Here is a 57,671-nt window from a genome sequence, read left to right as displayed (position 1 = left end):
TGTTTTGGAATTAAGCTGCACGCATTTGTCATTATACTCGCTGAGATGCTTGCTTGCAAATAAACTTGTTTGATAGATTATTGGTGCATTATTCGACTTATTGGCAAGATAATGCGACCAGTTTAAAACACCCGTTTTTTTATCGTAGGCATGAAGATAATAATCATTTGAGTTGAAATAAATCTGCGAACTATCAATACTAAACGAGGAATGAAAATTATTTAATTGCTTGTCGGAAAAATTAATTTTCGAATTAAAAAATTCGGTCTGTGCTTTGGCAACATTACAGTACAATAAACTAATGCCAAGCAATTGTAGGATATAAGATTTACAAGTAGTTGTATTTTTTAGTTGATGCATATTTATATTTATTTGCTAAAACAAATTAAGATGAATGAACAGTATAAAACGATACCCATAAATGGGTATTTTCTTGCTATTTTTTATTTTTTTGGAATGCTAATTTGCACAACAGTTCCTTGGTTTTTATTGCTATTTATTTCAAAAGTTCCTTTGTAATGAAGCACTCTTTTTTCGATGTTTTCAAGTCCAAAACCTTTCGGAATCAGTTTTGTATCATAACCAATACCATCATCAGTATATTGCAAAAGATACTCATTATTGTAGCCAAATAGCTCTATACAGATATAATTTGATTTTCCGTGTTTTAAGGCATTATTGATAATTTCTAAAGAAATTAAATACACATCATAAACCCACGGCTCCATAATTTTTTCGGGAAAATCATAAGTAAAAATCTCGATTTTTGTGTGCTTTAATCCAGTATTTAAGGTAGTGATTTGGCTTTGTAAACTAGAAATTAATGCGCCATCGTCTAACGATTTTGGCAAAATTTGATGCGAGACTTCTCGAATATCGCTGGCTAGTTCTTGAATACTTTCTTGAGCTGTCGTGATTTTTTTTAATTCTAAAAGTTGCATGATATAAGCGATTCTACTTCCAAAATTATCATGAATTATATTAGCAATATTTCTTCGTTCTCTAATTTGAACTTGTGTAATGGCTTGAATTGATTTTTCTTTTTCGACCGTAATTTCTTCAATTAACACCTTATTTTTCTGAAATGTTTCCAAGTAATTTCTCGTTAGTAGGTAACCAAAAAGGAAAACTTCGTATAAACTAATGATGACTAACCAGTCTTCATGAAGGTTTTTTGGAATGATCTGGAATGATTTTAGAATAATAGCTGTACCCCAAACTAATTGTGGGAAAAATGAAATCAACACATAAATCGCCGATTTTCTATCAAATTTAAGGTGAATAATGGTTGCCCAAATGATTACTATAATAACTATTAGAAAGTTGATGTAGCCAAAAATCAAAAAGAGTTTTAATGGATTTAATTGTTTTAATAATAGCAAAATTATAGTAAGTAGTATGATAGAAAAATTAGTGCTATTAAGTACATAAATAGCCTTGTATTTCAATGGTTGTAACTTTTTTAGATCTAGAAAATGGGTAAGAAATATACTTAGACTGATAAACCAAAAACTGGCAGTATAAATGCGTAACTCGCTGAAATACAGAAATTCTGTAAACAAAAAATGTTTTGCATAATTAGAAGAAATCATAATATAAATGGCACTCAAAACGGAGTACAAAATATAGTAGGCGTATAATTTTTTCTTGGTAATATAAAGTAGAATCGTATTGAACAAAAGCAACAAAAATAGGAAACCTAAGAAAAAAGAAATCAGTGCGATTTTTATTCTTGATTGTTGGGTTAATTCTTTTTCATCCTTAAATTTATAGGTAAACTCTAGAAAAGAAATTTCTTTTTTAATCTTGACCAAAAAAGTCTTTTTTTCATTAGGATTTAGAACGATTTCAAAAGATTGAGAGTCTATAAATAGACTTGCAAAACGAGTTCTATCGCCTAATATTCGTTGTTTATTTCCATCAAAAATCAGCAAGCTATCGATGTGATTGTTGTCAAAACACAACCAAGTTCGCTTTACATGTATTGTATCTAGATTCTTGATTTTGAACAAACACCAGACAGTAGCGTTTTTATTATACCCAATATTGAGGTTTTGTTCAGTGTTAAAAGGTAGGAATGGTTGTTGTTTAGCAGTGTTATTTTGCCAAGAGGAATTTTTGTCAATGGCATATTTAGCATCAACAAGTAAGTCACTTTCATTTTTGCTAAACGAATGATTTGTAAGGAATAAAAAGCTAAGAAAATAAATTATTTTCATGGGCAAATTTTATAAGCGAACTACTATTAGAGATTTCAAGTTTTCTATTAATATTCTTTCTATGTGTGTCAACCGTAGTTTTGCTGATAAACAAAATTCGTGCAATATCTTTGCTGGTTTCACCATCAATAATTAATTTAATGATTTCTTTTTCTTGTTTTGACAGTCTAAATTTATTAGCAACAGATTCATCTATAGGTGTGTATGGATTGCTTGCCTTTCTTTGATTTTTATTGGTATAAAAAGGAGCATTAATTTCCAGCTCAATTACTTGTATCAATTCTTCGGCAGTAGTTTCTTTTCTTAGAAAGGCATGAATCCCCATTCGCTCTGCTTTTTGTATCAAAAAATCCTCAAAATAGGCAGTAAGTATAATTGTTTTTGAAGTTACTAATTGGTCTCGCAATTCATTAATCAACACAAATCCATCCGTGTTGTATATATTTAAATCACAGATAAAAACATCAATTTGATTGTTTTGCACATACGTTTTGCAGGATACGGAATCATTAAATGTCTCGACTTGATAGTTATTTCCAAATTTTTTCAGGATTTCGGATATACCAATAGAAAAAAGGATGTGATCGTCACAAATAATGATTTTTTTCTGCATGATTTAGACTTGGGTTTCTAAAGAAGTTTTTATATTATACGTAAATATAATTAAAAAATTGTGTCAATAGTTTGTAAGTCTTTTATTTATAAAAAAAAACTAAATACAATTGCATTTATCTGCACCTTGTAATTTTAATCCACCTTTTTAATTAAACCAAGACCAGAAACGGTACATGGATTTTCATACTTGTTTTTAGAGCATACAAAAGTTTAAATGGATATATTCATCGGTTTCGATTAATCAAATATTAGTAATTTCGATTAATGTCTCAAAAAATGGTACTATTGAGAATAATAGTAATGGGAGCAAATTTTTTTCATACTTTCTGATTTTAAAGATTAGGCATTAATTATTTTATAATATTCCCCATTTTTATCTTTAAAACAAATACCCACAAATGGGTATTTTTAAGATTTTTTTTTGAATAGAACTTATTTTTTTGGTTTGATCACATATAAAATGTTAGTTCTGTTTCTCAATCCACAATCTTGCATTCACAAAAGCTTCATGCCAAGGCGAAACTTCATCGTTTCTATCATTTGGATAATGTGCCCAGTTCCATTGAAAAGTCGAACGCTCAATGTGTGGCATCATAACCAAATGTCTTCCGGTTTTGTCGCACATCATAGCTGTGTTGTAGTCAGAACCATTAGGATTAGCTGGATAACTGTCATAACCGTATTTTGCTACGATGTTGTAGTTTTCTTCGCCCTTTGGCAAATGGAATTTTCCTTCACCATGCGAAACCCAAACCCCAAGAGTACTTCCTGCTAAAGTAGTTAACATCACTGATTTGTTTTCTTGAATCGTTACCGATGTAAAAATACTTTCGTGTTTATGACTATCATTGTGCAACATTTTTCCGTGTACTTCGTGTTCTGGATTGACCAATTCTAATTCCATAAACAATTGACAACCGTTACAAATTCCAACTGATAAAGTGTCTTCTCGTTTGAAGAAGTTTTTCAAGGCTGTATTGGCTTTTTCGTTGTATTTGAAAGCTCCAGCCCAACCTTTGGCTGAACCCAAAACATCGGAATTAGAGAATCCACCAACAGCTCCTATGAACTGAATATCTTCCAATGTTTCACGTCCCGAAATCAAATCGGTCATATGAACATCTTTTACATCAAATCCTGCTAAGTACATCGCGTTTGCCATTTCACGCTCGGAGTTACTCCCTTTTTCACGGATAATTGCTGCTTTTGGTCTGTCATTGCGAGGAGTTTGCGACGAAGCAATCTTCCCTGTAAAATGGCTAGGGAAAGTATAGTTTAAGGCTTGAGTTGCATAATTATCAAAACGCGCTTGCGCCATTCCATTTTTAGTTTGTTTTTGATCGAGTAGGAAAGAGGTTTTAAACCAAATGTCTCTTTGTTTTTTTAGGTCTAAAGTCAAATGTCCAAAGTCTAAAGTTTCAGTTGAAGTAACAGAACCAATTTTGAAGAATTCTATATTGTTTTCTTTTAATTTAGATTCAATGCTAGCATCATTTTTAGCTTGAAAAACGATTCCAATATTTTCAGAAAATAAAATTTTAACTAAATCTTTTTCTTCAAAAACAGATAAATCAATTTTGGCTCCCAAATCAACATCAGCAAAACACATTTCCAATAAAGTGGTAATCAAACCTCCGCTTCCAATATCGTGACCTGCCAAGATTTGATTATCTAAAATCAATTCTTGTATCGTGTTGAAAGCATTTTTGAAGAAAGAAGCGTCTTTAATAGTTGGTGTTTCATTGCCAATAGCATTCAAGGTTTGTGCCAATGAAGAACCGCCTAATTTGAAGTCGTCTTGCGATAAATTGATATAATAAATAGAACCACTCCCGAGGCCAAGGGATTGTTGCAAAACAGGCTCTACTACCTTTCGAATATCGGTACAATTTCCTCCCGCTGAAATAATGACCGTTCCTGGTGCAATTACTTCATCGTTTGGATATTTTTGTTTCATAGAAAGCGAATCTTTTCCTGTCGGGATGTTTATTCCTAATTCGATGGCAAAGTCGGAACAAGCTTCAACAGCTGCGTACAAACGAGCATCTTCACCTTCGTTTTTACAAGCCCACATCCAGTTTGCTGAAAGTGAAATTCCTTGTAATCCGCCTTTTATTGGAGCCCAAACAATATTTGATAATGATTCTGCAATAGCAGTTCTTGTTCCTGCAACGGGATCAATTAATGAGGCAATAGGCGAGTGTCCAATTGAGGTTGCAATACCTTCTATTCCTTGATAATCCAAAGCCACTACACCACAATTGTTCAATGGCAATTGCAATGGTCCAGCACATTGTTGTTTGGCTACTTTTCCGCCTACGCAACGATCGACTTTGTTGGTCAACCAGTCTTTACAAGCTACAGCTTCTAATTGTAAAACTTGTTCTAAATAAGTTGAAATATTTTTTACATTATAATCTAACGCCGAATAATTGTAATTGATGGTTTTGTCCGTCATTACCGTTTTTGGAGCACTTCCAAAGAAATCTTCTAGAGCATAATCCATTGGTTTTAAACCTGTAGTTTTAGACTCGAATGTAAAACGGTGATCCGCTGTAACATCACCCACTTGATACATTGGCGAACGCTCACGATCAGCAATTTTTTGAAGTAAATCAATGTCTTTTTTACCAATAACTAATCCCATTCTTTCCTGAGATTCGTTACCAATGATTTCTTTTGCTGAAAGTGTTGGATCGCCCACAGGCAATTTGTCCAAATCAATTAATCCACCCGTTTCTTCGACCAATTCAGATAAACAATTCAAATGTCCTCCAGCTCCGTGATCGTGAATCGAAACGATAGGATTATGGTCACTTTCTACTAAACCACGAATGGCGTTTGCAGCGCGTTTTTGCATTTCAGGGTTCGAACGTTGCACAGCGTTTAACTCTATTCCAGAACTCATTGCTCCAGTATCAGCTGACGAAACTGCTGCACCACCCATTCCGATTCTATAATTTTCTCCACCCAGAATTACTATTTTATCGCCTTCTTGTGGTTTCTTTTTTATGGCTTGATCCAGTTTTCCGTAACCAATTCCACCCGCTTGCATGATTACTTTATCGTAACCTAGTTTTCTTGTTGAACTTGTTTCAGCATCTTTTGATTCATCGAACTCAAAAGTCAAAACGGAACCCGTAATCAACGGCTGTCCAAATTTATTTCCAAAATCAGATGCTCCATTCGAAGCTTTTATCAAGATGTCCATTGGAGTTTGATACAACCATTTTCGTTCTTCAAAACCCAATTTATTTTCTTGCAAACGCGAATAGGATGTCATATAAACAGCAGTTCCAGCCATTGGCAATGAACCTTGTCCACCTGCTAAACGATCTCTAATTTCTCCTCCAGAACCTGTTGCTGCTCCATTGAAAGGCTCTACGGTTGTTGGGAAATTATGTGTTTCTGCCTTTAAGGAAATAACCGAATCAAATTCTTTTATTTCGTAAAAATCAGGTTTATCAGCAGTTTTTGGGGCGAATTGTTGTACGCGTGGTCCTTTTACAAATGCTACATTGTCTTTGTAAGCCGAAACGATATCGTTAGGATTTTCAGCAGAAGTTTTTTTGATTAATTTAAAAAGAGAAGTTTCCTTTTCAACACCGTCAATAACAAAAGTTCCGTTGAAAATTTTATGACGACAGTGCTCTGAATTGGCTTGAGAGAAAGCAAATATCTCCGAGTCGGTTAATTTACGATTTAATTTAGAAGACAAATTATCCAAGTATTTTACTTCTTCGGCACTTAAAGATAATCCTTCACTTTTATTATACCCGGCAATATCTTCAATGTCTAAAATAGGTTCGGGCTGAATGTGAATAGTGAAAATATCTTGATTTAACTGAGTATATTTTTGCGAAAGCATTGGATCGAAATCTGTAAAATCTGTCGAAACTTTATGAAACTCTTCAATGCGTATAATTCGAGAAATTCCCATATTTTGAGTAATTTCAACTGCATTGGTACTCCAAGGCGAAATCATGGTGGCACGAGGACCAATAAAAAAACCCGTCAAAGCGGATTTTTCTATTTTATTGGAGTCGGCAAAAAGCCAGTTTAGTTTTGAAATGTCTTGAGCCGACATTTCTCCCGATGTTTCGGGATCGCTCAATGTGTTTTGTGTATGTACTGCAAATACCGTTTTGCTTTGGTTTTCAAAAAAATGAATCATTATAGTAATGTAGTTAGTGTTGTATGCTTTTGCAAATTTAATCAATTAAGATTTAAAAAAAAAGTGTCTCGATTTATCGAGACACTTTTGAATTTAGTTAATTTCTATTTTCTTAGTTATTGATTTTGAATCTTTTGTAATTTTGATTAAATAGATTCCTTTTTGAAGGTTTGAAACTGAAATAGAAGGACTTTGTGTATTTTCTTTTTCGAAAACCTTTTGACCTAATAAAGAGAATATCTCAATGGTATAATCTCGGTTTGAATTATCAAAATTAATATTAAAATTTCCTTTAGACGGATTTGGATAAATAGTAAAATCTTCCTTGAGTAAAGCAGCTGTTCCTAAATTTGAATAACAAGTCCAAGAGAGGTTGTCAAATATAACTCGACTAGCTGGGACTGCACTAAGATTACTATTGTCAGTTATACTAATTATTACATCTCCTGTAATATTAATTCCATTTATTGTTGTAGTTGTCGCGGTAGAACTATAGGGAATTGTTCCTACAATGTTTCCGTTAACTCTAAGATTAAAGGTTCCGCTATTTCCGGTAAAAACTTGTTGTGTTGTAACCGTTAAATTTCCAATCCCATCTGCTGATGTTGAAGCAGAAAGCAAACCATCTCTAATACAAATTGCTCTAGTAGCAATAGTTTGGTCTGTACGAGCATCAGTTGCAGTCCAATCTAGCCCACTATCACCAGTCCAAGTTCTAGATGCATAGGAGGAATTATTTGCAGGAATTCTCTCAAAACTTTCTGTTGCACATGAACTACCACCAATAATTGGGGCTGTTGTTGTTCCATTTACCGTATTACTAGAAATTGAAGTGTTTCCTGCAGCATCTTTTGTAATGATGTAAAAAGCATATGAAGTTGAAGGCATTAGTCCATTAATTATTGCACTCAATCCTGATACTGTTGTTTTTAAAACATTATCTATGTAAATAGCATAGCCAGTAACTCCCATATTATCTGTACCAGCAATCCAATTTAAAGAAACCGTACTTGAACTGGTTCCTGTAACTGCTAAACTTGTGGCAGGAGTTGGAACTTCTGTATCAGGTACTAAAATCAAAGTTGTACCATTGACTGTATTACTAGCCGGTGATGAATTTACTGCTGCATCTTTGGCAATTACATAAAAGGAATATGTTGTAGATGAAGTTAATCCAGATATTGTAGCTGTCAAGCCATTAACAGATGTTGTCAAAACATTATTTACATAGATTGAATAACTTGTTACACCTATATTGTCAGTAGAAGCAACCCAGCTCAAAGAAACTGTAGTTGATGAAGTTCCAGAAACTGTAAGATTTGTTGGTGCAGTTGGAGCTTGCGTGTCTGGAGTTGAATTCCATATTAATTGAGCATATTCAGGATGATCAATGTAAGGATTTCTATTATTTTGACGAGCATAAACAGCATTGTTTCTATCAATTTCCCTAGTATTTACAGGATCTTGTGCATGCCAAGTCAAGAGCATATTCAAAAAAGGAGTTGTGAACACTTGATCGCTCGAACCATTAAACATAGCAAAAGGATATCCAGCAATATTATTTTCATATCGAGTAGCGAAGTAAAGATACATCCTCGCAATGTCTCCTTTAAATTCATCAATGGGTTCAAAGACAGTTCCAGTATAACCTGTAACTCCACTTGTACCTAATTTGGAACCATTTAGGGTTGTAGTTGAAGCAATTGCTACATTCCCGTGTGGAAAATTACTACGAATACCGTTAACTTTTCCGTCTGTAGGTGTAACAGAATGAGCATCAGATACCATTGGTGAACTTGAATTGAATACGGATTGTGGGATAATATGTTCCCTGTTGTAACAATCGCCTTCAACTGCATAATTACCACATCGATCAGTACTACCAGAAGAGTAATTATAGGGGTCAACACCATTGGGTTTTTCAGAATACATATCTAAAACGGTTCCATCATTTTCGTAATAATAGTCTCTGTCAGAGGTTTGATAGGTAGTATATAAACCTGCATAGCCAGTATCAGTATGACCTTTGATGATGTTGTACAACTGTGTTTTTAAAGTGTATCCGGTTCCCGTTGCGGTGTTGTAATACCCAGTTGGTATTTGTGCAGAGACGCAAAGCGAAAACAGCAGTGCGAAAAATAGTAGTTTTATTTTCATATTTATTAATTCCTAAGTCTAATTTTTTAGGGATGTAAATTTATATAAAAATAAGGGAACTATAAAAATTCAGTAAATAGTTATTAACATTTATTGTGGAAACGGCTTATTTTGATAAGCGCCTAAATCTGGTGGCAATGTTCGGGTTTTGCCCAAAATATCTAATGGGATAAGATAGGTTGCATTTCCTTTGGCGAAAGCCTCGGAAGTAGGATCAATATTGAGTTTGTTTTGAGAAACTTTAAAAAATTTTGGATCTTTATTTAGAATAATTGCGTTGTAATGTATGGGATCTGTTGTAAATTGATATTCAGGATTCGTGGTGTATTGGTTCGAAACATTATCAAATTTAATTAGGCAATTGTTGAATTGGTAATTGAAAGTAGCACCAGTTTTTTTGTTTAAAATCATTTCGTTAGAATACGATCCATAAATTATACAATTATTAAAAGTCGCAGCTGTCAAATTTTTCAACTCAGGAGTTGCGCCAGTATAAAAATTATTTACAAGTACTGCTAATTGCTGTGAACTTGACCAGTTGTTGTTAAAAGTACAATGAGTAAAAATGTAATTTCCCCCATAAGTACATGCGAGACCAGCTTGCCCAGCATCATTAATGACAATGTTTTCACCATTAATTCTGGCTGTTTGTCCCAGAATTCCATAGTTGGCAGAATTGTAAATTTGTGTGTTTTTTATTTGAACTGTTGTTCCATTATTATTTTGAATCAATAATCCAATTGTCGAATTTTTTATGGTTGCATTATTAAAACTATTGTTAGTGCTTCCGTCAGTGAGCCAGATTGTTCCCCATTGTCCTGGAACATTTGCATAATCAGGCTCTAATCGATCTCCTTCAAAAATTACTTCATTTTCAAGTTTATCAGTTGTTGAGACAGTTCCATTGACATTTATTGACGCGTTTTGTGAAACAATTAAACCAGAATCTGCATGAAAATGTACTCTTGCTCCGGGATTAAATGTCACTGTTTTTCCAGAAGGAACAGCTGCATAACCATAAATGACATAGGGTTTTTGATTGGTAAATATCAGTTCATTTCCGTTTACGGGATCATTTTCGTCTAAATAAAAGCCATAAATTGTATCATCTCCAATAGGAAGCGTTTCGGTAGTTCCATCACCAAAGCGTTTTGGAAAAAGAAAAACCGCATCTTGGATTAAAGTTACTAATTCGACTGTTTGCAAATTTGCGCCACTATCAAATTCAATTTTGTCAGTGTATAAAAAGTCAGTTGGATTTGCATCAGTGCTACTTGCAGTTGTTTCAATAAAAATATATAAACTGTCTTTGGCTAAAAGCGTAACATTAGTAAATAATTTTCCGTTACTGCCTATTGTACCATCAACAGTCATTCTATATTTTGAATTCAAGCCTTTTGCTAATTTAATACTAGGAATGTTGATGTCATTTTTACTTTTATTGTACACTTTTAATCTATAAGTACTAGATCCTATGTTTGTAAAAACGGTGTCTAAATAAATAGTGTCTTTAGAAAATACTAAATCTCCAGTACTAGGAACTGTGTCAAAATCAGTTCTACAAGAAGAAATTGAAATCAGAATTCCGAAAAATAATAATAAAGAAAATTGACGCATTTTGAACAGATTTTTTGTAAAAATAGGAAAAAAATATTTTGATAATTAAATGAAATTAAAATTTGAACATATAATAACAACTGTATTTTTAATTTAGTGTATTATCTTTGACTTAAATATACATTTTTAAAGCAAAATACATGACATTCGATAAAGAAAAAATACTTCAATATTGCAATCAAATTTCCAAAAACACTTTAATGCAAACCCTAAATATCGAATACACTGATGCCGGACCTGATTATTTAACCGCTACAATGCCTGTGAATTCTTCTGTTCATCAACCCATGGGATTGTTACATGGTGGCGCTACGGTTGCTCTAGCCGAAAGTGTAGGTAGTGCTGCCTCTTTAATGCTTGTAAATCATACCAACAGCGAAGTTAGAGGTATAGAAATTTCAGCCAATCATCTCAAAGCAAAACGCGATGGAATTGTAACCGCAACAGCTAGAATTATTCATAAAGGACGTAGTATTCACTTATGGGAAATTCGTGTAACGGATGAAAACGACAGTTTAATTTCATTATGTAAATTAACTACCATGGTGATGCCCAAAAGAAAAATCGAAGTTCAAGAATGAAAATTATTTTAGATAAAGCTGCATTGCAATTGGAAAAAAACCTTCCTTTTGTAGTTTATAAAAAACCTGAAAGTCAGAATTGTATTGGATTTTTTCAAAAAAATGATGCTTTATTTGAACTCGAAAATTTCTCCGAGAAAGGATTTGCTTTTGCAACATTCAATGGAAATCAAAAATATATAATTCCAGCAAATCAGTCAGAAATTGTTAGTGCTATCTGGGAAAATGCGCATGAAAATTTTGTAGATAACGAACTTAAATCAAACTCTGATTTTGAAAAAATAAAATTCACAGATTTGGTTGCAAAGGGAATTAAAAGTATCGAAAATAACGAATTCAACAAAGTAGTTTTATCACGAAAAGAAACCGTTAATTTGAATCGTTTCGATTTAATTGATGTTTTTAAAAAATTACTACAGTTGTATTCAAGTAGTTTTGTTTATTGTTTTTTTCATCCAAAATTGGGAACTTGGCTGGGTGCAACTCCGGAATTATTATTAAAAGCTGAAGATTCTGTTTTTGAAACTGTTTCATTGGCTGGAACACAAAAACACACAAATACAAACAAAATTATTTGGCACAATAAAGAAATAGCGGAACAGTTGTATGTTACAGATTATATTGTAACATTATTAGATAAAGTCGCTACAAAAGTTAGGATTTCAAAACCTTACAATATAAAAGCAGGAAATATTTGGCATATTAAAACCAATATTTCTGGAGTTTTGAATTCAAGTTTTGGCTTAAAAAAAATTATCGAATTATTGCATCCAACTCCCGCAGTTTGTGGTTTGCCAATGGATAAAGCAAAAGATTTTATTTTAGAAAACGAGAATTACGAAAGAACATTTTACACTGGTTTTCTGGGGGAATTAAATATAGAAAACAAAACCGAATTGTTTGTAAATTTGCGCTGTATGGAAATTGAGATTGATTCTAAATTAGCAAAAACTCAAGCCCATTTATTTATGGGTTGTGGGATTACAAAGGACAGTATTCCTGAAAAAGAGTGGGAGGAAAGCGTTAATAAATCGTTTACAATGAAACGAGTTTTAGAGTATTAAAAAAGTAGAATATGAAATTAGATATAATAGCTTTTGGTGCGCATCCAGACGACGTGGAATTAGGTTGTGGCGGAACAATTGCCAAAGAAATTGCTTTGGGCAAAAAAGTAGGAATCATTGATTTGACTCGTGGCGAACTCGGAACACGCGGTTCTGTTGCAATCCGTAATCAAGAAGCTGATGCTGCTGCAAAAATTTTAGGAGTTTCGATTCGTGAAAATTTAGATATGCGTGATGGTTTTTTTGTAAATGATGAGCCACATCAACTAGAAATAATTAAAATGATCCGGAAATATAAACCCGAAATTGTTTTATGCAACGCAATTGAAGATCGCCATATTGATCACGGCAAAGGCAGCAAACTAGTTTCTGACGCTTGTTTTTTATCAGGTTTGGTTAAAATTGAAACCGAAATTAATCAAGTAAAACAACGAGCTTGGCGTCCAAAAATTGTTTATCATTACATACAATGGAAAGACATCACTCCTGATTTTGTAGTTGACATTACAGGGTTTAATGATAAAAGAAAAGCCGCTATTTTAGCGTATAGTTCCCAGTTTTACAATGCAAATTCAAAGGAACCTGAAACGCCTATTGCTACTAAAAATTTTCTTGAAAGCTTGAATTATCGTGTACAGAATTTTGGAAGATTAATTGGCACCGATTATGCCGAGGGATTTACTGTCGAAAGATATTTGGGAGTCAATAGTTTAAGCGACTTGATATAATTTTTTTGAATTTTTTCTTTGCAAAAGCAAACTTTAGTATTATATTTGCACTCGTTAAAAATGGTGGTTGTAGCTCAGCTGGTTAGAGTATTGGTTTGTGGTGCCGAGGGTCGCCGGTTCGAACCCGGTCAGCCACCCAGAACGCAAAAGCTTCGAAGAAATTCGAGGCTTTTTTTGTTAAACTACTTTTGATTTTATAATAATCATAAAAAAATAATGTATTTATTTATTTAAAATTTCTAAAAAAGTAGTATTTTGGTATAAGTTTATGAGTTGATCTCATAACTAAATCTTAAAAAATATTTATCAATAAATAACATCTAAAATTATGGGAACATTTTTAATTAGTAAAAGAAAAAACGACGAATTTCAGTTTGTATTAAAAGCAGGAAATGGGCAGGTAATACTCGCTAGCGAAGGTTATTCTTCAAAATCGGCTTGTGAAAACGGGATAGAATCCGTTAGAAAAAATTCACAAGAAGCGTCGAGATTTGATAAATTGGAAGCTAAAAATGGTAAGTATTATTTTAACCTTAAAGCAACAAACGGTCAAATTATTGGTAATAGCGAAATGTACGAATCTGTTGCAGCGCGTGATAATGGTATAGAATCGGTAACAAAAAATGCACCCGATGCTGATCTAAAAGAAGATTTGTAACAATATAAGTTTCAAAGCAAAAACCTCGAAATTTATTCGAGGTTTTTTTATTTAAGAGTTAATTTTTTAAACTTTTGCTCGAACTTCGTCGTTGTTAATTAACATTTTATTTGCCAACTTTATCAACAACAGGGCGATTTTCTCTATTGGCTAAATCCCAAGTAATGGCAAATGCAAGTTGAGTTCTTTTGGCCAAAGCATCAAATTCTATTTTATCTACTTCATCTGTAGCTTTGTGATAATCAGCATGAACACCATTAAAAAGGAATACTGAGGGAATTTTGTTTTTGGCAAAATTGTAATGATCGGATCGATAATAAAAACGATTCGGGTCGTTGATATCATTGAATTTATAATCTAAAAATAAGTTTACATGGTTTTTATTTGCAGCTTCGCAAATATTATATAAATCAGTTGAAAGGTAATTGGATCCTATAACATATACATAATTGCTGGAATCATTATGAAACGCATCATGACGACCTATCATGTCAATATTTAAATTTGTTATTGTATTTGATAAAGGAAACAAAGGGTTTTCTACATAATATTTAGAACCGAGTAAACCATGCTCTTCTCCTGTTACATGTAGAAATAATATAGAGCGTTTTGGACCTATGCCATCTTTTTTCGCCTGTGCAAATGCTTGAGCTATTTCGATTAAAGCCACAGTTCCAGAACCATCATCATCTGCGCCATTATAAACTTCACCATTTTTTAAGCCAATGTGGTCATAATGTGCCGAAATCACAATTACCTCATTTGGTTTTTCTGAACCTTCAATGTAAGCCAAAATGTTTTCGGAGTCAAGTAAGTTATCATTTCGATTTGCGTTTAAATACGACGCTGGAATTTTTTGGTAAAAATCAATTGCTCCTTTTGGGAAAGAAATGCCGTTAGTCTTGTATTGGTTTATAAGATATTCTCCTGATTTTTTCTGACCAAGTGAGCCTGTTTCTCGACCTTCCATTTCATCTGATGCTACAATATATAAATGTATTTTTAGCTCATTTGCAGTTATAGAATTGATGTATTTTGTGGGATTTGGAATCGAAAAAGCGTCTTTTTGTGGAGTACAGCTTATATTTAGAATAAATAATAAGCAGAATGGAACTATTATTTTCATGTTGTTAATGAATATTAATTAAAGTATAGAGAAAAAAGGAAATGAATATTATCGAAATAAACACTTATTTATAAAAAACAACAACAAGCATTATTTATAAATAAAATTCATATTTATTATAAAACTTCTTTTATAAAAATTAATAAATGTTTCCAAGAACGATTAGCTGCAATTTCATTGTAGGCTGCACCTTTTGAATTGTCATTTCCTGCTTCGGGATTTGTAAACGAGTGAACAGAATTTGCATAGTAAATCATTTGCCAATCTGCTTTTGTGTCTCTCATTTCTTGTTGAAAGGCAGTAACTTCGGTTGTTGGCACATACGGATCATCTGCGCCATGACACACTAAAACCTTTGTTGTAAGTGGTTCAACTAATCGCGTTTCGTCTTTACCTAATCCACCATGAAACGATACTACACCTTTTACATTCATATTTGCTCGAGCTGCTTCAAGTGCTCCAGTTCCACCAAAACAGTAGCCCATAACTACAATATTTTCTGGGTTTGCACCAGATAGTATTAACTGTTTGAGAGCTAATGAAATTCTTTTTTGATATTGGTCGTAATTTTTTTTATAAAAACCAGCTTTTTGCCCTGCTTCATTATTATCTTTAGGATAGTTTCCTTCCCCATAAATATCAGCAACAAATGCATAATAACCCAAATCAGCTAACTTTTGAGCAGAATCTTTCGAAAGTTGGTCAATTCCTCTCCAAGCGGGAAGAATTAGAATTCCTGGTTTCTGTTGATTTTTCTTTTTGGGTTGAATTTGCAAACCCATTAGGATTTGATCTCCATCACTGTATTTTATTGTTTTTAATTGTGCAAAAAGTCCATTGGTACAAAACACAATTCCAAGAAGTAAATAGATAGTATTTTTCATAACGATTAATTTTATTCACAAATATCCGAAATAAAATAAGGGTTTTAATTAAAATGGGTTTTTTTAAGTTTTTTTTAATTGTTGTTTAAAATATTTTTCTTCAAAATTATAGCGTAACATTCCTTTTAAAGGCACAACCTAATTCCATAATCGAATCGGTTTTTGAAATGCCTGGAATGTTGTCAATTTTTTCATAAAGAACTTTTCGCATATGTTCATGATTTCGGGCAATAATTTTGATATAAAGCGTGTACAAGCCAGATATGTAGTAACATTCTGTGATTTCAGGAATTTTCTTTAACTCTTCGATAATTCTATTCGAGTCTTGATCTTTATTTAAAGTTATTCCAGTAAACGAACCCCAATCGTAACCTATTTTTTTTTCATTTAAAACGGGTTTTATTCCCAATAAAATTCCTTGTGCAATTAATCTATTGACACGTTGATGCACCATGGTATTTGATATTTTTAAATTGGCTGCGATAGTGGAATACGCCATTCGACCGTCCTTTTCTAATTCTTTGATAATATGAACATCAAACTTGTCTAGTATTTCCATAATATTTAAAATTAAATTGACTTAATTATTTAGTAATTTATAAAATATGACTTAATTTAAGCAAATGTAAGTCAAAAATGTTATATTATATTGTAAAATAAAAATTTTTCTTATTTTTGCATTTCAATAATTTATTACATTCTACTATGGAACTTACACAACAAACCCTTTCTGCAAAAGCAGAAGAATTAATTGCAAAAGAGAATAAATATGGAGCTCATAATTACCATCCATTACCAGTAGTTTTAGAAAGAGGCGCAGGTGTGCATGTTTGGGATGTAGACGGTAAAAAATATTATGATTTTTTATCAGCTTATTCAGCCGTGAATCAAGGGCATTGTCACCCAAAAATTGTGAATGCAATGATAAAACAAGCGCAAACATTAACACTGACTTCTCGGGCATTTTATAATAATCAATTGGGGAATTACGAAGAGTTTTTGACAAAATATTTTGATTTTGATAAAGTTTTACCAATGAATACTGGAGCCGAAGCTGTTGAAACGGCTTTGAAATTATGTCGAAAATGGGCTTATGAAGTAAAAGGAATTTCGGAAAATCAAGCTCAAATTATCGTTTGTGAAAATAATTTTCATGGTAGAACCACTACTATTATTTCGTTTTCAAATGATGAAGGTGCACGTAAAAGTTTTGGACCATTTACTGCTGGTTTTATAAAAATTCCTTATGATGATATTGAAGCTTTAGAAAATGTTTTAAAATCTTCCAATAACATTGCTGGTTTCCTTGTAGAACCAATTCAAGGTGAAGCCGGAGTTTATGTACCAACCGATGGATATTTAGCAAAAGCAAAAGCATTGTGCGAAGCTCATAATGTTTTGTTTATTGCCGATGAAGTTCAAACCGGAATTGCTAGAACCGGAAAATTGTTAGCTACTTGCGGCAATTGCTCTTGTACGAAAGGTTGCGAAAATAAACCGGAAGTAAAACCTGATATTTTAATTTTAGGTAAAGCAATTTCTGGCGGTGTTTATCCTGTTTCTGCAGTATTAGCAAACGATAACATATTAAACTTAATAAAACCGGGTCAACATGGTTCGACTTTTGGAGGAAATCCAATAGCAGCAGCAGTAGCAGTTGCAGCTCTTGAAGTAGTTCGTGACGAAAATTTAGCTCAAAACGCAGCGCATTTAGGAATTATTTTCAGAAAGGGATTGAATGAAATTGCCACCAGAAATTCTTTAATAACTCTAGTTCGAGGCAAAGGATTGTTGAATGCTATTGTCATAAATTGTGCCGAAGATTCAGTTTTGGCATGGGATATTTGTTTAAAATTTAGAGATAATGGCTTGTTAGCAAAACCTACTCACGGAAATAAAATTAGACTCGCTCCGCCATTAGTGATAACTGAGGCTCAAATCATGGAATGTCTTGCTATTATTGAACAATCATTGAATGAATTTATTTAATACAAGTTATGGAACGAGCAATTAAAATAGTCAAAAACAGATCGGATATTGGAGCAGGAACTCGAGGTTCTGATTTAGGAATTGATGCCATAGAAATTGCAGCAATTAATCAAAACAACTCCTTTTTTAATCAATACGAGTTTGAAGATGTAAAAACACACAACGAATCCGTTTATGATAAAAACCAAAGCACTTTTGCAAAACGAATAGAGCATGTTGTAGAACATTGCACCAGAGTTTGTTATGCTGTAAAAAAAAACCTAGAAGCAAATTTTTTTCCTATAGTTTTGTCCGGAGATCACTCTTCTGCCTTAGGCACAATTAGCGGAATAAAAGCAGTTTATGAGGAGCAAACACTAGGCGTAATTTGGATCGATGCACATGCTGATTTGCATTCTCCTTACACTTCACCATCAGGAAATATTCACGGTATGCCATTATCCGCTGCCATTTCAAATGATAATTTAGAGTTTCAAATTAATGAAATCGCTACTGAAACTATTGGTCAGTGGGAAAAAATGAAAAACATTGGCTGTCCAGGCGCAAAAATATTGGCCGAAAATATTATATATTTTGGTGTACGTGATACCGAAGAACCTGAAAATGCTCAAATCCAAAAACTGCAAATTAGAAATTATAAAGTTGATGAAATACGTTATAGAAGTTTGCAAACTTGTGTTGAGGAAGCATTAATTAAACTTGCACATTGTGAGATAATTTACATTTCATTCGATGTAGATTCTATGGACTGTGATTTAATTTCTTATGGAACAGGTACTCCAGTTCCAAGAGGTTTTGACCAATATGAAATCATTGCAATTATCAATCAAATTATCGAAAGTAAAAAAGTAGTCTGTATCGAATTTGTTGAGGTAAACCCACTTTTAGATAACAAAGGAAATAAAATGGCAGAAACGGCATTCCAAGTTTTAGACGCAATCACTTCAAGAATTGTTGTGCCCATTGAATAAATTACGTACCCGTTTTTGGACTTAAAATAAAAATTTACAGTTCATTTTGTCATTCCTGCATACATAAAAATACTGCCTTAAAAAGTTTTAGCTAACCTATAAAATAAATAATTTAATGGATATTGTACAAATAACTGGATGTGTTTTAGCAGTTTTTGTGGGCATGACATTAGGAATGTTAGGTAGCGGAGGTTCTATACTTTCGGTTCCTATTTTAGTTTATATAATGGGCATTGAGCCGACTTTAGCCACAGCTTATTCTTTATTTATTATTGGAACAACTTCATTAGTGGGCGGAATTCACAAAGCAAAACTTAAATTAGTTGATTACTCTAAAGTTGTGTTGTTTGGAATTCCTACTGTAATCTCGGTATTTATCACGCGCAAAATCATTGTTCCTAGAATACCAGATCTTATTTTTTCGCGGCCTAATTTTATTTTAAATAAATCGGAGTTGATAATGATCGTTTTTGCAATTGTTATGATACTCGCTTCGGTTCAAATGATAAAACCTTCTAAAAAAATAACAATAGATGCAAATGAAAAGCTTAATTATTTTTATGTAGTTATTTATGGAATAGCTATAGGTTTTATATCAGGATTTGTGGGTGCTGGAGGCGGATTTTTAATTATTCCTACACTCTTGTTTTTAGCTAAAACACCAATGAAAACAGCAGTTGGCACCTCTCTTTTCATTGTAGCAATTCAATCCTTAATAGGTTTTTCTGGTGATATTCAAGGAAATCAAATTATTGATTGGAATATGTTAAGTATCTTTACTACATGTTCAATAGTTGGAATTTTTATGGGTAGCTTGATTTCAAATAAAGTCGAAAATGAAAAATTGAAAACGGCATTTGGATGGTTTGTTTTAGTCATGGGAATTTATATAATGATTAGAGAATTATTTTTGACATGATTTTTAAAATTTTAATTAGAAACTCTAGCTTTTTAAAAATTAAATTTGCCCAAATAAATAGAATTTGATAATGAAAATAGAACAAATTTATACCGGATGTTTAGCGCAAGGAGCATATTATATTGAGAGTAATGGAGAAGTTGCAATTGTAGACCCGTTGCGGGAAGTGCAGCCTTATATTGACAAGGCGAATAAAAATAACTCTAAAATAAAATACATTTTCGAAACTCATTTTCATGCTGATTTTGTTTCTGGACATGTAACTTTGGCTAAAAAAACAGGTGCGCCAATAGTTTTTGGACCCACTGCAAATACAAATTTTAAAGCACATATTGCAACCGATGGCGAGGTTTTTAAACTAGGAGAAATTACCATAACATTATTGCATACTCCTGGACATACTATAGAAAGTGCTTGCTATTTGCTGAAAGACGTTACCGGAAAAGATTATGCACTCTTTAGTGGAGACACTTTATTTTTAGGTGATGTGGGTCGTCCTGATTTAGCTCAAAAAGCTGAGAATATGACACAAGAAGATTTAGCTGGGATTCTTTTTGATAGCTTGAGAACAAAAATAATGACACTTGCTGACGACGTAATTGTTTATCCAGCACATGGCGCAGGCAGTGCTTGTGGAAAAAATTTAAGCAAAGAAACGATAGGTTCTATTGGAAATCAAAAGCAAGTGAATTATGCACTTCGTTCGGATATGTCTCGAAAGGAATTTATAAAAGAAGTAACGTATGGATTATTACCTCCGCCAGCTTATTTTCCAATGAATGTAAAACTCAATAAGGAAGGGTACGATAATGTTGAAGACATTATAAATGAAGCAGTAGCTTTTGATGCAAAAACTTTTGAATTAGTCGCCAATGAAACCGAAGCATTAATATTAGATGTACGCCATCAAGACGATTTTGAAAAAGGGCATATTCCTAAATCAATTTTTATTGGTATTGACGGAGGATTTGCTCCATGGGTTGGCGCTTTAATTTTAGATATAAAACAGCCAATACTATTGATCACACCCGTGGGAAAAGAAGAAGAAACTATATTGCGTTTAGCCAGAGTTGGCTATGACAATACATTGGGATATTTGAAAGGTGGTTTTGAAACTTGGAAAAGATTGGGTTTAGAATATGATACTGTAAATTCCTCATCAGCAGAGAAATTAGATGAAATTCTCCAAAATGTTCAGACTCGAGGCAAAGCCGAACAGAGCAAAGCTAATCATAAAGCAAAAGTGTCTATTTTTGATGTTAGAAAACCTCGAGAATTTTTGTCAGAGCATATCGAAAATGCATTGACAACACCATTAGATTTTATAAACGATTATATTGCTGAATTTCCAAAGGAGGAACCGTTTTATATACATTGTGCTGGTGGATATCGTTCTATGATTGCTGCATCGATTTTAAAATCTAGAGGTTATCATAATGTTATCAATGTTTTAGGGGGATTTACAGCCATAAAAACTACAAGGATTAAAACTACTGATTATGTTTGTCCATCAACGCTGAAATAATATAAAATAAATTTTTTAGTTCCTTAAATTTTGTAAATTATTATTTCATTTTTTTTATATTTCAATATTTTTTCACTCGTTAGGCTCGAAAAGTATTAGTTTAATGTGTTTACTTTTCAATTTATATTTTATGGAGTTAGTACTAAATAACATGTTTCGATTATTCAGGACTAGTTAAATTTGTTTTTTCAAAAATCACTTATAAAATGGTGGTTTTTTTATGTTCAAAATATAATGATTGTGTGGATTATGTGGGGATATTTGGCTAATAAAAAACCCTAACTTACTGATTAAAAGTAGTTAGGGTTTTAATTTTGCGGAGAAAGAGGGATTTGTTTTCCGTTTCTAAACCGTTGATATATAGATTTTTAAATTCTATTTGTAAACTAGGGTCTCTATTATGCACCTGCTTCTTGCATTGCAAAACTTCGATTAACTTATAGTGCAAATATAGTTATATTTTAGGAACTAACGATGCATTTATAAAGAAAACATTATCAAAAAATGAACTAGTTAATAGTCTGGTTAGCATATTTCTAAAGTTCAATTTTTAGTAATCTTATGTTACTATTTCTAACCAATTATCAAAGGTTCTACTTGCTCATATTTTAAACTGGTGTAAACACAAAACTCCTCGATAGATACAAACTCGTTTTCAAGCTTATTATGCTCAATTCTTATCTTTTGCAACAATCTAATGCTTTGTCGATAACTCTTTCCAGTAATACGCTGTATGTCCTTTGGGTAGATGCATAATCTCTTAATTTCTGTTTTCATACATTATCTATGCCTTTGACTAGGCTTTGACTTTCTTTAAAACCCTCTAATCCAAATTTATATATGTTGTAAAATTAGAAAAAAAATCCTTTGTGTAATAATCTGTAATTTAAGACTATTTGAGTGGCTCGTATATTGCCATTTGCGGTCATTACTGCCATTTACGTCGTAAAGTGTCATATTGGAACATCACGCCTTTTTTATTTCCTTTAATTGGCTAAAATTTGCTTCGAAATCAATCGGAAGATGTTGCAACAGAAAGATGATTTAGAGCAATTATTAATCTAAATTTTAGAAATTATGGCAAGACAGAAAGGCATAATTAAATTAAAAGGTACTATCGGCGATATTACTTTTTACAAAACCCAAGACGGACATTTAGCTCGTGAAAAAGGTGGAATCGATGCAAGCAGAATTGCGAGTGATCCAGCGTTTCAAAGAACACGAGAAAATGGTTCGGAATTTGGTAGAGCTGGGAAAGCAGGAAAGATTTTAAGAACGGCTTTGAGAGCGTTGCTTTTGAATTCTGCCGACGGTAGAATGGTTAGCCGTTTAACTCAGTCGATGGTTAAGGTTTTACAAGCCGATTTGGTAAGCGAAAGAGGTTTGCGAAACATCATTGATGGCGAAGCTGAATTATTGGCTGGATTTGAATTCAATATTCGTGGTAAATTGGGAACGAGTTTATTTGCTCCTTTTGTGGCAACTATCGACCGAGTAACTGGTGTAATTGAAGTTACATTGGCTTCTTTTATTCCTGCCAATATGATTGCTGCACCAAGTGGAACGACACATTTTAAAATCATTTCTGCTGGTGCTGAGGTAGATTTTGAAGCGGAAACCTTTGTGGTTGAAAATTCAGAAACTACAATTTTACCTTGGGATTCTCTGGCAACAGCCGTTATTACCCAAACCAATACCGTAACTCCAGCAAGTACAAAACCTTTGTTTTTAGCTCTTGGAGTGGAGTTTTACCAATTGGTAAATGGTCAAATGTATGCCCTTAAAAATGGTGCTTACAATCCGTTAGCGTTGGCAAAAGTTAGTGGCGTGTAAGATGGTTTTAGAACTATCAAGAACTTATTTCCCTGACGGAGCTAACGGAAAACTCGAATGCGAAGGCAAAATCATTTGTTTGACAATTGAATTACCTTGGAAAAACAACAAAACGAAAGTTTCCTGCATTCCCGAAGGGAAATATTTTATTAAAAAGCGATACAGCAAAAAATTTCAATGGCATTTGGAAATAATTAATGTAAAAAACAGAAGTTTAATTCTGTTTCACCCAGCTAATAATGCATTGCAAGAATTGAACGGTTGTATTGCTCCAGTAACTAAATTTTCTGGACCAGGTTTGGGTCTGATGTCTAGAAAAGCATTTACTAAATTGAAAAATTTAGTTTATCCAATTTTAGACAAAAACGAAAGTGTTGAATTAATTATCAAATCAGATTCCCAAATGGGAATGACAAAAAAGTTAAATTATGAATATCATAAAAAGAGTTAAATCCCCCACTCCGAAGTTTTTTAAAGTGCTTCGAAATATCGGATTGGTTTTGGCTACCGTAGGCGGAACAATTTTGGATGCGCCAGTTGCTTTACCTGTAATTGTAACAACAATTGGCGGTTATGTAGCCGTTGCAGGTGGCGCTATTTCGGCTGTTAGTCAATTGACAAATACAAAAGAAGATGCCGTTACAACAAAATAACACAACTTTAGTTGGTACCGCTGGCGGTACATTTTTGAGTGTTTTACCGACTTTACATTCGGAAGATGTGTTGAAAACCATTATTCTTGCTTCACTTGGAGCAATCGTCAGTTTTTTAATATCTTTACTGCTCAAATTCTTAATAAAGAAGCACAAAAAATAGTCTAATTCTAGTTGTGTCCCGATAGCTATCGGGATTTGGATTAGATGAAATTGAAGCCCAAACCGCAAGGATTGGGCTTTTTTAATTTCAAATTTCTTGAAATTGATTGAGAATAACCTCAACCACCACTACTTCTGAATTATACCAATACAAATCGTTGTATTTTGCATAATCTAATTCTTTTGTTCTACTATCAAAAGCACCAAAGAAAACTCTTGATGCTCTTGATTTCCAATTGTCAGTTTGAAATAATAAAAATACGCTCATAAGATTGATTTTAAGGATTAATAAATGAATTATCTATTACAGTAGCGATGTAAAATCACTCTTCGCATATCGTTGATTAGGTTTATGTTTTCGTGAAATTGTTTTTCTTTTTGCTCCAAAAGTTTTAGTGAAGCAATGTGTTTAGTGTGCGCTTCGTGCTCTTCCATCATAATTTTAGACTTTATAAAAAATTCTTTTTTAAAATCGTTGAGACGTAAAAACGGAATTACCGAACCCACCAAATGCGGTTGCCAAAATTTAGTTTTCCATAAACTGTATGCTACAAAATATATGTTTTCGCAATCTTTTTCGTTTTGAAAAATGACTACAAAACTGTTCGTAAATGGCTCTTTTTGCGGTTTTCCGCTGTTCATTCCTTTGTTAAGTATAAACAAATGAGGTTTGGCATATATCGTCTCTTTTTGGTGCGTTTTGATGATGAAATTTAGCATACTTTCTGTTTTAAAGTTGAGGTTTTTCAATTCCTTTTTTTTTGCCATTAAATTTTTTAAAAGAAAAAAAAGAAAAAAAAGAAAGTCGTACTGCAAGTGGAGGTTTTAAGAAAAGCAAGTTTTTTCAAAAAAATACTACCCGATTCCTTACGAGAATGTTGTTCAGAAGTGAGATTTTGAAATTAAAAAAATGTTGATGCGAACTGAATTGTAGGGTGGAGATTTTTTTGAAAACCCTTAGGGCTTGAACTTTCTTTTCTTGAAACTGGAACTTATCTTTACTTTCTTTTTATTTATTTTTTGTTTTCCTCGCTAACGAAAAGTTTCCAATGAAATGGGATCTAAAAAATGTTGTTTTGAAAAATAAATGTTCTGGTTCAAAGAACACCCCCAAGCACCGGAGCAAAAAAAATGGAGTTTTTACGGAATTTTTTTTTGTGAGGAGCGAAGTGGCGGTGTTGCGGCAATCGAACAGCCACCGCAGGATGGGAACGGAACGTAGCCCTTGCGAAGTGGAGAGTAATACTGCGAGCGTGAAACGGTGGGGAAAAAATATAAGTCAGCGATAGCGTTCCTTGATTTAGGGCAAAGTGCTAACGGAGCCAACCCCAATGGCTGGGCGAAAGAGCAACCGCTGAAAACACGGAGGGCGGCAGACATAATACTGCTGGAATGCAGTGAAGAGAAAGAGAGAGCTTGCAGCGGAATGCAATGGAGCGGAAAGCGAACGATTGAACGAAGCGAAATGAAGCGGTATTGTGGATGCAGAAGCCCGACCGAACGCAGGAAGTGACCGTGTGAAGATGAGGAACGAAAACGGCGCAGGAAAATAACGGCTTTTTTTCAAAGCGGTTATTTTCCTGTGCTGTTGAAGTGCCTGTGGAATGGAAGGAGGTACGACTGACTGGAACAGCCGAACGGAACAAAGGAAACGACCGAAGAGAGACCGCTTGATTGCCCGTGTCTTATTGTACGATAATTTTTAATTTGGCTTCGTCGTGTTCTTTGAAAGCATTACTTAATTCTAATTGCAATTCTAATTCTTCCATAGTATCTGCTTTTAATGTTGCACTAAAATCTTGTGCTCGTTGTAACATTTTTATATAGGCTAATGGATCTTGTTGTCTTGTTAATCTTCGTAAAGCTCCTAAATAATCATCACGATATACTGTTGGAATTATTATTCTTGTTTGTTCTGCTTTTACCAATTCGGCGTTCATCATTACTCTTGCGATTCTTCCGTTTCCGTCTAAAAATGGGTGGACTTCGCTTACTATAAACATAATATAAGCCGCTTTTGCAAATGGGTCTGTTAGTGCTTTGTAAAAATCAAAACTTTTTATTAATGTGCCTTTTACTAATTCAAAATCAACAAAAAACGTTTCTCCAGCACGATTGTTTTTGTCTTTAAATATGCCTGGCATTTTTGATATCCTTGCTTCCAAAAGTAATCGATGTCTGTATTGAAGAATGTTAATGAATTCTTCTGGAGAAGTTGGCGTAATATTCATTTCGATTTTATTACTTACCAATTTATATGTCCCCAATATGTCGTGAGAATCTTCATCACGGTTGAACATTGGTGTATCGGTTGCGATAATGTTTTTTGCTTCGATAACTTCAAATCGAGTTCCCTCGATATAATTTGAAAAATAGGCTTCAAAAAAAGCAAAATTTTGAAAAGAAGTATTTGTTGTATTTCTATCTATTACATTTTTGAATTCTCTTTGTTTTAATTCTAGAAATAGTATTTCAAACAAATCTATTCTTGATTGGTCATAAGGATTTCCAAATGCTCGTGCAATGGCTCGTGGAGACGATAATATTTTGGATGGTTGTGTAGATAATAAAGCACTAATTAGTTTATTTAATTTCTCAAACTCACTTTGCATTCCTAATTTATCTGCGATTACTTTTGCGTTATCCCTAATTTGATTTAGTCCTTCTTCACCTTTTACTTGTACTATTTTTTCTAATTTATTTTCGAGTTCAGCAATTGAAATGGTTTTGGATTCTGGTCCCGTTTTTCTTGATGGCTGTAAATTTTCTAAAAAGGCTCTTTCTTGTTGAGAAACAAATAATTCTCCCGAAAATGAATTGTCGCCTTCAATTGCTCCAATTCCTTCTATAAAACGAATGGTTATTCCAGGCAATTCTATTTTTTTGGTGTAGGTATAAGTAACAAATATTTGCCCTGTGGCGGTTGGTTTAAATTCTATTGCGGAACGATGGCTTAATAATGCACCAGGATATAAATTGCCTAGAATAGAAAAAAGATTTCTTTTGATAATAACCTCATCCGTATCAATAAAGTTGGAAGTGAATATACGAGGTGCAATTTTTTTAATTTTACCTGTACTTTCAAGCAAAGCAATTTGTTTTCTTACTTTTTTATCGCTCGAAGAATAAATAATTTCTTGAAGGTGTGTTGGTACAAAATTTTCCATTAGTGGTGCTTTATTAAGCAAAGCTATACTTTATTTTCCACTAAAAGGCAATTTTTGGGCGTTTTTTTCCATTAAAAATGAATATTGAGGTAGGAATGAGTGTTTTTTTCCATTAAAAAGTTTCTGAAAATTTAATTTAAATCAAAAAATATATGATGTAATTTAAATAGAATTCCATCTCTTAAATGTATGCTTTCAAAAGTGTTTTTATTTTGATTTACAGAATTTCGAATTATTTCTATTGAACTTAAACTTCGATTTTCATCATTTGATGAATTTTCATTTATTTTAGTTATTATTTTGTTAATTAAAATTTCTTGATGACCCGACAAAATGAAACCAATCATACCACCGAAATTTTGTTCAACAGCATATTTTTGATTGAAATATCTATAAACCCCACCATCATAATGAATTATGCCTGATTTATTTCTTTTAACGATCACATATTCATTAATACTACTATTTTGATTATCAATGTTTTTACATTCAAAAGAAAAATATCTTGGAATTAAATTTTCTTTATTTTTCCAATTACTATGCTGAAATTTAAAATCATAAAACCCATTTAATTTACCTTCTGAACTTGGCTCTCTATTTATAATAAAACCATTAAGATTGAATCTTTCATTTTTATTAAAATAATTTCGAATATATTTTTTGATCACATCTTCAATTTGAGACCTTGGTCTATCTCTTTCAATTGTAATTATTTTTTTTAATTCTATAAAATCATCATCCTTATAAAATTTTAACAAATGATGAAAAATTTGACTCTTCCAAAATTCATCATTCAATTTCTCTGCTTTTATACTACTATCAGGTATTGATTGATATTTAGGCAAACGAATATACTCTCTCATCCATTAGCCTTTTTAATAATATCTTGAGCGTCTTCAAATGCTTTTGAAACTGTCCAATTTATATTGTTGTTGTTTTTAATGATATAAGCACAATCTTGACCAATAATTTTTTCTCTTAATAGTAAGAATTTTTCGTTTGGATTTTCTTTCAATACTTTATCAATTATGAATTGTGATATTTTTTTTTCTGATGGTTCCTTTTTATTTGAATTATTAAAATAAATACCAAACACAATTAAATTAAAATTCCCCAAATAGCATTCAATTTTTGGTTGATTTTCAAAGTATATTTCTAATGATGTAGCTAATGATTTTTTATACCATTCTAATTCAACTTTAGTAACATCTTTCTTTTTTATGAAAAAATCTTTAATTCTTTGTTTTTCAATAAAAGTTAAACCATATAAATCAAAAATTAATTCGTTTAATTTATTATCGGTTTCACTATCATAAATATATTTTTCTTCGGTTAAATCTTTACTTATTAATGTAATTTCATTTACCAAATCTTCGTCTAAAATTGTTGGTATTGGAATATTCAATATATCATCCGTACTAATTTTCGGAAATGAACCAAGCGTTCTTTTTCTAACAAAAGAGTTTAAAAAATAATTGATAGTTTTAGAATTTAAAATTGCATTAATTAAATAATAACTAGCTTCATCTGTAAGTTTTATAGTGTTTATATCAAAATTTGAATAAATAGCTTTTTTTGTGTAAACAGAAATTACTGTTGCGCCAACCCTTTTGAATAGGATCCTATTTCCATTATAAATATCAATATTTCTAGGTCTGTGAAAATTATTAATATCTCCAATATATGTATCTATATTCTTTAAAACAAAAGGATGAAAGTTTTTAGATTTGACAAATTCTGTTTCAAACTCTGGTTCTTTTGTTTTTCTAGTATAAATTTCTCTAAATTTATTATAATATTCATATCTAGTTTTCTTTGGAAAAGTATCCCATTGAGATTTGCTAATATTAAATTCTTTGCAAACTGGTATTTCTTCCACAATTTCCATTCCTACATAGGAATAAGGTTTTCCTTTTTCATTCTTAATTAGTAATTCTTCTAATTTTATACTGTTATTTAATAATGAAGAATTTAAACTTCTATCAAAATCGTTACCAATTAAATAATCTCTCAATTTAATGGTTTCATTTAAAACACTATCTTGATTAATATAAAATCCCTTGTCTTCTTGAATAACTAATAAATCAAAATAATTGGAAAACAAACCATTTTCAACTGGAAAATACTCAAAAGAATTATTGGCAATGGGATTATTACTAAATATTAAAGCATTTACACTTTCTTTAGCTATTCTAAACAAAATTTCTTTAACACGTGTTAGTTCATACAAACGCTCTAACTTGTAATTTGTATAAAAAAACTTTTGAAAATTAATTGACATTTCATTGTACAAATTGGAATTATTTACAACGAAGCCAAATCGAGTATCATAATTAGCCCAATCTTTAATTTTTAAAAGAAATGCTTGAGATATTTGATTGTGTCCAATAATGTTTTTTGCTTGTAAGGTTACACCATTGATGGTATTTTGGTATTCATTTACAAAATTAATTTCATCGTCATTTTTCTTGATTTTAAAAAAAGGAGGATTTCCAACTATAAAATCGAATTTATCATCTTTAAAAGGTCTGTCTTCAGATATATCAAGAGAATTTGCTAGTCTTATATTCTCAAAAAAATTGTATGGAAATAATTTTAAATTATCTTCTGTTTTTAATTTGTCTTCAATGTACTTTTTAATTCTTTCGGGTTCAATATTTCTAAACATTTCAAGGTAAAGCGAAAAAACACATAATCGTCTTGCTGTTTCCTGCTTTTCAATACCAAATATATAATCTTGTAAAATTTTATTTCTATTCTCAATGATTTCAGAAATGCTTTTACTTTTTATATCATTATGATTTAATAAATTTTTCTCTTCTAAAAGTTTTTGAAATGCTACAACTAAAAACATTCCAGAACCACAAGCTGGATCTAATACTTTACCTAATTTATTATTGATTATTACATCATCAATTATGAGTTGTGCTAATTTTTTTGGAGTATAATAAATACCATTATCTTCATTTATTTCTTCTAAAAAAACTTCATAGATATAGCTTATGAACTCTATTGGTATAATGTTGAATTGAAAATCAAATAAAGATAATTGCCCTGTATTACTGTTATAACCTGCTACTGAATTAAAAATTAATTGACAAACATTATTAGTTAAATGGTTTTCATTTATTACAGGAATTTTAAAAAGGAAATTATTAAAAATCTCATTAATTAATTTATAAAGCTTATTAACATCTAGAACGTTATTATTTTTTAGGAACTTGCTATATGTTAATGAACCATCTCCAAAATAATGGGTATAGAAAAAGGAATTTATTATATGATTATCTTCAAGAAATTTTATGTATAAAGTCCTATCTATTAATGCCTGAACAATTTCTTCTTTATTGTTTTCACTATTAAATTCATTGTGAAGTGATTTTCGTAATCCTTGTAATGTTTCGATTAATTTTTCATCAACTCGCTTGCTTTTTTTTATTTTATCTAAAAAGTCAGAATAAGTCAACCAAAATTTTCCACTTTCAAATTCCCATTTGTTAACTCTTTCAAGTTCTTCTTTATCCTTTTCGGATCCTTTAAAGCTTATTATTTTATAATTTTCAACTTTACTTTTTGGATCTGACTTTGCATAATAAATATTTGCATTTTCTTTTTTATCAAATGTAAAAAACAAATCAGATTTATCTTCGTTCCATAAATATTTTCTAACTTCATAGAGTTCATCATTTGAAATTTCAATGCTAATGGCATAAAAAGAAGTTTTTGTATTTTCTGGACTTTTGTAAAAAAAGGTATTGCCTTTTAATTTATTGGTTAAATCGTCATTGTCATAAATATAAATTTGTTTTAATTCAAAATCTGAATTAAAATCGAAATTTCTATTTTCAAAAAAAACTTTTACAAAGTTCATATACGATTTAAATTATTAAAAATAAGATTATTAGGCAGTTTTATTGAAAAATAATTTTTATACAAAAGTAATTTTTATTATAGAAATATAATAAATTTTGATTGATTATTTGTAACAACATAGTTATAAGGGCGTTATGTTTAAATTCTCTTGTCTTCAACATCTTTATCAAAAGCAATCAAATTTAACATTTCACGAAGTCGAGAACGCACCCGATTACCGTAAGCACTTTCTATTTCGGTGGCGGAAAGGTTGCTAGTTATGTGCGTTATGACTTGTTTTGAAATGAAAATATCATATCTGGAAAGTATTATTTCTGCCATTACATTACATTCGTTTCCGTAATATTTTAGATTCGTTTCTACGCCTAAATCATCAAAGCAATAGTTTCTATATTCGCTATGTGAATTGCTTCCGTTACTGTATTTCTGAATGGTTTGATAGCCTTCTTTGATAAATTCAAAACTGATGTCTCTGCAAGTTTTAATAATAAAATTGTTGTTTTGCTTTGCAGCATTTTTCATTAAAGTCATCAAAGTTGTTTTGCCGCACCCGACTGGACCAGATAATAAAATTCCTTTGGATAGATCTAAATTAAAATTTACAGCCATTACCTCATCTTTTAGAAAATAGCAAATCAGTTTTTGAATATTGATTATATCCGCTTCTCTAAAATGGAACTTTTCACCAAACTGTAGTTTTCCCTTTTGTTCTAACCAAGATAACATTTCGGGATAATTGTATTTTGAATTCATAGCTTTTCATTTTACAATGGCTCTGCATAATTTTTATCAATGCTTTCTCTTCAGCATCTTTATCTTGTAGCATTGCATTAAATGTACCGAGTAAATCTCTTTTCATTAAATATGGAATTGCTTCTTTATTTACAGGAATAAAAGGCAATTCTTTTCCTTGATATGTCCAACAGGCAGAATTAAACTGTTTTGTATGTCCAGGAAAAACAGCATGACTAGATACTAAACCTACTACACAATTTATATCATTGTAATAGCTTGCAACCAGTAATGCTAAATCTGCACCTCGGGAACCACCAATAATAGCTATTTTATTTTTAGCTATTTTTTCGTTTTTTGAAGCTTCCAGTATTGCACTATGAATATCTTCAATTTCGATTTTATCTAAAATTTCTGGTGTGTTTTTGTTACCAAAATAACCAAGTGCCAAAAACGCATAACCTTTATCTAGAAATTGGTCTCTGGTTTTTTTCCAATAATCGCTTGTCCAAGCATTTCCTCCTTCTGAACCACCAAGTCCAACGACTAACGGTTGTTTATCAACCTTTCCGAGGTATAAAACAGCTTCAACATTTTTTGCAGGAATTAATAATTCTTGTGCATAACTAAAAATTGTACTTATTGTGAAAAGCGATACAAATAATAATTTTGAAATCTTCATTTTTTTTATGTTTAAAATTTTTTGCAAAGTTCAAAAGAATATATTTAAAAACATTTGACCTATATCAAAAAATCATTTTAACATTGCCTAAAAAGTATATTTATTTTGTCTTAAAATTTGTGTCCAAGTAATCATATACCAGATTAAAATGTTCTAATGGTGCAATATGTCCACCATTTAATTTAATGTGGGAATAGTAATGTTTAAAATTATTTTGTTGTAATCGCTTAACAATTTGGTCAGACATTTCGGTGGCTGGCCATTGATCGTCTTTTATACCTGATATAAGTAAAATCGAACCATTAATGTTTTCAACTTCGATTTCTGCTTTTTTAACGGCTTCTTTATCTTCCAGCATCATGCTAAATGCTGTATAATGGTCACCTTTGAGTGCTGGTGAAATTGTTTTTAAAGTAGCAGGAACATAAGGAACTTCTTTATTTTTATAGCTCCAAGCCGAAGTGTTTGACGACCAAGTAAGTGCTGGGAAACTTACATTTGACGCTGACATAGCAATTACACCCGTGAAATCATTATATCTACTTGCTAAATTCAATGCCAACTCGCCACCACGCGAACCGCCCATTAATATTATTCTAGACTTATCAATTTTTGGGTTTTTTGCTATAGATAAAATAGAGTCGCGAATTGCGTCTAGTGATATTCTATCCAAACTTGATGGGGCTCCATTTGAATTGAAATATCCAATTGCTAATAAGGCATAACCCTTATTGTTAAGACTATCTCGTTTTACTTTTACGTAATCTCTGCTCCAGTCATTTCCGCCGCCGCCGCCGCCAAATGCAACTATCAAAGGTTGTTTTTCACCTTTACCCAAAAACAATGTTGTATCTAAGATTCCATGTTCTTTTGGAATAGGTGGAACATAAGTGAAAACATATACAAGACCGAAGCACAAAGTACTCGTAATTAAAATTAACGCTATTTTAGTTTTTTTTGACATTTTACAGTTTGTTTTAAAATTTGAGCAAATGTAAGTTTTTGGTTTTTATAAACTTTTGACCTATATCAAAAAATCATTTTTCAGCTCTTATTCGGCTCAATGTTTCCTGCGTAATACCCAAATAGGAAGCAACCATTCCAAGCGGAATTCTGTGATGAATATCGTGATACGTTTCTATAAAATGGTTATATTTTTCTTTGGCTGTCGTAAAACGCATAGATTTTATTCTTTCCATAAAGTGACCAAAAATTGTACCCATTGACAATCTTGCATAACGTTCCATTTCTGGAAAATTTTCAAATAAATACATTAAATCATTTACCTCTAAACAAAACGTATCTGAATTTTCAAGTGCATCTATGTTGTATATGTCTAATTTTCTTGTTCTAAAACTTCTGGGCGAATTGCTCCATTCTCCCTCTGCCGGAAAATATTCACTAATTTCTTTTCCATCTTTAATAAAATAGGTTCTAAATAATCCTTTTTGAATAAAATAGGATTTTGTACATATTTCATTTGCATTATGAATTATGTCTCCTTTTTTAAAAGTTACAAAACTCACTTTTTCTTTTAATGCAATTTTAAGTTCATCGTTTAGTGAGATGTACTTTTCAAAATGTCTGAATAATTTTTCTTTATGTTCGATGATTAAGTTTATTGTATAGTTACTAAATTTTATTTAATTTTAAAATTTTAAAGTAAGAAAAATTTAGGCTTAAGACCTTAAACACTTTTTTGGGGGGTAACTCCAAGTGTTTTTAATATATCTGTTGCACTTATAACTTGAACTTACAAACTTTAAAAGTATCAATATTTATGGTTCAATAATTATCTGGTATTTTGTATAAATAATATGATCAATCGGTCCATCTCTGTAATAAAAATCAGATTTTATTTCAACGAAAACAGTTCCAACAAAATCTAGTATCGGTTGGTATTCATACAGATGTTGATATTGATTATAAGTAATACTTGTTTGTTTTCGAATTATTTCATTTTGTAAAAAAAATGATGGGTTTGAAATTATTTTAGCAACATCAGTATTTGAATAGATATGTGAAAGATTTATTTTTAATTTTTCATTTTTTGAAATAGTTATTGTTTGGTTTTCATTTTGTATTGTTGGCGGACCATATTCAGCCGCACAAGAAACAAGAACAAAAAATTGTAGAATCATAAATATTTTTTTTAAAGTTTTCATATGATTTTTAATTTTTATCAAATCGATAATGTACTTAAACACGAAAAATTAATATAAATTCAATAAACACTACTTTTTTTCTGCTTTTTGAGTTTTATTTCTTTCTTATCGCCATCTTTTTCAATTTTTACAATTTCTTCAGAAAAAGTGTCATCTAGTTGTCTCCAATTGTTTCGTTGCATTATATCAGATGAGCCTTGATAAACGTTACCACGATAAGCGTCGCTTCTGCCAACAACCACGTGTTCGTGATGATCTTCATACATTGCAAATTGTGAATAAATAAAATATTCGCCAGGCATTAGATTTGCAAATTCAAAATGACCTTTGTCATCATAAATTTCGCTTATTAAGATACATTCTAAAGCTTCTTTTGGCATATTGAATTTTCTGCCTTCCTTTTTTAATTGTTTGTTTAATTTGAAATATTCTTTATACCAATCAGTATATGGAATTAAATAAACAGCAGTACCTTTTGTAGCAAATTGTTTTGGATTGTAATTTATAATTTTAATACTACTATCATCATACCTAGCCCTGCCAAAAACTTGTCCTACTATTGAAGATGTGCCATTGGTTATTAGTTTAAGTGTTACTTCCTTGTTAAAAATTTGTTTTATAGGATTGTAATCGGACTCTTTATCGCTTAGCAACAATAATTGTCCATCTTTAGCAACAATCTTTATTTGCCATAATCTTCGGGTTTGTTTGTCTATAAAATATTCAAGTTTGTTTCCCGAAGATTCTTCAGAAATCGATGTTTTCCAAACATCATGATTTCCTGTATTTATTGATTTGTAAACATCACTTCTTACGTCATTTACAATTACATTATAAATTTTAGAATTATCGGCAGCTTCAAAATCATAAACAGGAATTATTGCTTTATAACCCAATTTTAGTGGTAGTGCCACCAAAATATGAGGATAGAAGTTAATATCAAAGTACTTTTCTTTGATCAACTTTTTTATTGGTTCTTTTTGACCGTTTTTTTTGTTAATAAATTCTCCACTTATTGTGCTAACGAAACTAAGGGAAAAGTTTCTTTCGTCTCTATCCGAAGAATAACTTATTGGACTTAAATTGTTTGCGTTAACCACACAAACGTCTTTCCACTGTTTTTCTGAATCTTTAAAATAAAGCGTTGAATTAACAGTGGTTTTTAGATTGTTTGTACTTACCTCAATTTCATAGATACCAATATCAATTAATTGATTATTTGAATTCAAAAAAAATCCCATTGTAGTAAGCGAAGGTTTCAAAAAGTTTTTGTCGATAGCTTTATCGCCAGGCAAAATTATTTGCTGACCGTAAGAAAAGATTGAAAATAATTGTAACGTTGAGAAGAGAATTAGTTTTTTCATGATATTTTAATTATTTATTTTTTATCTTAATTGTATTTTGCTAGCATCACTATATTTTTTTAATCCACCAAACAAAAATAGAAACCAAATAAATAGTGCAAATAACGAATATATAGTTTCGGATATAGAATTTGGACCATCAATACTATCCAAAATTAATTCACCAAAACCAACATCAACTAAATATAGTTTACTTTCAAGTATTGCAATTATTGCAATTATTGCCATATGGTCAAATTCTTGTCTATAAGTACCATTTTCATTATAAACTCTTCCTGATATTAAAAATGTATTGAATCCTATTTCTTTTAATAATTCGTTAAATAATAAATTTATTTTATAGCAAAATCCTCCTCTTTTATTAATAATAATTTTTTGAAAAATATTATCTAAATCAAGTTTAATTTTTTTTCCGTAAGGTATGTCTAAATTTTCAAAAGGAATATTTAATAAATTTTGTTTTTGAAGACTAAACATAACCTCTTTAGTAAGTTCCACTTCCGAATAATATTTTATTCTGTTTAGGTATTTTTGAATATTCATTTATAATATTATCTGTGCAAACTTATTTAGGTTATGTTTTACTTCAGTAGGAATTTCATTATCTTCTAACCAACAATGGACTTCTCCAACGTATTTAATACCAAGATAATTTGCAGTTTCAATAAATGGCATATGAAATCCGTTTTTTAGTTCTTTGTCTGAACCACAACTTAAAACCGCCATTTCTTTTCCTCTTAATTTTCTTCCTGTTTCTTTTTCTGTTTTAAGGCAGTCAGATATTCTATCAAAAAATATTTTCATTGTTCCACTCATTGTGTACCAATATACAGGTGTTGCAAAAATTATAATATCAAAGTTGTTCACAATTTCTTTTATTAGTGGAAGAAAATCGTCATTACTATTTTTAAATTCATAGTCAAAAGGCTCAATGAATTTTGATTTTAAATCAATAATTTGAAAACTGGTTCTATCAGAAAGATATTTTGATACTGAAAAAGTATCTCCATTACTATTTGAACTTGCTAGCAGTATTATACCTTTTTTCATTTATTTGGTCTGTTCCATTTACAGGGTTCGTTGTTTTTTTTCTTTTGTAAGTATCCATTTTTTTAGTCCACCAAATAGAAACAAAAGTCCAATAATCAAAGCGAATAATGAGTACATAGTTTCAGTCGTTGAATTTGTTCCTTGTATGCCGTCCGCTATTAATTCGCCAAGTCCACGCAATAAATATATTCCTGCGATTAAAAAGATTGCAGGTTTTAGAAATGGCAATTTTCTAAATTTATTGTCTGCTGAAAGTCCATAAAGACCGAATATAAAAAAGACGATAGAAACAAAAATTGTTAGCAAATATGGAAATGACGAATTGATTTGAGCAAGTTCAGACATTTCTATACCTATACCTGTTACTTCAAACATTTTGTCAGCCCAAAATAGTCCAACAATGTGTCCGATTGCAATTAAAATGTTTATGTATCCACCAAGTTTTAGCATAATTGTATTAATTTGTTCCAAAGTAAATAAGTCCACTAATAAGCAAAAGCAATATCCACTGTCCGAGTTTCAAATAATTTTTTGAAAACTGTTTTGAAATTGCAATTGTCAATGCCCAAGCGATGGAATAACCTAAAAAGTAAATTGTCAATATTTGAAGTAATGTTTTTTCGTTGTCGAAGTAGTCAGTAAAATTTATTAAAGTAAGTCCAATTGTCGCAAAAAGAAGGTCGAATGAAATCCAATGCCAACCACATCTTGCCATTGTCCATTTTTCTTGTTTTTCAGTCCCTAAGTTTAGGCCTGTTACTGGTTGAATAATTTTCAGTTCTCTGTCGCCTATAAAAGTATGGATGAAGAATGCTAAAAGTGTCAAAATGTTGGCTATTAAAATCAGTATGTTCATATTTTCGTTATTTTCCGATTAAGATGTTGTATTCGCTTGGTATTATTACTCCGTTAAAATGGTTTGTCAGACCGTAGAATATTATTATTGTCATAATAAGTCCCAAAGTTAAAATTATAATTGATTGTCTGTTTGGTGTCAAGCCAAAAATATTTTTCTTCATTTTTTTGCTATGAATTGAAGCAATGTGTCCGAAAAACGAAAGTATTGCAAGTCCATAATATGGTATAAAAAATAAATTGAAAGGAAATGAGTTTAGTCCTGCAACTCCAAAATAAAAATTAGTGTCAAGGTGAAGAAAAAGTCGCCCACCTAAAATAGCACTTAAATGAATGATGAAGAATATCGCCAAGTAAAGACCTGTCCAAATATGAAGTTTCTCAAACAGATTGGTCGCTATTTTTCTGTTAGTTTTGAAAAGTTTAAGTCCTGAAATTATTTGTACAAGTACCGCAATTAATAGAACTGTTTCAACGAAAATATTACGATAAAATAATCGCAAAGTATTCATTACTTCAATATGTCTGTCAGCACCATAAATGCTTAAAGTATGATTAAACAAGTGTAATCCAATAAAAATTGTTATGGTTATTCCTGTTATGTAATGCAGTTTATTTGTTGCCATTTTTGTTTGTCTGTTAAATATTTATAGGGTGTCTGTTACAATAACCGCTGTTAGAGGTTCGTTGTTTTCCTGTTTCTCGTTGCGCCTGTTATTAGTGCTATTTTATTTTCTAATCTTTTCATCTTAAACTAAAAAAAGTTTGAAAATTCTATAATTACATTTCCTGTTTTTTGTCCAGTTCCAACATATTTATGAGCTTCAATAATTTGAGTAATGTTATATTTTCTATCAATTACAGGCTTAAAATGGTTATTTTCAACTAATAATTTTAAAAATTGTAAATCCTCTTTACTTAGAGTTGGAATAGGAAACAATACTTTTTTACCACCCAATAAAGGAGTAAATAATGCAAAAAAGACATTTGAACCATATTTTCCTAATTCAGTCGATTTATATTTGCCCTTTTTTTTAAGTAATGGTATGCAAACAGAGAAAGAACTCTTTCCAACCGCGTCGAATATAAAATCATATTCTTGATTCGTTTTTTATAAAATCTCTAAAAATAGAAATCACATTATCACCATCTTCCAAATGAGGCCAATGCCCAATGGTTTCGCCTAGTAAATAAACTTTAGGTTTTGGAATTAATTCTTTGTAGCGATTTGCCATATGGATTCCTGAATTTGGATCAAAAACACCACAGATATAGCAAATTGGAATCGTGGTTGTTTGCATTGCGGTTATCCAACGTGATTGGTAATTTATTTTATCAAAAACCAATCGACCAATTAAATAAGTAATTGATTTGCCTTCGTTGAGGTTTAAAATTTCCCATTGCTGGTTTACAAATGATTCTGATGGTTGTGTGTTTGTACCATAGGTTGCCTTTACTGATTTGAAAATAGCGTTTTTGCTGATTTTTTTACTCAAAAACTTTCCAATAAAATTTGGTGTTTGCGATAACAATTTTTGAATTAGTCTTGGTTTATAAACATCTAAAAATATTCCGCCGTTCATAAAAGCAATTGAATTTATCTTGAAGTTATTTTCGTGTTTTTTGTTTCTTGCTAATAATTCTTGCGCTACACTTGCGCCTAAATCGTGGGCTAGAATGAGAATATTATTGATTTTAAGTTTTAGCAATAGTACATTTATGATGTCACAATATTCTTCAAAACTATATTTATGATTTTGTGGTTTATCAGAAAATCCCATTCCTAACAAATCTAATATGACTACTGAATTGGTTTTGACAAGTTCATTAAAAACTGCTACCCATTCAAAACTACTAAATGGATAGCCGTGGAGTATTAAAATAACTTCGCCTTGCCCTTCGTGAATATAAAATGTTTTGAGGTTGTTGTATTCAAAATAGTTGCCTCTGTTTTTCCAATCTGATATTTCTGTATTCATAGTTTATAGATTTAATTATTTTTAAAGATTTTTGAAATTAAATTGGAAATCCGCTTCCTGCAATTACTTGCCAAGAATTTTCAAATAACTTCCATAGTTTTTAAATTCATTTTCAGATAAATTTATTGAAAAAGTAGCATCGCCTTCTGGACATTCAAAACGAGCGTAATGAGGCGATTTTACAATTAATAGTAATCCTAGCATTTCATAGAAAGCAATTGATTTTTCAATATCCTTTACACTGACAGTTACTTGATTTAGATTCATAATGGTTTAATTTATTTTAGTAAATGGATTCCATACTAATGCGTCGATTGTTAATTTCTATTCAGTTCACCACTAATAAATGGCTTAATTTTGTTTTTATTAGATATTGATAGTGCATTATAAAAGGTATTAAGTTTTTGTTTAATATAAGTAATTCTAACCACTCTTAAAACTGGTTTACCATTCAATTCTGTGGCTCTTACCATAATTCCAAGTAATTGTCCATCAGCATTAAATGCACCTCCGCCACTCATACCAGCAATAGCATCTATATTAGCTAAAAATTCTACTTGTGGATTGTATGGAATATCCCCTTCAACATTTCCTTTAAGTTTTAAAGATTGAATGATACTTTCGGCCTCTGAATCGGAATAGACTTTACCAGTTGAAACTGCCCCATTTGGATATTTGGCTTTATCCTGTGGATAACCTATCGCAAAAACAACTTCATTAGTGTTTGTAATCGCCCAAGTTTGAGTAGCCAGTGTTTTGTTGTTTGGGTCATACATTTGCAGAGGAGTCGAAGTTTGAACAAAATTTGGATAATTGCCTAAACCGTTATCAATAATCCGTTGGTTGTCTATTATGCCCAAATAAAAATCATCTTTTGGGAATATAGTTGTATTCGTTGCAATTGATGGTATTTGCGGATGATAAAGACCAAAATTTGCATTCCATTCATTTGATAAACTTATATTTCCATTTGTTTTAGGTATTTTCGAGCCCAGAAAAATACCATTATTAATCGCAACTATATCAATAAATTCTTCATTAAGAGAAGTCCAAGAGCTTATTCCGTATACGTGATTTGCAGAAACAAATAGCCCTAAATTATAATCATTTTTTTTGCTCCAAATAACTTTGCTTCCAGCACCATTAGTGCCTACACTACCTCTAACTTTATTTATCAGGTTTACGAAATCGGTACTAGAATGATTTAAAGCATCTTCAAGTTTAATCAAATTGGTTTCAACAATTCCTTTAGGAGGATTGGGTGTAGGAACGGAACTATCCTTTGCACAACCAATTGCAATAAACATAGTAGTTAAAAACATCCAAATTAAATTTATTGTGTTTTTCATAGTTATTGGTTTTAAAAAGTTGAATTTATTAGTTGAATTCAAGAAGGTATAAGAAGATGTTTTTTGAATTGATTTACTTTAAGGATAAATTTCTCCAACAATTCTATTGTTCCAACCACCATATCTACCAATTGTATTTGCATAATTATCGAGCTCGGCTTCACTGTAGGCACATCCATCATATATTTCTATTCCTACTTCTACTAATTCCCAAGAAGCATCAACATAATGCCAATTAAAATTATGAGCCCCATTATTGTTATAACCGCCATTTCCTTGTTTTATAATTCCCAAAGGGAATAGTGTTCTCGAATTTACAGGTAGGATTAGTTCGTCTAAACATTGTTTTATTACTATTGGGTCGCTAGTAGCAGCAATAAAAAAAGTGTTTTGCCAATATGTTGTATGGTCGCAACTGCTAAACTTGAAATATCTTAAATTAGGATTTGGGGGAGGATAATGATTATCTTTTGAACAAGAATTTAACATCATAATAATTACTGTAATTGTAAAAATTTTTGTTTTCATATTTTTTGTTTAAAATTTTAAAGACACACCTGCAGTTAATCCGGATATGTTTCCACCACCAGCTTCTAATAAAGCACTAAATTTATCATTGAAGAAATATCTTGCGCCAACTTGTCCTGTAATAAAAGCTGAATTCCCGTAGCTCGTATTAGATGTGATATTGTCATTGCTTAGAGAAGCTTTCCAGTAGCCTAATGTTAGGCCTCCGTAAACATCAAATTTTGAGTTAAGATTTAATAGTTCATTGAAGTGATAATTTCCCTTGATACCTCCATAAATGAATGACCATTTGTAGTCATTTAGATAGCCAGTATCTTTGTAGGAAGTGTAATTTAAAGCTACTCCAATACCTATTTCATTGGTTACCAAATGTTCGTAGGCAAAATGAAAAGGAGTGCCGTAAGAAGATAGTCCAATACCCAAATCAGCTAGATTTGTTCCTTTTTTGATTTGAGCACTCAAGTTCATAGAAAAAATTGTAAGGCAGATAATTAATAGTTTTGATTGTTTCATTTTAATTTAGTTGTGAGTTATTGTTGATTTTAAATTGTTAAAGTTTAATTGATTTATTAAGGCTATTTTTTATCCATAAATTTTGCCTATGAACTTCAAGCTTACTATTTTTATTTTTTTTGTAAAAAATTGTTCCAAGAATCACTAGAAGAACCGTAATGGTTCTAAATACATTGAAATAAATTCCGCCCAAAGCGTTTTCGGTAGCGGAAAACATCATCGCCGAAAGATTCATAAATAAATGAAGGAAAACAGGAACCCAGATATTGTAATTCCATTCGGCATATACCCAAGAAAAAAGAATTCCTCCTAAGAAAGTTATTGCAAAAATCCCTATGGATTCGTAAAATTCTTGGCTTTGATACAAATGAATGAAACCAAATAATAATGCACCGAATAAAACAGAAGGAATAAACCCAATTTTGGTAAATCTGAATACTTGGCCAAAAAGGAAACTGCGAAAAAATAATTCTTCAAAAAATGCAGCGGCAACTACTTTTATTAAAAATTCCTCTAAATTTATTTCAGAATTGAATTTAAATATTATTGCAAAACCTATAAACATAGGTAATGTGAATAGTAATGGCACATAAATTCCTTTCAAAATTGAGCCTGATAACCCAAAACCGTTTGCGAATTCTTTTCTATTATGTATTAAAACTGCACCCAAATAAATAGGAATTCCTGAAATTAAATAAGCAATTATGTGACTTACTCCACCATTATTAATAACTTGATTTAATGTATTTCTTAAATCTTTGAAATAAATTTCGTCTAAAAGAAAATAAATTCCAAATGCTAGATAAGTAATTACCATTGTTTTGGTTTGCTTAGTCATTTTTTAAGTTTTTAAATTGTTATATCTATTTATTAGACGCAAAAATTTTCTAAATGGTTGCATTAAAATTTTTATTTTTTTATCTAAAAATCAAATTGAAAACCCACTTCCTGAGATTACTTTCCAAGATTTATCAAATAATTTCCATACTCTTAAATATTTAAAATTTCCGTCGATAATTTGGTCTGCATATTTTGCTTTTAAATATATTGTTACGGTTACTATTGCAACGTCATCAATGATTTTAATGATTTGTTCTGATGGTAAAATTTTTGAAATTGACATATTGCTAGGTCTATATTTTTCAATATAAATTTGTTTGCTTATCGTTTGTCCAGTTGGATTGTTAAAAAGTAAATCGTCGTGTAAAAGTTCATCAAGCACTTTAATATCGCAACTTTTTGCTGCTTTTAAAAGTTGTTGCTCACAGTCGATTATTTGTTGCTGTTGTGTCATTTTTTTTAAAATTAATTATTTTGACATAAAAAATTCTTTTGGATATAAAATATTCAATAAACATAAAATGAGTAGAAAGTTAAACTCTACACCATTTCGTCCGCCACCAACTACAAACCAGCCTTCTTTGATGTGAATCATAAAAATACCAGCAAATAAAATCAGAATGGTAACAAGAAATGTGAATTTTAGATATTTGTTAGTAATAAGTGAAAATACTAATGCAATATGTGACAGTTTTATAAACCAAGCCAACGGAACTCCAAGTGGTGCAAATCCGACTTGATTCAAATATAAATTTCCAAAATCATTGATGCCGTTGTTGAACATTCCAGCTAAACTGTGCACTAAAAAAATTACTATTAGTGCGATTCGAAGAAAAGTGAGATTTTTTTTCATTTTTATAGTTTATTAAGATTTAACTCATCTTACTTATTTTAATTTTTACTTCAAGAAAGTGATTATTTTGAAATAAAATTACCGCAATCTTTCGCATTTAAAAACTATTGTTGCTGGCGCGTTTTCTAAACCATCATTTAAGGTTTTTGTTAACACTATTTCATTTGGTGCTGTTACAACAAGTTTGCCATCAACTTTAGTAACTGTAACCGTAACATTTGAATCTATTGATGAATAGATTGCGCCTTTTCCAGCGAGATCATATACCGTACATTCAAAATAAATATAATTCAATTCGCTTGCAACCACAGTATTTTTTGATTTCACTGTGTAAACTCCTGCAAGATGGGTGTTAAAATTAAAAACAGTCTGGCAACTTTTAAAATTGTTATTGTTTGTAGAAATATTTGAATCTACAATTACAAGCGTATAAGTCTTTCCGCCAATGGTTGTTGCTAATTCTTGACTGGATACTCGTCTAGAAAATTTATAAGCATTCAAACTCCAAGAGTTTTCGGCTGTCGGCGTTGGTGTTGGGTTTGGATTGCTACCGTTATCATCGCTACTGCTGCTGCAAGATGACATTATTGCAAAAATAAATACTGTTATTGCTGATTTTAAAATTGAATTTTTCATTTTGATTATTTTTAATATTAATTGAAATTTGTGTTTTAATTTTTTTATGCTGAAAGAATTTTAAGTTGAATTTTCGATGGTTTTATGTTTAAATTAGTATTTGAGTTTATAGTATATTTTTTAATTTTATTTATTTTAAATTTATTTCTACTGTTTTTCCATCTTCTTCAATATCGATAAACTGTTCAACTCGATGGTTGTTTATAACTCGTTGATGTTGTTTTTGATAAAATACTGTACCGTAAGAATTTGTACCAACCTCTACATCTCGTTTGTAATTACTTGTTGTTTTCATAAAGGCTTGCAAAAAATATTTTCCTGGTTTCATTTCGCTAAAAGTGAATCTTCCGTATTCATCGGTTGTAACCTCAATCCGAAGTGAAAAAGCATCATTTGACATATAAACAGTAGTAGTTTTAGTTTCTTTTTTTTCTCTTAAATTATACCATTCCATAAAATATTCGTTTACCGGAAAAAGCGTAACTTTTATGTTTTTTCCAAATGTTTTGCCACCAGCTAATTGCATTTTATTGACTTTTTGATATAAAATGCCCCGAATTGTAGATTTCCCTTTTGCTATTTGACTTTTGGTTTTTTCAACGTTAAAAGGTGAATCTGGATATAAAATAACTTGCTCATTTTTATTTGCCAACCTATCAGCATTTGAAAGTGGGCTACATTTTATTAGAAAGAAAGAAAGTACTAGTATTAAGGTTATGTTTTTTTTATTTTTCATGATTAAAATTTGTAATTATTTAAATTATTATCTGTTATTCTTGAATTGATTATAAGCCAAAAACGCAATCCAAACTGCTACAATAATCGTTATGACTTTGCCGTTTTTAGACAAATCAAATAGATCGAAGAGTACAATAGTAAAACTACCAAAAACCCAAAGCCAGTCCAAAATTGTAATTATTGACACCAACAATTTATTTGCCAATTGCTTGCTAAAAATATACCAAACAAATATTGAAAACATCAGTAAATTTGAACCAATGAAAGGAAAAACATAATCATTGTTTAGATTGAAAAACTTATTTAAATGTGTATAAAAGAGCAGCATTGCTAAACCAGTTATAGCTGAAAAAATGCTGTTGATCGTCAAATATTTTTTTAATTCGTTCATAGATTTATATTTACAGTTTTCTTATTTATATCAAGTTGATATACTCTTGATAAGACTGACGATCGTAGTTTATCTATTGATAGGATTTCACCTAATTATATAGTTAAGCATAATTAGTACATTTTGATAGTACTCTTTTTAAAGCGTCTTCTTTAATTTAATTTCTACAACTTCTCCATCATTTTTGACAGTCACTATTTTTTTTATTTTTGCTTTTACATCTGCAATAAAGTTTTGAGAATTGGTTATTTCATTAGAACCTTGGTAAATACCATTTGTATAATAATCTGTGTAACCAACTACTGATGTTGATGTTGCAGAATGTTCGTACTCAAAAACTGTTGTTATCAAATAATCCCCAGGCATTAGATTTTTAAATTCAAAATGCCCTTCATCATCATAAATTGTGGTTTCTATGAAGCATTCCTCAGCGCCTTCGGGTAATGGTAATGGTGGTATGATTTTTTTATAATTGGCTTCATTTGTTTTATTCCATTCTTTAAAATAAGCGGTGTATGGTGTTAAAACAATTTTTGTTCCTTGAGCAGCAACTTGTTTTTTATTCAAATTAAGTACTGCCATTCCTTGTAACGCACCTCCATTTTTATTGTCTTTTGCAAATGCTTGTCCTTTTATAATGGACTTTCCTTGTGTTATCAATTTCAAAGCTGCTTCTTTATCAAACTTACTTTTTAGTGGATTATAATCACTTTCGTTATTCTTTAATTCAACAATAATTCCGTCAGGAGCTCCAAAATAAAGTTTCCAAAGTTTACCCGTTTTTTGGTCAATAAAATACCGTAAAGTTTGTTGAGAGCCTTCCTCATAGACTTCGACACGCCACACTTTATGCATTCCTGAAAAATTAGAACGATGTTCATCTACATAGACACCACTTATTAACACATTACAAAACCTTTTATTCATATCTATTGCTTCGTAATCAAACACAGGAATAGTTGCTTTGTAGCCTTCTGCTAAAGGAAGTGCTGGTAAAATGAATGGATAAATAGATATGTCAAAAAAATCGGTCTTCGACTTTTCTTTGATTGTAGTTTTCATTCCACTATAATGGTCTTGTATTGAGCCAGATATTTCTTTAGCGAAATTCAAATTAAGGTTTCGAGTACTTCTTTGTGATACTACACTAATTGGTTTGAAGGTGTTTCCATTGGCTACAAAATGGTCGGTCCAAGGATTATCTTTGTTTTTGAAAGAAAAAGTTGTTTTAACATCTAGAGTTTGGTTATCATAGGCAACTTCTATTTTGTAATTTCCTACCAAAGTTAAAGGTGAACCATTTTGAGAACTGGAATAATCCATAATAGTAGTACTCGATTTCAATAAAGATTTATTGATTGATGGATCACCTGGTAGAATTTTAGTTTGTGCCAAACTACAAAAAGCAACGATTTGCATTAATGCAATTAAGATTATTTTTCTCATATCATTAATAATTTGCTTAATAAGTAAGTGTAATGACTTTTGAATATAATTGCCCAGTTCCTAATATCATTGTTTTATGGTTATTCATTTTAGCAATAGCAGTAAAATCTCCTGCTTCACTTGAAAATTGATAGCTTTTTTGTATGAAAGTTGTCCAGTTATTATTTGTCAATAAAATATCACCGTAAGGAAAAAAACCAGTCTCATAATGTTGACCAATACCAATACATTTTGTAGCATTTAAGAATTGTACTTTGCTCACAGGATTTGGCAAAGTAATTGAACGACCTCCATCAATATCAACTAATTGATTCCCACTTTTAATAAATGTTTTACCAGAACTAAAATAAATTTGAGTTAAATTATTTTGGTTAATTAGCTCAATTGATTGCCAGCTTGCACCACCATTTGTTGTTTTGTAATAATTATTATTTGTATTTGTAGTGGCAATTCCGTAATTGTTATCTTTGAATTTGACATCGATAAAGTTATCATTTGATTGCCTTTGTAATACATTTGACCAATTTTCACCACCATCGATAGTTTTTATAAATAAATTATTTCCTGTGATATAGCCTTCATTTACATTTTTGAAATACAATCCAGTTGGAAAACCTTTTTCGATACTATTTAAATTAATTACACTCCAAGACTGTCCTGAATTTATGGTTTTTAGAAGATAGCTTCCAGTATTGTCTCCGCCAATTACATATCCAATATCTGTATTAACAAATTGTATTTTCTTCAAGTAGAAATTAACCGTTGAGTTTAACGAAGTCCAAGTTGAGCCACCATCAGTTGTTTTAACTATTTTTCCTAATCTAGAAATGGCATACCCTGTATTTTCATTGGTAAAAGTTAAATCGTTATAGAAATCTTGAGGTATGTTTGAGTTTAATTCAATTAAATTATTTAATATTAAATCGGGAATGGGTTCAACATCCAGCGCATTATTATCATTATTACAGGAATAAATAATAAATAAAATGAGTATTGCGTAAAAAGTTTTTGTTTTCATTGTTATTTGTTTTTTAAGTTGCTTTACTTTATTAATTTTGAAAGAGGTGTTCGTGTTATAAGAAACAATTTTATTATTTAATTTCCGCTTGTTAAAGTTGATAAATCAATATTTAAGATTGTTTCTTTAACTATCTTAGTTAAAAGTAATTTCAATAAAATCATTTACTAACTAGTGCGACTAAAGCATCTATACCTACTAATTATATTTTCATTATTGATGTAGTTTGGTGTGTTGTTTTAGCAAAAATCAGCAATCGCCAACTGTAAAAAGTACTTCCTTGTAAGTTGATACTAATTATTTGTGTAAAGTTGCGAAATGCCATAACTAAAATTCATTAACTTTAGTTAAGAAAAAAATCTAATTCTAAAAAGTCAAATTCAGTATGTTGTTTTATAACAATTCACTAAAAGCTATACCCAATTCCAGAATATATACCGAAAATGTAAGGTTTAGAGTTTGTGTCACGAGAATTGAAAGTATTGATTTGGTATTTAAACACTGGTTCAACTCTAAAATCTAGCTGTTTTAAAATATCATATTTTAGGCCCAAACCAACATTTCCGCTAAAATGAACATCGTTCAAATTATTAGCTCTACCAACATTGATTCTTTCTTGTTGCAATCCCATAGAAATGGCATTCTGTGTTAAAAATAAAGTACTCATTCCGCCAATTAGTTCAATGCCAAACCTTTTGTTTAAAACTTTATAGGAGAGTTCAAGAGGCAATTCAATATATCCCATTTTTTGGTTTAAGACTCCCGTAGCGAATGAATTTGTACCAGGGTCAAAATTGTTTAAAATACCTAAATCAACTGAAGAACCTTGTAAAGACAGCCTTACACCACCTGTAATCGTAGTATTAAGCTGGACATCATTTGTGTTATAATTTACAGAAACAGTGTTTAATCCTGTTCTTAATTTTACTTTTTTGTTTAAAGCATAATTTATTCCTACTCCAAAACTTTGGCTTGTTTTATATTCTTTTTCATTAGATTCAAATTGTGGGTCTAGAGAGGATCCATCTGCCAGAGAATTATAAAAAACAGGAGCAATATTTGTGTTTATTTGCCAACGGTTAAGCTTTTGTTGCTTGATTGTTTTTTTCTCTTTTTCTTTCAATAATTCTTCTAATTCATTGGGTTGAGAATTAGCAATTGCTGTTGTTTTTTTGTTTTCTTCCAAAGTCAATTTATTTTTATTATTACCTGAAAGCAACAAACTATTTGCATTAGTCTGATTTGTAAGCTTAATGTTTTCTGCTGTTTTTTCTTTATCCTGAATGTTATTATTAACGACTATATTTTCAAGATTTAAACCATAGGTTTTAGTGAAGCTGAAACTATTTGCATTAGATTTTTCTCTTAAAGTTTGCCCTGAATTTGGTTTGAGTAACCCTATATTATTTTTTACTTTTTTATCTGATGAAACAATGGCATCAGCCTTGCCATTTTTAAAGATTATTGATGTGTTTGGTTGGTTTATTAAACTTTTTTTACTGTTTGAAGAATCACTGACTACTACTATTTCTTTGCTTTTAAATTGGTTGTCAGAAGATGAGGTTTTAATTTTTGAATCTTCAGTAAGTTTACTTTCTTCTTGTCGAATTATTTTATTATTTGGGTTGTCAAAAAGTAGAGTATTTGAAATCCATAAGCCTAAAATTAATGAGGCAGCAATACCAGAGAGTTTCCACCATAGAGGTATCATCCTTCTTTTCTTTTTTTTCTCTAACTCTATTTTGATATTGTCCCACACCTCTTGAGGTGGAATTGATTCAAAGTTTTTAAGTTTTTCTTGAAAAAGTTTGTCAATGTTTTTTCTTTCGCTCATTATTAATCAAGTTTCGTGAAAATTAAATCAAAGAGGAGCCTCAACTAGCTTTGAGGCTGCCTCTTTTTATGTAATTCTAAAAGTAGATTATTGAACCACAACATTAAATGTTGCTTCAATATCCGAAGTTCCAGCAGCATTTGTAATATCGCCTGCGGAAACTCCTGTAGCTGATTTGTTTGGTTTATGTTTTAAAGTTATTTTAAGGGTTCCTGTAGCAGCTGTTGTTGTTACAAAAACACTTTGTAAGCCTACAGGCTTTCCGTTAGAATCCAGATTAGTTGTAGCTGTTCCATATGTAAATGAGGCTAAAGTCCCTGTTTTTTGATAAAACAATTGATGTTCTTTTCCTTCTGTAATGATCTCTGGAGTAATGTCTTTGACAGGATTTGCTGCTTCATTTTTGAATGTTACAACACCATTATAGGTTTTGCTTAATGCAAAATTTCCTGAAACGGTAACAACCGGAGCATTTGGTCCAGCACCATCTAAATCTTTGGAGTTTAGTGTAATCGCAGTTCCTCCACCAACAGGTGTATAAATTGCTGTAATAGTTGTTATCGACTCCAATACATTTACTGGTTTATCGTCGTCTTTGTCACAAGATGTTAATGCTAAAAAGGATACTAATGCTAATGCTGTAATTTTTAAATTTTTCATTTTTTTTTGTTTTAAATTTGTTTTTATTATTAATTTTAATTGAATTATAAGTTTCTATCTGTTTTGTCTACCAAAAAGACATTGACTGTTAAGGTAGTCATCCCTGCTTTTGTGTTTAAAATATTTTGAACTTAAAATAGTAAACCATTTGTTTTTTTACTTTTAAATAATTTTAAAATTATCTGTGTTGCCTTCTATTTTAATTTTCAAAATCATTCTTGCTCTATGCAAATTTGACTTTGAAGTGCCAATGTTTATTTTTAACATTGAAGCTATTTCTTGATGTGAATAGCCATCTATAACATTCAAATTGAACACTAAACGGTATCTGTCCGGTAATTCCTGAATGATTTTCATTAAATATTCAATGGATATATAATCATTTTCAATTTCTATATCTTCTATAATGTTATCTTCAACCAAACTCAAAAAAGTTTCTTTTCTATATTGTTGAAGAATGTGATTTATTAGCACTTTCTTCATCCAACCCTCAAAAGATCCTCTGAAAGCATATTGCTTAATTTTATCAAAAATCAATAGAAAACCATCTTGTAGATTATCTTGAGCTTCAGCATAGTTGCGTGAATACTTTAAGCAAACCGAAAACAATCTTGGAGAAAACTCTCTATACAACTGTTCTTGGGCTTTTAAATCGTTCTTTTTGCATCCGTTTATGAGTTGTTCTGTACTCAAATGGTTATGGTTTTTAGAATGTTTAATAATTTGGTAATGGTTTTTTAAAACTAGTTGGGTTGCAAAAAGACATTTATGGTTTCTGTCATCACGTGACAACAGTCGCCAGTAACTGTAATTGGACTTGAAGTGTATGTTTTATAACCCGATTTTGAAACCGTTAAAATGTATGTTGCTTCTTTTTCATGTGCACCAGCGAAAGTCGGATTATTGTCTGGGAATGGAATTGGCATTAATGTTTCTTTATAATTACCACTTGTTGCCACGACTGTAACTCCATCGGTAGTTGACGTACTCGAGTTTCCTAATTTTACAAATACATTTAATCCAGGTCTAGCTTCCAAGGCACAAATAATATCCTCACAATAATTTTCCACAAAGGTGTATTGAAAACCATCAGCTAAAGCATCATCTTTGAAAACGACTCCATTTTCGTTTAGAAATGCATAGGTTAATCTTGCATAAATAACATTCAATTGTTTGATTTCTAATGTAGAGGTTTTACCGTCCTTTTTTATGGAATAAGAATATGTTCCTGCGGGTATTCCTGATCCGGTTGTATTTACATTTTTTGTAACTTTTAGAGTATGATTCGATTCGTTGAAATCCCACATAACATCTCGAGTATTAAAATTGTCGTTAATTCCAGTAATTCCTCCCGAAGTGTTTTTTAGAATCCAACTCGAATTAATTTGGGGCTCTTCATTTGAGGACCGATTGTCAAGGCTACAACTTGAGGCAATAAAGGAAAATACCATTCCTAAACACAATACTAAATTTTTCATAAAAATATATTTAAAGTTCGTTTTATTTAAAAGATGTTGGAATTGTGAAAAGGTTGCGTGAACGATCGAAAAAAATCAAAATTTTTATTTAATGGCTTATATTCTTTGTCAGCTTTCTTTTCTATTTCCTTGTTTATAATAATATTACAAATGCTACGCAATAAATAATTCAAAGCTTTAGGTTACAAACTAATTAAAAAAATCAACAAGCATTTTAATTAAACCGAAAACTCATATGTAGAGGAAGTCGGTATTAATATCTGGTTGTTTTTGTTGAAATTTTCATCTGTAAATATGCTTAATTAAGAAATTTAAAGTTTAGCGATAAATTTACTTATTTCAATTAAGCTTTTTTCATCTTTTAAAGAAAACGAGCTGTTTTTGAGGTGATTAGTGATTTCTTCTTTTTTCATTGGAAAGAGTGTTTCAAGTTCTTTTTTGTTTTTGGGCATTTGTATAATTCTTTTGTCTTTCGTTTCTATGTAAAATTCGCTTTTTAATTTAGTGAATTTTGCAGGATAATAGGGCTCAAATGTTGTTTTCGGCACTTTTTCATTTTCAAGAATTATTTTATCTCTTCGTAATAATGATACTTCGTTTTGATTGGACAACTCAACCAAATAACCGTAAACAGCTTCTCCTTTTGAATTGATATAGTTTAAAAGTCTTAATTTGTATTTTTCAAAATTTATCAAAACAACATCAAATAGATTGTCTTTTAGTAGTGCGTCGTTTTCGGTTTCATTTTTTTGAATTTCGATTTCGTCTGAAAAAGCATTGTAACGTAGCATCAATTCTTGATTAATTCCTATAATTTTGCCAAGAATAAAGGTATCAAAAATATAAGGGGAGCCTTTTATGTCCCTATAATTTTTTACAACAGGATTGACATCGAATCTTAAAAAGCGATTGTTTATATCGACCTTATCGTTCTTCAATGAAACATCATTGATGCGTCTTCCGAAATCTTTCTTCCTTTCTTCTTGGCTATATCCATTAAGATAAAAACCAGATAAAATAATAATTTTTGCGATTAATTTTTTCATAACAATAGTTTTAGCGAGTTAGATTATATAATGAAGTGAAACAAAAGTTGCTTCTTAAAGGATGCAAAAAGTATGAAATGGTTGCGTGAAAGTTTAGTTCTATGTAGGTTTTGTCTAATTTATCTAAATAGTGTTCGTCTGATAAGCCTGAACGGTTAAAGAAAACTACACTTCCTAATTTTAAATCTGGATAAATTCTAATTTCACAATAATAGCCACCGCCGCCGCCAGCATGTGCATAATATTTTTGACCATTTAATTCGCTAGTAAACCAAGAAAGGCACATTCTTGTTTTTTTATTTTTGTTATTATTATTTTCTTGAAACAAAACCCTTTTTACATCTTTTGAAATAATTGGACTATCCTCCTTCAAAAACTCTTGAACATACTTTACAAATGCTGTTGGCGTTCCAATTAATCCTCCATAAGAAGCACCATTCACATAAAAATTATTAAAGGATTTCCATTTACCTCTGGTCTTATTCATAATCTTCGATTTATTTATAAAAAATCCTAAAATAAAATTTGAAAATGTCATTTTCTTATGGTATCCTGTAGCGTGCTTGTTAGCGTCCATTATCTCAAAAGTTAAATCATTTTTTTCTAAAGAAAGTTTATCAATGCTATTTTCGATTACATATTGTTCATACGTCAATCCTGTTATTTTTTCAATCAATTGTCCAAGAATAACATATCCAAGGTTTGAATAAGAGTATTTGTCGTTTGGTTTTGATTTTGTTTTATTGTTTTTTGAAAATATATCTGCAAAAAAACTATTTCTATTAAATATTTGATGTTCGTTTGCTAAATGAATCCAATCTAATGGAATTGGATTCGGAATTCCTGCTGAATGGTTTAAAATTTGTTTAATAGTGATTTCATTTCCATATTCAAAATCTGGCAAGTAATTTATAATTGGTTTATTTATGTCTAATAATCCTTTTTCCTCTAGTTGTAGAATTGATAATGCTGTAAAGGTTTTTGTAATTGAAAAAGCATTATAAGTTGTTGTACTATCTGCTTTTATTTGTTTTTCAATATTTGCATAACCATTATGAATCTCTGTTATTATCTTATTTTGATTAAATAAATAGTACTGCATTGAGGGTGATTTATCTATTTTATTTTCGCTTATAAGTGACTTTTCAGTTTCAATCAACTTTTTTTTTTACTTAGATTAAGAAAACTTCCCGTTGTAAACTGAATGAAAAACGATCCTACATTATCATTTAACATTGAGTTTGCCTCAACATTTTCATCTTTCCAATATGAATTTGCATTAAATGAAAAATTATATCCCACTTTTAGCCCATAAAAAATACCAGAACTATTAATTTTTGAAATTGATAAAGACGGCGTTAATCCCAGTTGATTATTAGAATAATATTGATTCTGAAATGAAGTTTTATTGCTAATAATACTCTTGTTATTTAGAAAACTAAAGCCTAATGCTGGTTCAAGTAACAGTTTCTTATTTTTAAGAATGTTGTAGCCAATAAATAAAGAAGTATTCATTCCAGAATAATCAACCTTGAAATTTGAGTTTGAATTTGTTCCATTTGAAAAATAAAACTCGGTTCCAATATTTAGTCTATTAAAATAATAACCGCTACCAGCACCTAACGAAAAGGAACTTATTTGAGAAGGTAGATTAGTGTTGAATTGAGAATTGAATTTATTTACTTGACCACCAACAATGGCATAAAGTTTTAAACTTTTTTGTACTTGTGCGCTAATAGAAAAGGTGAAAATCAGGAATAAAAATGTAGTGTAAAATAATTGGTGTTTTATCATTGTTTGAAAATTTAGTTCTGACTATTTGAAAGTACAAATCTCCAACAACAAAAATTTCAAACCGTTATCATTTGATAAGAAGTGAATTTATTTTAAAAGCTCCCGTCTCAAACGACTTAATGATACATTTGTTATTCCTAAATAGGTTGCAATGTCAGTATGTGGAATTAAATTTTCTAATTCAATAAACTGCTCTCTAAATTCATTTAATCGTTCTTTAGCAGTTAATGAAGCAAAACCAATTTCCTTATTAATCTTCATTACCAGTTCATTTCTTAAAACAGAATTGGCAAAATCTCGAACTTCAATATTCTCAATTATCAACTTTTCAAAAAGGTGTGCATTCATCTTTACAATTTTTAAATCTGTCAATGCTCTAAAATTGAGAATAGAGACTCCTTTTTTTATTCTTGTTGTATATGGAGAGATAACCGATTTATTTTTAAAAAAAGACAATGTTATTTCATTTCCTTCGGGGTTGATTAAAAAACTTTTACAAATTCCCTCTAAAATGATATATTCACATTTATCCACTTTATTTTTTTGAATAAAAATATCGCCTTTTTTATAATTATCAATTTCAATTATTTCCAAGATTTCTATAAAAGATTTTTCGGATAAAAAGGAAATTGATGTTAAGATCTCTTTTAAAACTATTTTTTCAGTCATAATATTTTTTTAACAATCTAAGAAAATTAGAAAATTAATTTTAAACTTAAATCATTAAGATATTCAAAAGGTTAAAATTGGTTACTCTTTTGATGTATTTATTAAATGAAGATTGGTTAAAATTTATAATTTAATTGTTTTTATTGATAATTGACTTCAAAAATAATCTTTTAAATTTTAAATGCTATAATTTGATGTTATTTGTATTCTTAAAATAATTTTAATATTGATTATTTTGCAATACTAATGTTTATTGTTGATGAAAACTTATCCCTTAATATTTTCATATCCTCACTTACTTTTTTATCTAAAACTTTTGCATAATGTTGGGTAGTTCTCAAATTTTTATGACCTAACATTTTACTTACACTTTCAATCGGAACACCATTTGTAAGCGTTACAGTTGTTGCAAAAGTATGTCGAGCAATATGAAAGGTTAAATCTTTTTCAATCTCGCAAACTGCTGCTATTTCTTTGAGATAGGCATTCATTTTCTGGTTTGTCAATATTGGCAAAAGTCTGTCTTCATTATTGCTTTTGGGGTGGTCAGCATATTTATCAATAATCATTTGTGTTACCGGAAGGATTGGGATTTTGGAAGCAGATTCTGTTTTCTGTCTGTGGGTAAATATCCATTTCTCGCCATCAATACCGATGCTTATATGTGCCTTGGTTAAGTTTTTTACATCAATGTATGCCAAGCCAGTAAAGCAGCTGAAAAGAAAGATATCACGAACCAAAGACAATCTTTCAGTTTTGAAATCTTTTTCTATAATTCGTTGAATCTCTTCTTCGGATAAATAAACACGTTCTACTTCTTTAACTTTCGATTTGTAATTTGCAAATGGATTTTTGTCTAACCAATCATTGGCCAAGCAAAGTTTAATTATTTTACTAAAATTTTTAATATACTTTACTGCCGTATTATTGGCACAGTTCCGAACGCTTCTTAACCAAAATTCATAATCGGTAACAAAAGCGTGATCTATTTTATTTATTTCTATATCCGAAACTTTGAATTTCCATTGCAGGAACTCAACAGTATGGCTTAATGATGTTTTATACCGTTCTAATGTTCCTGGTGCATATTCTTTGCCTACCAATTCTTTGATTTTGTTGTTGTGGTCTTGGAAGATTGGGATTAACATTCGTTGTCGTTGTTCGGTTCCTAATAGTTTTTCTTTGAAATTTTCAATCGTTAAGTTCTCGTTTCGGTGCATTAATTCCATTTGTGCATTAAAAACTTTCGTTTTCATCAAATCAAGGTAACTATTTATTGAACGTGCTTCTTCGGTTGTACCTTTCATTTTAGATAGTTCGGAGGACCATTTGGAGTTTTCGACAAACTTCTTGGTGCTGAACTCTAATCGTTTTCCGTCAACGGTTAAACGCACATAAATTGGGAGTTGTCCTGCTGCATTAGCTTTTGTCCTTTTAGCATAAAAATGTAAGGTGATTTTTGTTTTCATAGTGGTAACCTTTTAGTTGTTATTGAATTTAATTCTAATAAGACTAACACACAAGATGTACAATTTTTAAACTAGTCGTTGAACTGGTTGTAATGCCTTGTGAATGCTAGGTTGAGATAAAAATCGGTTACCCTAATTTCGGATAGTTTAGGGTAACCGATTTTATCCCTTTCAGTTCACGCATTAATGAATAATTTGATTGTAAGGAAAAAGAAAAAACCCTTTAAATCATACGATTTAAAGGGTTTTGAAACTAATTGTAGTAATACTTGTGGGCGATGAGGGGTTCGAACCCCCGACCCCCTCGGTGTAAACGAGGTGCTCTGAACCAGCTGAGCTAATCGCCCTAAACAATAAAGCTATTTTCATTACCGTATTGCGACTGCAAATATAAGGCTAGAATTGGGATTTACAAGCATAATTTTAAAATAAATAAATAAAAAATTATCCCTTTTATCTTTTACTCTCACTCATAAGGCTTTACAATAAAAATCAAACTCTCTTATTTTTTTGTAATGATTCGTTATAGTCTTACATTTGCATAATAAACAAAAAGTAATGGCCAGATTCAAAGAAAACGATTTACCAAAATCAAAAATTACTGCAACTTCACTACAAAAAGCAACGGTTATATTTGAATATGCAGGAAACCACCGTTGGAAATTTT

At 30.8% G+C, this 57,671-nt stretch carries 59 protein-coding genes and 2 tRNA genes (1 of these 61 running past the window's edge); 12 read left to right on the top strand and 49 right to left on the bottom strand.

Features of this window, described 5'->3' with window-relative positions; translation table 11 throughout:
- The 6 genes from RMO53_RS03355 to RMO53_RS03330 form a co-directional block, all read right to left on the bottom strand.
- On the bottom strand, positions 1 to 360 hold part of the coding region annotated (locus RMO53_RS03355; RefSeq protein ID WP_310378036.1) for a hypothetical protein (this coding region is incomplete at its 3' end). Its footprint begins 42 nt before the window's first position; 360 of 402 annotated nt are visible.
- An 83-nt stretch (positions 361 to 443) separates the two neighbouring features.
- A complete protein-coding gene (locus RMO53_RS03350; RefSeq protein ID WP_310378034.1) occupies positions 444 to 2,219 on the bottom strand; it encodes a 7TM diverse intracellular signaling domain-containing protein in 1,776 nt (591 codons plus the stop codon).
- Positions 2,197 to 2,832 carry a response regulator transcription factor gene (locus tag RMO53_RS03345; RefSeq protein ID WP_310378033.1) on the bottom strand — a complete coding sequence of 212 codons (636 nt, stop codon included), beginning with the start codon at positions 2,830 to 2,832 and terminating at the stop codon, positions 2,197 to 2,199. Before RMO53_RS03345 ends, RMO53_RS03350 begins: the two co-directional genes overlap by 23 nt.
- 465 nt (positions 2,833 to 3,297) lie before the next feature.
- On the bottom strand, positions 3,298 to 7,008 hold the full coding sequence (purL, locus tag RMO53_RS03340; RefSeq protein ID WP_310378032.1) for a phosphoribosylformylglycinamidine synthase: 3,711 nt from the start codon (positions 7,006 to 7,008) through the stop codon (positions 3,298 to 3,300).
- Positions 7,009 to 7,101: 93 nt separating this feature from the next.
- Positions 7,102 to 9,165: an endonuclease gene (locus tag RMO53_RS03335; protein WP_310378031.1), complete on the bottom strand. Its 2,064-nt coding sequence runs from the start codon at positions 9,163 to 9,165 to the stop codon at positions 7,102 to 7,104.
- A gap of 90 nt (positions 9,166 to 9,255) precedes the next feature.
- Complete coding sequence (locus RMO53_RS03330; protein WP_310378028.1) at positions 9,256 to 10,782, bottom strand: right-handed parallel beta-helix repeat-containing protein; 1,527 nt, start codon at positions 10,780 to 10,782, stop codon at positions 9,256 to 9,258.
- Between the two features lie 140 nt (positions 10,783 to 10,922).
- Between RMO53_RS03330 and RMO53_RS03325 the strand changes: the two genes are divergently transcribed.
- The 5 genes from RMO53_RS03325 to RMO53_RS03305 all read left to right on the top strand — a co-directional run bounded on the left by RMO53_RS03325 (position 10,923) and on the right by RMO53_RS03305 (position 13,813).
- Complete coding sequence (locus RMO53_RS03325; protein ID WP_310378026.1) at positions 10,923 to 11,363, top strand: PaaI family thioesterase; 441 nt, start codon at positions 10,923 to 10,925, stop codon at positions 11,361 to 11,363.
- Positions 11,360 to 12,427 carry a chorismate-binding protein gene (locus RMO53_RS03320; RefSeq protein ID WP_310378024.1) on the top strand — a complete coding sequence of 356 codons (1,068 nt, stop codon included), beginning with the start codon at positions 11,360 to 11,362 and terminating at the stop codon, positions 12,425 to 12,427. Before RMO53_RS03325 ends, RMO53_RS03320 begins: the two co-directional genes overlap by 4 nt.
- An 11-nt stretch (positions 12,428 to 12,438) precedes the next feature.
- Positions 12,439 to 13,155, top strand: a complete 717-nt coding sequence (gene bshB1 / locus RMO53_RS03315; protein ID WP_310378022.1) for a bacillithiol biosynthesis deacetylase BshB1 — start codon at positions 12,439 to 12,441, stop codon at positions 13,153 to 13,155.
- 63 nt (positions 13,156 to 13,218) lie between these two features.
- Positions 13,219 to 13,292, top strand: a tRNA-His gene (locus tag RMO53_RS03310).
- Positions 13,293 to 13,483: 191 nt separating this feature from the next.
- On the top strand, positions 13,484 to 13,813 hold the full coding sequence (locus RMO53_RS03305; RefSeq protein ID WP_310378020.1) for a YegP family protein: 330 nt from the start codon (positions 13,484 to 13,486) through the stop codon (positions 13,811 to 13,813).
- 106 nt (positions 13,814 to 13,919) lie between these two features.
- Here RMO53_RS03305 and RMO53_RS03300 read toward each other — a convergent pair whose 3' ends face one another.
- The 3 genes from RMO53_RS03300 to RMO53_RS03290 all read right to left on the bottom strand — a co-directional run bounded on the left by RMO53_RS03300 (position 13,920) and on the right by RMO53_RS03290 (position 16,382).
- Positions 13,920 to 14,939: a M28 family metallopeptidase gene (locus tag RMO53_RS03300; RefSeq protein WP_310378018.1), complete on the bottom strand. Its 1,020-nt coding sequence runs from the start codon at positions 14,937 to 14,939 to the stop codon at positions 13,920 to 13,922.
- A gap of 116 nt (positions 14,940 to 15,055) precedes the next feature.
- Positions 15,056 to 15,823, bottom strand: coding sequence for a dienelactone hydrolase family protein (locus RMO53_RS03295; protein ID WP_310378016.1), 768 nt, complete (start codon positions 15,821 to 15,823; stop codon positions 15,056 to 15,058).
- A gap of 106 nt (positions 15,824 to 15,929) precedes the next feature.
- Positions 15,930 to 16,382, bottom strand: coding sequence for an Lrp/AsnC ligand binding domain-containing protein (locus RMO53_RS03290; RefSeq protein WP_310378014.1), 453 nt, complete (start codon positions 16,380 to 16,382; stop codon positions 15,930 to 15,932).
- Between the two features lie 146 nt (positions 16,383 to 16,528).
- Here RMO53_RS03290 and rocD point away from each other — a divergent pair, with 146 nt between their 5' ends.
- The 7 genes from rocD to RMO53_RS03255 all read left to right on the top strand — a co-directional run bounded on the left by rocD (position 16,529) and on the right by RMO53_RS03255 (position 23,713).
- Positions 16,529 to 17,812: an ornithine--oxo-acid transaminase gene (rocD, locus tag RMO53_RS03285; protein ID WP_310378012.1), complete on the top strand. Its 1,284-nt coding sequence runs from the start codon at positions 16,529 to 16,531 to the stop codon at positions 17,810 to 17,812.
- A gap of 8 nt (positions 17,813 to 17,820) precedes the next feature.
- Complete coding sequence (locus RMO53_RS03280) at positions 17,821 to 18,783, top strand: arginase (protein WP_310378010.1); 963 nt, start codon at positions 17,821 to 17,823, stop codon at positions 18,781 to 18,783.
- A 115-nt stretch (positions 18,784 to 18,898) separates the two neighbouring features.
- The gene (locus RMO53_RS03275; RefSeq protein WP_310378009.1) at positions 18,899 to 19,702 is read left to right on the top strand and encodes a sulfite exporter TauE/SafE family protein; all 804 of its coding nucleotides are present in this window, start codon (positions 18,899 to 18,901) and stop codon (positions 19,700 to 19,702) included.
- A gap of 70 nt (positions 19,703 to 19,772) precedes the next feature.
- Positions 19,773 to 21,227, top strand: coding sequence for an MBL fold metallo-hydrolase (locus tag RMO53_RS03270; RefSeq protein WP_310378007.1), 1,455 nt, complete (start codon positions 19,773 to 19,775; stop codon positions 21,225 to 21,227).
- 1,077 nt (positions 21,228 to 22,304) lie between these two features.
- Positions 22,305 to 23,060 (top strand): hypothetical protein, encoded by a 756-nt coding sequence (locus RMO53_RS03265; protein ID WP_310378005.1) that lies wholly within the window; start codon positions 22,305 to 22,307, stop codon positions 23,058 to 23,060.
- Position 23,061: 1 nt separating this feature from the next.
- Positions 23,062 to 23,511: a DUF5675 family protein gene (locus tag RMO53_RS03260; protein WP_310378003.1), complete on the top strand. Its 450-nt coding sequence runs from the start codon at positions 23,062 to 23,064 to the stop codon at positions 23,509 to 23,511.
- On the top strand, positions 23,489 to 23,713 hold the full coding sequence (locus tag RMO53_RS03255) for a hypothetical protein (RefSeq protein WP_310378002.1): 225 nt from the start codon (positions 23,489 to 23,491) through the stop codon (positions 23,711 to 23,713). The genes RMO53_RS03260 and RMO53_RS03255 overlap by 23 nt, the downstream gene beginning before the upstream one ends.
- A gap of 250 nt (positions 23,714 to 23,963) precedes the next feature.
- On the opposite strand, the gene RMO53_RS03250 is transcribed toward RMO53_RS03255, so the two are convergent.
- The 40 genes from RMO53_RS03250 to RMO53_RS03055 all read right to left on the bottom strand — a co-directional run bounded on the left by RMO53_RS03250 (position 23,964) and on the right by RMO53_RS03055 (position 57,351).
- On the bottom strand, positions 23,964 to 24,143 hold the full coding sequence (locus RMO53_RS03250; RefSeq protein ID WP_310378000.1) for a hypothetical protein: 180 nt from the start codon (positions 24,141 to 24,143) through the stop codon (positions 23,964 to 23,966).
- A gap of 29 nt (positions 24,144 to 24,172) precedes the next feature.
- Positions 24,173 to 24,643 (bottom strand): DUF6943 family protein, encoded by a 471-nt coding sequence (locus RMO53_RS03245; protein ID WP_310377999.1) that lies wholly within the window; start codon positions 24,641 to 24,643, stop codon positions 24,173 to 24,175.
- Between the two features lie 917 nt (positions 24,644 to 25,560).
- A complete protein-coding gene (locus RMO53_RS03240; protein ID WP_310377998.1) occupies positions 25,561 to 27,042 on the bottom strand; it encodes a Fic family protein in 1,482 nt (493 codons plus the stop codon).
- Between the two features lie 131 nt (positions 27,043 to 27,173).
- Positions 27,174 to 27,905, bottom strand: a complete 732-nt coding sequence (locus RMO53_RS03235) for a hypothetical protein (protein WP_310377997.1) — start codon at positions 27,903 to 27,905, stop codon at positions 27,174 to 27,176.
- Positions 27,902 to 30,913, bottom strand: coding sequence for an N-6 DNA methylase (locus RMO53_RS03230; RefSeq protein WP_310377996.1), 3,012 nt, complete (start codon positions 30,911 to 30,913; stop codon positions 27,902 to 27,904). The genes RMO53_RS03235 and RMO53_RS03230 overlap by 4 nt, the downstream gene beginning before the upstream one ends.
- 140 nt (positions 30,914 to 31,053) lie before the next feature.
- A complete protein-coding gene (locus tag RMO53_RS03225) occupies positions 31,054 to 31,668 on the bottom strand; it encodes an AAA family ATPase (protein WP_310377994.1) in 615 nt (204 codons plus the stop codon).
- The gene (locus RMO53_RS03220; protein WP_310377992.1) at positions 31,598 to 32,329 is read right to left on the bottom strand and encodes an acyl-CoA thioester hydrolase/BAAT C-terminal domain-containing protein; all 732 of its coding nucleotides are present in this window, start codon (positions 32,327 to 32,329) and stop codon (positions 31,598 to 31,600) included. Before RMO53_RS03220 ends, RMO53_RS03225 begins: the two co-directional genes overlap by 71 nt.
- Before the next feature lie 100 nt (positions 32,330 to 32,429).
- Positions 32,430 to 33,293: an acyl-CoA thioester hydrolase/BAAT C-terminal domain-containing protein gene (locus RMO53_RS03215; RefSeq protein WP_310377990.1), complete on the bottom strand. Its 864-nt coding sequence runs from the start codon at positions 33,291 to 33,293 to the stop codon at positions 32,430 to 32,432.
- A gap of 73 nt (positions 33,294 to 33,366) precedes the next feature.
- Positions 33,367 to 33,855: a Crp/Fnr family transcriptional regulator gene (locus tag RMO53_RS03210; protein WP_310377988.1), complete on the bottom strand. Its 489-nt coding sequence runs from the start codon at positions 33,853 to 33,855 to the stop codon at positions 33,367 to 33,369.
- 252 nt (positions 33,856 to 34,107) lie between these two features.
- Positions 34,108 to 34,494 carry a hypothetical protein gene (locus RMO53_RS03205; protein WP_310377986.1) on the bottom strand — a complete coding sequence of 129 codons (387 nt, stop codon included), beginning with the start codon at positions 34,492 to 34,494 and terminating at the stop codon, positions 34,108 to 34,110.
- Between the two features lie 59 nt (positions 34,495 to 34,553).
- Positions 34,554 to 35,858: a hypothetical protein gene (locus tag RMO53_RS03200; RefSeq protein WP_310377984.1), complete on the bottom strand. Its 1,305-nt coding sequence runs from the start codon at positions 35,856 to 35,858 to the stop codon at positions 34,554 to 34,556.
- Between the two features lie 21 nt (positions 35,859 to 35,879).
- Complete coding sequence (locus tag RMO53_RS03195) at positions 35,880 to 36,401, bottom strand: arylamine N-acetyltransferase (RefSeq protein WP_310377983.1); 522 nt, start codon at positions 36,399 to 36,401, stop codon at positions 35,880 to 35,882.
- A complete protein-coding gene (locus RMO53_RS03190) occupies positions 36,402 to 36,908 on the bottom strand; it encodes an NAD(P)H-dependent oxidoreductase (RefSeq protein WP_310377982.1) in 507 nt (168 codons plus the stop codon). It abuts the gene before it with no gap.
- Positions 36,909 to 36,926: 18 nt separating this feature from the next.
- Positions 36,927 to 37,358, bottom strand: a complete 432-nt coding sequence (locus RMO53_RS03185; RefSeq protein ID WP_310377980.1) for a hypothetical protein — start codon at positions 37,356 to 37,358, stop codon at positions 36,927 to 36,929.
- Positions 37,359 to 37,365: 7 nt separating this feature from the next.
- A complete protein-coding gene (locus RMO53_RS03180; RefSeq protein ID WP_310377978.1) occupies positions 37,366 to 37,764 on the bottom strand; it encodes a hypothetical protein in 399 nt (132 codons plus the stop codon).
- Between the two features lie 7 nt (positions 37,765 to 37,771).
- Entirely contained in the window at positions 37,772 to 38,389 is a 618-nt protein-coding gene (locus tag RMO53_RS03175) for a hypothetical protein (protein ID WP_310377976.1), read from the bottom strand.
- Positions 38,390 to 38,517: 128 nt separating this feature from the next.
- Positions 38,518 to 38,811 carry a zinc-binding dehydrogenase gene (locus tag RMO53_RS03170; protein ID WP_310378038.1) on the bottom strand — a complete coding sequence of 98 codons (294 nt, stop codon included), beginning with the start codon at positions 38,809 to 38,811 and terminating at the stop codon, positions 38,518 to 38,520.
- A gap of 43 nt (positions 38,812 to 38,854) precedes the next feature.
- Positions 38,855 to 39,742, bottom strand: coding sequence for an alpha/beta hydrolase (locus RMO53_RS03165; RefSeq protein ID WP_310377974.1), 888 nt, complete (start codon positions 39,740 to 39,742; stop codon positions 38,855 to 38,857).
- Positions 39,743 to 39,805: 63 nt separating this feature from the next.
- Positions 39,806 to 40,009 carry a VOC family protein gene (locus RMO53_RS03160; RefSeq protein WP_409024823.1) on the bottom strand — a complete coding sequence of 68 codons (204 nt, stop codon included), beginning with the start codon at positions 40,007 to 40,009 and terminating at the stop codon, positions 39,806 to 39,808.
- A gap of 50 nt (positions 40,010 to 40,059) precedes the next feature.
- Complete coding sequence (locus tag RMO53_RS03155) at positions 40,060 to 41,091, bottom strand: trypsin-like peptidase domain-containing protein (RefSeq protein WP_310377972.1); 1,032 nt, start codon at positions 41,089 to 41,091, stop codon at positions 40,060 to 40,062.
- A 78-nt stretch (positions 41,092 to 41,169) separates the two neighbouring features.
- A complete protein-coding gene (locus RMO53_RS03150; RefSeq protein ID WP_310377970.1) occupies positions 41,170 to 41,619 on the bottom strand; it encodes a hypothetical protein in 450 nt (149 codons plus the stop codon).
- Between the two features lie 9 nt (positions 41,620 to 41,628).
- On the bottom strand, positions 41,629 to 42,132 hold the full coding sequence (locus RMO53_RS03145) for an outer membrane beta-barrel protein (protein WP_310377968.1): 504 nt from the start codon (positions 42,130 to 42,132) through the stop codon (positions 41,629 to 41,631).
- A gap of 37 nt (positions 42,133 to 42,169) precedes the next feature.
- The gene (locus RMO53_RS03140; protein ID WP_310377966.1) at positions 42,170 to 42,970 is read right to left on the bottom strand and encodes a CPBP family intramembrane glutamic endopeptidase; all 801 of its coding nucleotides are present in this window, start codon (positions 42,968 to 42,970) and stop codon (positions 42,170 to 42,172) included.
- Between the two features lie 90 nt (positions 42,971 to 43,060).
- Positions 43,061 to 43,426 carry a nuclear transport factor 2 family protein gene (locus RMO53_RS03135; protein ID WP_310377964.1) on the bottom strand — a complete coding sequence of 122 codons (366 nt, stop codon included), beginning with the start codon at positions 43,424 to 43,426 and terminating at the stop codon, positions 43,061 to 43,063.
- Positions 43,427 to 43,441: 15 nt separating this feature from the next.
- The gene (locus RMO53_RS03130) at positions 43,442 to 43,825 is read right to left on the bottom strand and encodes a DoxX family protein (protein ID WP_310377962.1); all 384 of its coding nucleotides are present in this window, start codon (positions 43,823 to 43,825) and stop codon (positions 43,442 to 43,444) included.
- 78 nt (positions 43,826 to 43,903) lie between these two features.
- Positions 43,904 to 44,461, bottom strand: a complete 558-nt coding sequence (locus RMO53_RS03125) for a hypothetical protein (RefSeq protein ID WP_310377960.1) — start codon at positions 44,459 to 44,461, stop codon at positions 43,904 to 43,906.
- A 130-nt stretch (positions 44,462 to 44,591) separates the two neighbouring features.
- Positions 44,592 to 45,197 (bottom strand): carboxypeptidase-like regulatory domain-containing protein, encoded by a 606-nt coding sequence (locus RMO53_RS03120; protein WP_310377958.1) that lies wholly within the window; start codon positions 45,195 to 45,197, stop codon positions 44,592 to 44,594.
- Positions 45,198 to 45,224: 27 nt separating this feature from the next.
- Entirely contained in the window at positions 45,225 to 45,590 is a 366-nt protein-coding gene (locus RMO53_RS03115; protein ID WP_310377956.1) for a hypothetical protein, read from the bottom strand.
- A 138-nt stretch (positions 45,591 to 45,728) separates the two neighbouring features.
- Positions 45,729 to 47,036: a hypothetical protein gene (locus tag RMO53_RS03110; protein WP_310377954.1), complete on the bottom strand. Its 1,308-nt coding sequence runs from the start codon at positions 47,034 to 47,036 to the stop codon at positions 45,729 to 45,731.
- 16 nt (positions 47,037 to 47,052) lie between these two features.
- Positions 47,053 to 48,054 carry a YCF48-related protein gene (locus tag RMO53_RS03105; RefSeq protein WP_310377952.1) on the bottom strand — a complete coding sequence of 334 codons (1,002 nt, stop codon included), beginning with the start codon at positions 48,052 to 48,054 and terminating at the stop codon, positions 47,053 to 47,055.
- Between the two features lie 406 nt (positions 48,055 to 48,460).
- Entirely contained in the window at positions 48,461 to 49,888 is a 1,428-nt protein-coding gene (locus tag RMO53_RS03100; RefSeq protein WP_310377950.1) for an outer membrane beta-barrel protein, read from the bottom strand.
- Between the two features lie 87 nt (positions 49,889 to 49,975).
- Positions 49,976 to 50,548, bottom strand: a complete 573-nt coding sequence (locus tag RMO53_RS03095; protein WP_310377947.1) for a type 1 periplasmic binding fold superfamily protein — start codon at positions 50,546 to 50,548, stop codon at positions 49,976 to 49,978.
- A 162-nt stretch (positions 50,549 to 50,710) separates the two neighbouring features.
- A complete protein-coding gene (locus RMO53_RS03090; protein WP_310377946.1) occupies positions 50,711 to 51,241 on the bottom strand; it encodes a sigma-70 family RNA polymerase sigma factor in 531 nt (176 codons plus the stop codon).
- Positions 51,242 to 51,291: 50 nt separating this feature from the next.
- Entirely contained in the window at positions 51,292 to 52,026 is a 735-nt protein-coding gene (locus RMO53_RS03085; protein ID WP_310377944.1) for a hypothetical protein, read from the bottom strand.
- Between the two features lie 311 nt (positions 52,027 to 52,337).
- Positions 52,338 to 53,072: a hypothetical protein gene (locus RMO53_RS03080; RefSeq protein WP_310377942.1), complete on the bottom strand. Its 735-nt coding sequence runs from the start codon at positions 53,070 to 53,072 to the stop codon at positions 52,338 to 52,340.
- A 10-nt stretch (positions 53,073 to 53,082) separates the two neighbouring features.
- Entirely contained in the window at positions 53,083 to 54,174 is a 1,092-nt protein-coding gene (locus tag RMO53_RS03075) for a serine hydrolase domain-containing protein (protein WP_310377940.1), read from the bottom strand.
- A 53-nt stretch (positions 54,175 to 54,227) separates the two neighbouring features.
- On the bottom strand, positions 54,228 to 54,866 hold the full coding sequence (locus tag RMO53_RS03070) for a hypothetical protein (RefSeq protein ID WP_310377938.1): 639 nt from the start codon (positions 54,864 to 54,866) through the stop codon (positions 54,228 to 54,230).
- A gap of 87 nt (positions 54,867 to 54,953) precedes the next feature.
- Complete coding sequence (locus RMO53_RS03065; RefSeq protein ID WP_310377936.1) at positions 54,954 to 55,535, bottom strand: Crp/Fnr family transcriptional regulator; 582 nt, start codon at positions 55,533 to 55,535, stop codon at positions 54,954 to 54,956.
- Positions 55,536 to 55,765: 230 nt separating this feature from the next.
- Positions 55,766 to 57,004 (bottom strand): site-specific integrase, encoded by a 1,239-nt coding sequence (locus tag RMO53_RS03060; RefSeq protein ID WP_310377935.1) that lies wholly within the window; start codon positions 57,002 to 57,004, stop codon positions 55,766 to 55,768.
- Positions 57,005 to 57,276: 272 nt separating this feature from the next.
- Positions 57,277 to 57,351, bottom strand: a tRNA-Val gene (locus RMO53_RS03055).
- Positions 57,352 to 57,671: the final 320 nt, after the last annotated feature.

The sequence above is a fragment of the Flavobacterium sp. genome (assembly GCF_031409475.1).
Taxonomy (GTDB): domain Bacteria; phylum Bacteroidota; class Bacteroidia; order Flavobacteriales; family Flavobacteriaceae; genus Flavobacterium.
This window is presented reverse-complemented; position numbering and strand designations above follow the sequence as displayed.

What these genes read in the sequence shown, in the direction of transcription:
- RMO53_RS03150 (WP_310377970.1), bottom strand. Translation starts at nt 41,619, where the DNA reads ATGAAAACAAAAATTTTTACAATTACAGTAATTATTATGATGTTAAAT.
- RMO53_RS03250 (WP_310378000.1), bottom strand. Translation starts at nt 24,143, where the DNA reads ATGAGCGTATTTTTATTATTTCAAACTGACAATTGGAAATCAAGAGCA.
- RMO53_RS03060 (WP_310377935.1), bottom strand. Translation starts at nt 57,004, where the DNA reads ATGAAAACAAAAATCACCTTACATTTTTATGCTAAAAGGACAAAAGCT.
- RMO53_RS03280 (WP_310378010.1), top strand. Translation starts at nt 17,821, where the DNA reads ATGGAACGAGCAATTAAAATAGTCAAAAACAGATCGGATATTGGAGCA.
- RMO53_RS03140 (WP_310377966.1), bottom strand. Translation starts at nt 42,970, where the DNA reads ATGACTAAGCAAACCAAAACAATGGTAATTACTTATCTAGCATTTGGA.
- RMO53_RS03195 (WP_310377983.1), bottom strand. Translation starts at nt 36,401, where the DNA reads ATGAATATTCAAAAATACCTAAACAGAATAAAATATTATTCGGAAGTG.
- RMO53_RS03270 (WP_310378007.1), top strand. Translation starts at nt 19,773, where the DNA reads ATGAAAATAGAACAAATTTATACCGGATGTTTAGCGCAAGGAGCATAT.
- RMO53_RS03295 (WP_310378016.1), bottom strand. Translation starts at nt 15,823, where the DNA reads ATGAAAAATACTATCTATTTACTTCTTGGAATTGTGTTTTGTACCAAT.
- RMO53_RS03115 (WP_310377956.1), bottom strand. Translation starts at nt 45,590, where the DNA reads ATGAACGAATTAAAAAAATATTTGACGATCAACAGCATTTTTTCAGCT.
- RMO53_RS03325 (WP_310378026.1), top strand. Translation starts at nt 10,923, where the DNA reads ATGACATTCGATAAAGAAAAAATACTTCAATATTGCAATCAAATTTCC.
- RMO53_RS03225 (WP_310377994.1), bottom strand. Translation starts at nt 31,668, where the DNA reads ATGAATTCAAAATACAATTATCCCGAAATGTTATCTTGGTTAGAACAA.
- RMO53_RS03300 (WP_310378018.1), bottom strand. Translation starts at nt 14,939, where the DNA reads ATGAAAATAATAGTTCCATTCTGCTTATTATTTATTCTAAATATAAGC.
- RMO53_RS03240 (WP_310377998.1), bottom strand. Translation starts at nt 27,042, where the DNA reads ATGGAAAATTTTGTACCAACACACCTTCAAGAAATTATTTATTCTTCG.
- RMO53_RS03330 (WP_310378028.1), bottom strand. Translation starts at nt 10,782, where the DNA reads ATGCGTCAATTTTCTTTATTATTATTTTTCGGAATTCTGATTTCAATT.
- RMO53_RS03180 (WP_310377978.1), bottom strand. Translation starts at nt 37,764, where the DNA reads ATGAACATACTGATTTTAATAGCCAACATTTTGACACTTTTAGCATTC.
- RMO53_RS03110 (WP_310377954.1), bottom strand. Translation starts at nt 47,036, where the DNA reads ATGAGAAAAATAATCTTAATTGCATTAATGCAAATCGTTGCTTTTTGT.
- RMO53_RS03155 (WP_310377972.1), bottom strand. Translation starts at nt 41,091, where the DNA reads ATGAAAAACACAATAAATTTAATTTGGATGTTTTTAACTACTATGTTT.
- RMO53_RS03215 (WP_310377990.1), bottom strand. Translation starts at nt 33,293, where the DNA reads ATGTCAAAAAAAACTAAAATAGCGTTAATTTTAATTACGAGTACTTTG.
- RMO53_RS03320 (WP_310378024.1), top strand. Translation starts at nt 11,360, where the DNA reads ATGAAAATTATTTTAGATAAAGCTGCATTGCAATTGGAAAAAAACCTT.
- RMO53_RS03235 (WP_310377997.1), bottom strand. Translation starts at nt 27,905, where the DNA reads ATGAGAGAGTATATTCGTTTGCCTAAATATCAATCAATACCTGATAGT.
- RMO53_RS03145 (WP_310377968.1), bottom strand. Translation starts at nt 42,132, where the DNA reads ATGAAACAATCAAAACTATTAATTATCTGCCTTACAATTTTTTCTATG.
- RMO53_RS03220 (WP_310377992.1), bottom strand. Translation starts at nt 32,329, where the DNA reads ATGAAGATTTCAAAATTATTATTTGTATCGCTTTTCACAATAAGTACA.
- RMO53_RS03175 (WP_310377976.1), bottom strand. Translation starts at nt 38,389, where the DNA reads ATGGCAACAAATAAACTGCATTACATAACAGGAATAACCATAACAATT.
- RMO53_RS03265 (WP_310378005.1), top strand. Translation starts at nt 22,305, where the DNA reads ATGGCAAGACAGAAAGGCATAATTAAATTAAAAGGTACTATCGGCGAT.
- RMO53_RS03165 (WP_310377974.1), bottom strand. Translation starts at nt 39,742, where the DNA reads ATGAATACAGAAATATCAGATTGGAAAAACAGAGGCAACTATTTTGAA.
- RMO53_RS03230 (WP_310377996.1), bottom strand. Translation starts at nt 30,913, where the DNA reads ATGAACTTTGTAAAAGTTTTTTTTGAAAATAGAAATTTCGATTTTAAT.
- RMO53_RS03275 (WP_310378009.1), top strand. Translation starts at nt 18,899, where the DNA reads ATGGATATTGTACAAATAACTGGATGTGTTTTAGCAGTTTTTGTGGGC.
- RMO53_RS03255 (WP_310378002.1), top strand. Translation starts at nt 23,489, where the DNA reads ATGAATATCATAAAAAGAGTTAAATCCCCCACTCCGAAGTTTTTTAAA.
- RMO53_RS03160 (WP_409024823.1), bottom strand. Translation starts at nt 40,009, where the DNA reads ATGAATCTAAATCAAGTAACTGTCAGTGTAAAGGATATTGAAAAATCA.
- RMO53_RS03305 (WP_310378020.1), top strand. Translation starts at nt 13,484, where the DNA reads ATGGGAACATTTTTAATTAGTAAAAGAAAAAACGACGAATTTCAGTTT.
- RMO53_RS03095 (WP_310377947.1), bottom strand. Translation starts at nt 50,548, where the DNA reads ATGAAAAATTTAAAAATTACAGCATTAGCATTAGTATCCTTTTTAGCA.
- RMO53_RS03185 (WP_310377980.1), bottom strand. Translation starts at nt 37,358, where the DNA reads ATGCTAAAACTTGGTGGATACATAAACATTTTAATTGCAATCGGACAC.
- RMO53_RS03100 (WP_310377950.1), bottom strand. Translation starts at nt 49,888, where the DNA reads ATGAGCGAAAGAAAAAACATTGACAAACTTTTTCAAGAAAAACTTAAA.
- RMO53_RS03200 (WP_310377984.1), bottom strand. Translation starts at nt 35,858, where the DNA reads ATGAAAAAACTAATTCTCTTCTCAACGTTACAATTATTTTCAATCTTT.
- RMO53_RS03245 (WP_310377999.1), bottom strand. Translation starts at nt 24,643, where the DNA reads ATGGCAAAAAAAAAGGAATTGAAAAACCTCAACTTTAAAACAGAAAGT.
- RMO53_RS03345 (WP_310378033.1), bottom strand. Translation starts at nt 2,832, where the DNA reads ATGCAGAAAAAAATCATTATTTGTGACGATCACATCCTTTTTTCTATT.
- purL (WP_310378032.1), bottom strand. Translation starts at nt 7,008, where the DNA reads ATGATTCATTTTTTTGAAAACCAAAGCAAAACGGTATTTGCAGTACAT.
- RMO53_RS03085 (WP_310377944.1), bottom strand. Translation starts at nt 52,026, where the DNA reads ATGAAAAATTTAGTATTGTGTTTAGGAATGGTATTTTCCTTTATTGCC.
- RMO53_RS03290 (WP_310378014.1), bottom strand. Translation starts at nt 16,382, where the DNA reads ATGGAAATACTAGACAAGTTTGATGTTCATATTATCAAAGAATTAGAA.
- RMO53_RS03350 (WP_310378034.1), bottom strand. Translation starts at nt 2,219, where the DNA reads ATGAAAATAATTTATTTTCTTAGCTTTTTATTCCTTACAAATCATTCG.
- RMO53_RS03080 (WP_310377942.1), bottom strand. Translation starts at nt 53,072, where the DNA reads ATGAAAAAATTAATCGCAAAAATTATTATTTTATCTGGTTTTTATCTT.
- RMO53_RS03125 (WP_310377960.1), bottom strand. Translation starts at nt 44,461, where the DNA reads ATGAAAAATTCAATTTTAAAATCAGCAATAACAGTATTTATTTTTGCA.
- RMO53_RS03335 (WP_310378031.1), bottom strand. Translation starts at nt 9,165, where the DNA reads ATGAAAATAAAACTACTATTTTTCGCACTGCTGTTTTCGCTTTGCGTC.
- RMO53_RS03105 (WP_310377952.1), bottom strand. Translation starts at nt 48,054, where the DNA reads ATGAAAACAAAAACTTTTTACGCAATACTCATTTTATTTATTATTTAT.
- RMO53_RS03190 (WP_310377982.1), bottom strand. Translation starts at nt 36,908, where the DNA reads ATGAAAAAAGGTATAATACTGCTAGCAAGTTCAAATAGTAATGGAGAT.
- RMO53_RS03260 (WP_310378003.1), top strand. Translation starts at nt 23,062, where the DNA reads ATGGTTTTAGAACTATCAAGAACTTATTTCCCTGACGGAGCTAACGGA.
- RMO53_RS03075 (WP_310377940.1), bottom strand. Translation starts at nt 54,174, where the DNA reads ATGCAGTACTATTTATTTAATCAAAATAAGATAATAACAGAGATTCAT.
- RMO53_RS03120 (WP_310377958.1), bottom strand. Translation starts at nt 45,197, where the DNA reads ATGAAAAATAAAAAAAACATAACCTTAATACTAGTACTTTCTTTCTTT.
- RMO53_RS03205 (WP_310377986.1), bottom strand. Translation starts at nt 34,494, where the DNA reads ATGAAAACTTTAAAAAAAATATTTATGATTCTACAATTTTTTGTTCTT.
- RMO53_RS03135 (WP_310377964.1), bottom strand. Translation starts at nt 43,426, where the DNA reads ATGACACAACAGCAACAAATAATCGACTGTGAGCAACAACTTTTAAAA.
- RMO53_RS03130 (WP_310377962.1), bottom strand. Translation starts at nt 43,825, where the DNA reads ATGAAAAAAAATCTCACTTTTCTTCGAATCGCACTAATAGTAATTTTT.
- bshB1 (WP_310378022.1), top strand. Translation starts at nt 12,439, where the DNA reads ATGAAATTAGATATAATAGCTTTTGGTGCGCATCCAGACGACGTGGAA.
- RMO53_RS03065 (WP_310377936.1), bottom strand. Translation starts at nt 55,535, where the DNA reads ATGACTGAAAAAATAGTTTTAAAAGAGATCTTAACATCAATTTCCTTT.
- RMO53_RS03070 (WP_310377938.1), bottom strand. Translation starts at nt 54,866, where the DNA reads ATGATAAAACACCAATTATTTTACACTACATTTTTATTCCTGATTTTC.
- rocD (WP_310378012.1), top strand. Translation starts at nt 16,529, where the DNA reads ATGGAACTTACACAACAAACCCTTTCTGCAAAAGCAGAAGAATTAATT.